A 46,328-nucleotide genomic window follows, 5' to 3' on the forward strand; every position below is an offset into this window, starting at 1 on the left:
GAGCCCTCGCGGCTTGCTTGAGCCGGATGCGTTGAAAGGCGCACGTCCGGTTCTGAGGGGGCCGGGGCCCAGAGATGGGCTCCGGCTACCCGACCGCGTCGAGGTCGAGTTGATTTCGGGCTCAGCTGGCGCGGGGGTGGGGTTTGTCGTCGGGTTCGTCATCGGGTTCGGTGCCTCGTGGTGCGTATCTGGTGCTGGATTTCGGCTACGAGTGCGACCATCGCGGCAGGGCCGTCGAGGACGCGGACGGGCGATTCGGCACCGTGCTGGACGAGCCACTGGCCGTTCGGGGCCAACACGGCCGCGTGCACAAGCTGGTGGCGGATCAGGACGGCCGCCCAGGCGGCTGCCTCTGCGACGGTCGGGAGGGAGGTGCGGTGGTTGCGGGAGTGGATGGTGGGTCCTCCGTGGCCGGGCGGCGGCCCGGCACAAGGCCGGACCACCGCGTCAGAAGGAATGGATCAGTGGCGTGGCCTGCGGTTATATGGGTGTCAGCCGCATAGGGGGCAGCGCTCGTAGTGCCTGCTGAGCGCTCTGGCCATGCGGCTCTTGACACCGTGGACGGTTGTCGCGCTGACCTTTCCCGCCCGTGTGCCCTCGTGGACCCTGGCATGGTTGCCCAGGTACGTGATGTCCCGCTCGTAGCCGCTCTTGATGCGGTCGAAGGATGCACAGGTCCTCATCGGGTCTTCCTTGGTGTGCGGGGCAGGTGAGCGAGCGTCGGGTCGGCGTACAGGTGGGCCTGGAGCTCGCCGAACAGCTCGTTGCTGACTTTGATGTTGTGTTTGCGCAGGTGTGGTCGTATCGCCCTGCGGGTCATCCGCCCTTCCGCTAGGGCGGCCTTGCGGGCGACCTCGACCTTCACCTCCCACGGGACGTCGTCGTCCTGGTCCGCCGCGGCGGACTGCGCCCCGGACGGGGAGCCGTCGGGGTGCGTGGTCCGCGCGCCCTGCGGACCGCCGGAGGAGTCGTCCTCGTCGTGGTCCGCAGGTTGGTCCGTGTGCTCCGAGGCGGGGCTGGTCCGCTGGTCCGGAGTCTCAGCGTCGTGGTCCGCGCGAGCGGATTGTGTCGGCTCGCCTGTGGTCCGCAGGGTGTGGTCCGTATCCTGCGGGTGGTCCCGGGCCTGCATCTGGTCCGTAGGTGAGCCGTGGTCCTCGCCCTCGTGATCGGCCTCATCAGCCGGTCTGCCGACGTCGTCCGCACGCTCGTGGTCCGCGGGTCGCTTCCGCTCGGCACGTACCTGACCTGCGGTATTGCTGGTCCGCTCCTTGTGGGCTGTCTCCTGTGCTCCAGGACCGGTTGCCTGGTCCGTGTGATCCGGTGTGGAGCTGGTCCGCTGGCGAGGAGCCTCAGCGTCGTGGTCTGCGGGGCCTGAGCCTGTCGGCTGGTTTGTGGTCCGCAGACGAACCTGCCCACCTGACCGATCCCCGGCATGGCCCCGGACTGCGCGCTCCGGACCAGACTGGTGCGCTGGTCCGCCGGCGCTGTCCGTACGAGGCTCGGCGTCCGCGCTGGCCCGTGTCAGGGGTACGGCTCCGTCGATGCTGGGGGTGCAAGGTGTGCCGGGACCGGTCTTGGCCAACGCACTGGTCTCGGCTGGAATCAGGGTCCGGTCCGCGTTGACCGTGGCGCCGAGATGGACGGCCAGTGCGGCGGCCAGTGGTGGCACGGCTGACACGGCGATCACCAGGTAGGGGCTGGTTTTGAGGTGCCCGGTCGACACCAGGTGGCCGACCGCGTTGAGGATGACGGACACCGCGACGGTCGTGAGCGTGAGCACCTGGCCGAGCTTTCGGCCGACGCCTGCCGCGATCCAGGCGAGGCCAGCGACGAGTGCCAGGGCATCGACGCTCACGGGAAGCGACCAGGCGAGCACGGCGCCCCAGCCCACGGCGCGTCCAAGGGCGGCAAGGGTGTCAGCGCTGGCAGCCATGGCAACGACGGTGACCAGGGTGGCGCCGACGACGATCAGGATGCGCTGGGTCTTGGTGGTGCCCACCTGCTGGACTCTTTCGTCGGGGTGGTTGCGAACGTGAGGCGCTTCTTCGCTCCGTCCGGCAGCGGCGGGAGGCGCAGCGGTGGGGTGGGTCATGCAGCCTTTCTGAGCGCGGTGATCAGGGCGGTGGTGTGGACCTGGCGGGGCACAGGCGAGGTGGTCACCTCGGACTCGTCGCCGTCCTCCCCTTCGTCCTCGGGGTGCTCCTCGTCGGTGGCGTCGGTCTCCTCGTCGTACAGGCCCCAGTAGCGGTCGCGATCCGTGACGTCGTGGGCGGCCTGCCGCATCAGGTCCTTGGCCCACTCGAGTTCGAGCTGGAGCGCGTAGGCGAGGCGCTCGACCGTCCAACCGCGGGCGTAGGCGTGACGGACCACTGCTTCGCGTTCGGCTTCGCTGAGGTGCACGTCGCGTCCTTGGAAGGCGGCGAGGACGCGGCTGTAGTCCAGGCGCTTGCTGACCCTGGCGTGCCAGCGGCGGCGTTCCGCCTCGGTCAGCCCGCCCCACATGCCGTGGCGGATCTCGTTGTCGAGGGCGTAGTTGAAGCAGTCCTTCTTGACCGGGCACCGGCCGCAGATGGACTTGGCCTCGGCGATGGCCGCGTGGCTGCGGGGAGCGTGGAAGAACAACTCGTCGGCGTCCTCGGCGGGCATGCCGTAGCACAGGCCCCGGGCATGCCAGCTGTGGTCGGCGATCCCGCGCAGCGTCGGGCGCGCGGTGTCGTTCGTGGTGATGGTGCGCAAGGAAGTCTCCGGGTACACCTCGGTGGGGCGCGCGGTGCCGACGGCGGGTGGATACGGCGCGGCGCGGTGATGAGGCGGGGTGAGGGCGCGGCGGTGCCGCACCGGAGTTGGCGTCAAGGAGAGGGGCCGGGCTTCAGCGGCGGAGGAAGCGGCGGTCCGGGCCGGTGAAGTGGACCGGCGTGCACATGCCGGACAGGCGGGACAGGACGCGGTCGCCGACCTTGTCGCGCAGGACCGGCTGCTGCGGGGGCACGCTGCGGTCGCGGACGGGCGGCAGGTTCGTGGTGAAGATCGTCGGCAGGCGGTTCTGGCAGCGCCAGTTCACCAGCCGGAAAGTGATCTCCTCCGTCCACTCCGAGCCCTTGGCGGCGCCGAGGTCATCAAGCAGCAGCAGCGGCACCCGCACGATCCGGCGCAGCATGTGCTCCGGGTCCACGCCGGCCTGTGGGCGCATGTCGGCGTACAGGTCGGCGGCGGTGGTCGCCTGCCAGCTCACGCCGCACCCGGCGGCGGTCAGGGCCCGGATCGCCCCGTACGCCTGGTGGGTCTTGCCGGCCCCGGTGCCGCCCCACAGCAGCAGCGACGGGCCGTGCGCGATCCGCCGGCGCCCGGCCGTGCCGAAATGCGGGTTGAGTCCGCCCGCGTTCGGCTCGATGGCCGCCTCGGTGATGGTGCGCACCCAGGCGGCGACGTCGGGGTGCTCGACCACGGCGTCGCGGTAGTCGACCGGGATGCGCTCCTGGGCGGCTTCCAAGGCCGGGATCGGCTCCGGGGTGTCCGGCAGCGACGCGGTCGGATCGATGCCGCGCTCGGCCAGCTTCGCCTCCAGGCGGGCACGGAGTCGCTCCCCGATGGCGGGCTGCGGGTCGGCGAGGTGCGCGCGGGTCACAGGCGGCCTCCGAACGTCGTCGGCTCGGTCGGGTTGAGGTACGGCGTGTAGCGGGACGTGCTGGTGCTGGCCCAGGGCCTCGCGCCGGAGGCGGACGACGGCACCGAGGCAGCCTGCGGGGCAGCGTTGACGACCTCGTTCACCAGGCTCGGCAGCACGCTCGGGTGCAGCCCCTTGGCCCGCAGCCGCTCCAGCGCTACGCGGATGTCCTGCGGCTCGAACCGCTCGTCCAGCAGGACCTTGACCTTGCGCCCCAGCAGCCCGAGGAAGTCCTCCGGCGGTCGGCGCTGACAGTCCCGGATGTACTCGGCCACCAGTTCCTTGGCGGAGACCGATCCGGAGACGGCGTCGGGTGCGGGTGCCTCGCGCCCCGTAAGGAAAGATCCAGGATCCAAGATCCTAGATCCAGAGCGCGAGTCCTCCGGTACTCCTCCGGTAGTCCTCCCGGAGTCCTCCTGGAATGCCGCCCGACCTGCAGTTTTCCCGGACGGTGCCGCAGTGGGGGCAGCGAGCCCGTCGGGAGGCACAGACGCAGGTTCACCGGGAGCGGCGGGGGTGGACTCGGCAGGGGCGGTGGCGGCGGGAACGGGACTGTGCACCGCTCCCTGCGGGCTACCGGAGTCCTCCCGGAGGTTTTCAGTAGGCGTCACGGACACCGCATTGCGCGCCGTGGGGCAATCACCGGTCTGGCACTTGCCGCACGGCTGACTGCCCTGGTGACTGGGGCAGCGCGGCACACGGGACGCCGTGGGCTTGTTGATCCTCTGGTGCTGCTCCCACGTCACGACGTGGAGCCACGTACGCCCGTCACAGCCGGTGTAGCGGCAGATCAGCCCAGCGGCGGCCAGCTCCTCCAGGTCCTGGGCGACATGGGCGGCGGTGTGCTCCGGGCGCAGGGCCCACAGCCGACCTGCGATGATCGCCGGGTGGTCGCGGTGACGGCCGGAGTCGTCGGCCTGTGTCAGCAGCCCGATGAAGGTGAGCATGGCGGTCACCGAGCACTCGGCCAGCGACTCCGACTCGAACATCTCGGGCTTGACGGTGCGGATGCGTGCCATCAGGCATCACCGCCACTGCGCTGCACCGACGGGGTGGACGGGGCACAGGCTGCCGCGCCGGCCAGGGAGTGTGGCCTTTTGCGCAGGGCAGTCGACATGCGAAACTCTCCTGTGAAGTGAACCCGCGCCGGTACGCCCCGTGGAAAGGGCCGGTGCGGTGATGGGTGAATCTCCCGCCCTTGCACAGGCAGGAGTGTCATCTCGCGATCGGCGTCTGTGAGTTGCACGCTCTCAGGCGCCGACGCTGTTCTCCGGGCCGAAGCCCTGTGCTCGGGGCGGTGCGCGTCGCAACGCTTCTCCTCTCGTGCAGGTCGCGGAGCCGGTGCCCCGCGGGGGGACCAGCAACATACGTGTGACCTGGCACGACATCCAGACTTAGCTCTTGAATCCTCTACAACTTGTCGCGGCGCCGCCGAGCGCGGGCCGAGGAGGCGGAGCGAAGCGAAGGGGGGCGGTCCCCGGAGTCACACGGCGCACGCCTCGAGCGGGCTGGCCGCTCGGCTTAAGAGGTGCTGCGGCATGGCTCGGACTTCCTGACGGGGATGGGGAGAACGGGATGCCCGCTGCAGGGCGGGGCGCTATCGGCCCCGGACACGCAGATGGAGCACGCCGCGCCGTCGCGAAGAGGGGACCCCTCGCACGAGGCGTGGGCCTCACCGCAGCCTGGGGGCTGGTGGGGAGGCCGAAGCCAGAGGGCCAGCTGTATGCGAAGGCACCCTGTTTTCGCTACCCTGAAGCTATTCCCAGCTGAAGTAAAAGTCAACAAGATAGATTCGCTTCAACTTGCAGAAAAAGCGAGGTCTGATGCCTGCCCGTCACTTCGACCGACACCGTGCTCGCGCGGTACGGCGAGCTGCCGACATCCTCCAGAGCGAGGTGGCGGCAGAGCTGGGCGTGTCCGACTCCGCGGTAGCGAACTGGGAAGCCGGTCACTCCTCGCCCGATCCGGAGAAGCTGCCCGCATACGCGGCGGCGCTCAGGGGCGCCCTGGACGATCTGTTTCCCCGTACCGGCCTGGCCGACCTGGCTGATCTGCGCTGTGATGCCGGCATCTACCAGTACGAGACGGCCGAGGTGATCGGGACCAGGAGCGCCGGCCCGGTCGCGGGAGCCGAGCGAGGTGACCGCCGGCTCAAGGACAAGTACGTCCCGGCCCTGGCAGCGAAGTACGGCGTCAGTGAAGCGGAGCTGCGCCGGGCCGAGGACCGTTCCATGGCCGCCGCGGAGGCGAGGAAGAACGGCACGGCGGCAGAGCCGGGGGCCCAGGAAGCTGCTGTGCAGTTCGACGGGCCGCCGGGATCCCTCGCCGAGAAGATCACGCTGATTCTGCAGCGCTCGTATCCCGGTCCGCAGGGGCCCCCGTCGGACGCCGAAATGGCGGCCGCCGTGAATGCCCACGCGGGGACGGCGATCATCACAGAGGAGGGCTTCGCCGATCTGCGGGCCGGTGTCACGGACACGGCGCCGTCCGCGGTCCTGGACGCGCTGGCCGCCGTGTTCGGCGTGTCTCGGATGTACTTCGAGCCGGACGAGGCGGTGGCCGCCCAGGTCTATCAGGGGTTGCAGCTGCTGGCCGCCGCGAAGAAGGGCGCCGTAGGCCGGGTGAGGGCCCGCGGCCTGGGCTCGCGGGGCCTGTCGCCTAGGGCGCTGGCGCTGGTCAACGAGCTGGTGGCGGAGCTGGAGGAGAAAGAAGCGGACACGGGCAAGTAGTCCGGCCCGCAGCCCTTGAGGTTGCGGGCCGGTGGCGTGGCTACTGCTCCTTCTGTGCCGGAGAGTCCGGCCCGTGCACTCGTCCCGCCGCGATCACAGTACGGACATGGCGGAGGGCGCTGAGGTCGTCCAACGGATCTCCGTCGACGACCAGCAGGTCCGCGATGAGTCCGGGCGCGATCCGGCCCGTCTTCTCGCCCAGACCCAGGGCTCCGGCCGCGTCCGCGGTGGCCATGTCGAGGATCCTGCTGTTGGGCAGGCCCAGATGCTTGTAGAAGGCGAGTGCTGGCACGAGCCCATCGAACCCGGCTCGCTGCACGCCGGCGTCCGTTCCGGCAACGAGCTTGGCACCGGCCTCGGCCATCTCCCGGACCAGGGCGAACATGGCTGCCGCCCGCTCCTCGCCGAAGAACTTTGGCAGCATCTGCCAGTGCGGGCTGACGGCCGGGCAGACCACGATGCCCTGGTCGATGATCTTCTTCAGGACGTCCCGGCGAAGATCGAAACCGTCACTCGTCATCCAGGTGCAGTGCTCGATGGTGTCCACGCCAGCGTCTACGGCCGCGGCGATACCGTCCGCTCCGTGAGCGTGCGCGGCCACCGGCACGCCGGCCTGATGGGCCTCGTCCACCAGGGCTTGGAGTTCCTCCGTGGAGAACTGGCTCTGCCAGCTCTTCGGACCGTCCTTGGTCAGCCCGCCACCGGTCACCATCGCCTTGATCACGCCAGCGCCCGTCGCGAGGTTGCGCCGCACAAGATCACGGACCTCGGCCACGCCGGAGACTTCACCGCCCAGGAAATAGCAGTGGCCTCCGGGCGGAGTCGCCGGTGTGCCCGCGGCCACGATACGAGGGCCGGGAGTGCCGCCCTGGCTGATCTCCTCGTCGAGGCGGAAGGCCAGGCCACCTCGATCGCCCAGGTCGCGGACCATCGTCACACCGCTCAGCAGGAGCTGCTCCGCGCGCCGGCGCATGTCCTGAAGCAGTCTCTCGTCGCTCGACTCGGCGAGGGTGGCCACAGGCTCGCCGCCACCGTCGAACGCGAGATGTACATGCGCGTCGATCAGTCCGGGCACCACCGTTGCGTCGGGAAACGCCAGGTGCGTCCCGTCGGCGCGGTCAGCGAGGCGCGTGCGCGGCCCGACTTCGGTGATCGAGTCGCCCTCTACGAGGACAGCGCCGTCTTCCAGGTACGTCCCGGAGCCGGTCAGGACCCTGCGGGCGGTGATCAGCATCTCGTCTCGTCTCCCTCGTTCTTCCACGGTCACGCAGGCAGTCGGAGCGCTTCCGACACCGCGATGAGCTGGCGGACATCCGCGTTCCGGTCGTCTTCCTGCGGCGCCGCCAGGGCGACTGCCTGCCCCGGTGCCGCGACGCCGTTCTCGATCATGGCCACGGCGGATCGCAGGCGTCGGGCCAGCTGAGTCGGCTCAAGGTCCAGCAGGTCGGTGCCGTCCTCGACGCGCACCAGGTAGGGGCTGATGTCGACCAGTCCGTCCCGGCATTCCACTATCCGCCGGTGATAGCGGCGGTGCACGCCTCGCGCTCGCCACCGATCCCAAAGCCCGCGGGAAGCAGGGCGCAGCTCATTCTCGGGGTAGACCTCGATCAGCAGCTGCCACAGTGGGGTCAGCCGACGGTGATCTCGCCGCCGGCGCAGCCACAGCCGCGTCGCCGTGATCCTGGCGCGGACCCCCGAATAGGTGATGCCTGCGACGAAGAGCAGACTCGACACCACCAGCCCGACCGCCACGCTCGCCGTGAGCTGGTGCGGCACGGACCCACCGCTCCACCGGACGGCGACGAAGACCGCACGCACGGCGCAGGCCACCGCCATCGCCCCGAGGCCGATCGCGGTCATCCACAGCCCCGTGGCGTGCGGGCGCCGCGACATGCGGGCATAGCGGGCGGACCACCATCCGGCAGCCCCGAGCGCGTACATCAGATACAGGCCCGCGCCGGCGTAGAAGAAGGCGACCTGGGAGATCGTCATGTCCGCCGTGCTGAATGAGCCGGCGAGCGCCTCGTGCGGGACGCTCACGGCCGCCAGGATGATCGCCACCGCGACCACGGTTACGATGACGGCTTCCCACCGGGCGCGGCGCCGCGCTCCCTGGCCGTCGGCTGAGTACAGGTAGAAGCACATCAGGAAGTAGACCGTCCCCAGCAGCAGGACGTTCTGGACCAGCTTTGCCGTCCCGTGCCCGGCCACGGTGTCGATGCCAGTGCTGCCCCCCGGCATGGCTACCGGATAGGACAGGCCCGCGCTCAGGAGGGAGAGGGCGACTGATCGGGTGGGAGCGTCGTGCGGGGCACGCGACCACAGGTAGAGCCGCCAAATGACCGCAGCCGCGATGATCAGCAGGAGTATCTCGGTCACGGACTACAACCACCCTCGCCGGTCGCCCAGGGCGGACTGAACCCGACGTACCACCGGGTCTTCCGACAGCGGGGGGAGTTCGTCCAGCACCGAGGACCACTCCAGGACGATCGTGGCTGCGAGTTCGACCGAGCACTCCTCCTGGTCCTCGTACGAGCAGCGGCGGGCGACCCGCCGAATCAGCTTGGGATCGAGGACGGGGATGAGGGTTGCCCAGCCCTCGACGAAGTCGTCCGGGGGTTCCTCCAGCGACTCCTTGGCCTGGTCCTCCTCCCATTCGGCGACGAGGATGTGGAGGATCTCGTGGAGGATGATCTGCCGCTGGTGCAGCCGAGTCGTCTCCTGCTGGTAAAGGATCACGTCCATATCCGGCACATCGATCCACAGCCCCGAAGGCCCCGGCTTCTCCAGCGGGAAGGGGCGCAGGACGATCGGCCGCCCCCGCCTCTCGCTGAGCGCCTGGACCAGCTCCTCCAGGTTCAGGGGAGGCTGAATACCGAGCTCTCGAAGTTCTCGCCTCAGACGGCGGTGCAGTTCCCGCTCTACCGTCCGCTTGTCGGCGGTACGCCACCGCCCCAGTCGGCGACGGCTTGCTGAGCGTTGTACAGGCCCCTTGGCTTCTGCCGCGCTGCGGTCATGTCTTTCCGACCACATCAGTAATCCCCTTCGCACCAGCCGTTGATCGCGCCGACACGAAGCCGGCGCCGACCACGCCTGTGTCGACAGCATCCAGTCCCCTCTGCACAGCGCAGCCGCAAGTGGTCACGGGCGTCGAGGGCAGCGCGTCGTTGGTCGCGAGCGGCCGGGCCGTGCATCGCAGGACGCGTTCCCCAAGACTCCCAAGCAGCGAAAGATCACTAGCGCGAACGAGCAAGGAAGCAAAGCCACACGCCGTCGGCATGCATCGGGAATGCCTTCGGACACTACGCGAAGCTGGAACCGGCGCACGCTGCTCACCAGCACACAGGTACTGAGTGTGAGACTGCCGCAAATCGGCCCACGTTGCTCTGGATCATGGCTTGAAATTGGGCTTCGTGCGCAGACCACAACCGCCACAATCGCAACGATAGGCACTCGCAGCCGTTATAAATCTGAGACATTTAATCTGGCCTGATAGCGGACATTGCCTATTCAAAGCGGCGGCGCGACCTTGCTTGGATAGTTGTCTCTGATGTGGAGGTGGTCACTTTTGAGCCAATCGGAGTGCTGGCCGTCGTTATCCTCCAGGTCATGCCTAGCGACATATCCAGCCAGACGCTTAGCTACTCGGCGTTCTGGTCTGAGTACCATCTGTGCACACTGACCACGATGCGCTCCGACGGCAGCCCGCACGTGGTGCCCGTGGGCGTCACTCTCGACGCTGACGCAGGGATAGCTCGCGTTATCACACGCAAATCAAGTAAGAAGGTCGCCAACATTCAGGCGTCACGTCCCGGCGAAGCCCGCGTCGCCGTCTGTCAGGTCGACGGGGGGCGCTGGGCCACCCTGGAGGGCACGGCGGAAGTTGTCACCGACGCCGCCGCTGTCGATGACGCAGTGGCCCGCTACGCCAACAGGTACGGCAGAAGGCCAGGCCCCGATCCCGAGCGCGTAGTCATCGAGATCACGATCGAGCGGGCCATGGGGCTGGTCAACCATCCCCGCCCAATGTCGACGGAAGGCGCCGGCTGAGCCGTAGTGCACGTCGCGGACGCTGTCCCACCAAAGACTCCCGCCCCGGACGATCTTCGGCGCAGTACTTCCAGCTGAGAAGACGAGCGACCGTTCGCTGGCATTGGCACTACGTGATCCCTTTCCAGTGCCAGGGGCGCGGTTCTGTCCGGCCGCGTAGGCAGTCGACGCGGTATTGAGCCTCTGCTTCCCACTCGGGCCGAGTTGCGGCGTGTTGGGCCGCGTACGTGGTCATGCGCAACTCGCGGGCTCCGGCGAGGAGTCCGTACCCCGCCCACTGCGTGACGTCTGTACCGTATGCCGCGCAGAACTCGGCGTACTCGGTCTGAGTGACTGCGCCAGTCGTGGTCATTTTGACCGCGGTGGACACGAGGTCCCACTCTGGGGGCCCCACGGAGGCCCGTTCGAAGTCGAGCAGTACTGGTCCGTCTGGGGTGCGTACGACGTTGCCCACCCACGCGTCCCCGTGCACCACGCACTCAGGTAGGCCATCAGGCCGTTGCTCCCACCGCTCACGGAGCTCGTCGTGCCGTTCCCGAAGCCACCGGCGGTCGTCCTCCGGGAGCCATGTGGCTGCCTCGATCCTGTCAGCGACTCGGACGAACGGATCCAGCCGGTCGAGCGGCAGGTCCGGGACCGGCAACGGGTGGAGCTGCTTGAGCAGCGTGACGACGTCCATGACCGTGCCGACTTCATGGGGTGGCAGCTCAGCCCAGAACGTGACGGGACGGCCCGCAGCCTCAACCGGTTGGTCGACCGGAAGCGCGCGTACCGCCGGCACCTCGTGGCCAGCGAGCCACCGGGCTACGAGGACTTCGCGGACAGCGGCCTTCCACTGCCCGGCTCGGGCGATGCGGACGATCACCTCGCCGGGCAGGCGCCATATTTCGTTCTCGGCGATGCGTACAGGCTCGGCGCCTGCCGGGTCGAAGCCTGCCTGCGCGCAGGCTTCTTCCAGGACGGCACGTGCGGGGACAGCCGAGATCATCATGCCTGCAAGGTAGTCGTGATCCGCTGGCGCAGGTGCGCCGCCTCCTCCAATGTGCGGTGCCTTGCTGCGAAGCGTCGGAGTTCCTTGAGGTCGTCGGCTGCCCTCCGCGAAGTGAGTCGGCCGACATCGTCGAGGGCCTGGTGGCCGATGGCGACTGCCTGTACCGGGTCTCCCTTCGCCATGACCAGTGACGCCAGCTTTGTGAGGGAGATCCCGCGAGAGCGGGCATAGTCGTCACCGTGCCCGGCGACCGCCGTTGTGAACCGGTCTGCGGCCCGACCGGGGTCTTGGTCGGCGTGAATGGTCAGATCCCAGAGCGCATGGGCTGTATCGCCGTGGTGCTGTGCCTCGTCGTAGTAGTGCATCCACGGCGGATCTTCGGCAGGGTTCGAGCGGGCGAAGGCGTCGTCGGCCGCGCCGACCGCGGCCATCGTGCCTTGCATGTCGTGCATCTTCCCGAAGGCGCGGGCTCGGGCGCTGTGCATCATGGCCTGGATCGTGGGGGTGAGCCGGTCGGAGCGGACCAGGCCCTTTTCCGCGTACGTGAGGCCCTCGTCCGGGTCGCCGAGCCAGATCGCCTGACGGGCCAGGAAGGAGAACGTCTTTGCGCGAAGCCACCAGTCGCCGACCGCCTCAGCGCATTCGGACGCGATCTTGAAGGCGACCCGGGCCTCGTCGTGGGCGTAGGTGTCGAAGTGTGTCGCGCCGACGACGATGCCCAGCCGCGCGACGCTGCCGAAGAGATCCTGACGTAGGGGCTCCGGACAGCTGACCGAGAGCAGTCGTACGGCCCATTCCATCGAGCGGCTGGCGAAATCGCCGACCAGGCCCCCACCGCCTTGGGCGTTGTCCCATCGGTGGATGCCGTCGGCGATGTGCCGCAGCTGTTCGAGTTCCGTCGGGCGGATCCGCCTCGGGAGCTGGGGCGGAGCGGTCGGGGATACGAGTCTGGCGAGTTCCATCGGGGCGATGGCGGCAAGGCTGGTGGCAGCCACAAAGGCGCGTCGGTCCACTGACGAAAGGCTCTCAGGTAGCTGGGCAGAGCTGTCTCTGCCCAGCATGCGGCCTCCACGGACCTGAACGGTCCCCTCCACCGGACTATGGCGCGCACTATCCGCTTCACGCCGCTGTTTATCCGCATCGCCGAACACCATCCCCCATGCGCGAGTGAGTACTCCGCCCGTCTCAAGGACGTCGTCCAGGAGCACCGCGAGGTCCCGAGGGCACTTGTACTGGCCCTTCTCAATCTTGTAGAGCACATCGGGGCTGACCTGGACCTTCGGCCCCAACTGGGTGGGACGCAAACCCGGGTGACGCTTACGCCAGTAGCGCAGCTCGGCGCCGAACCATTCCTGCGGCGAGGCCTCGGGGGTGAGCACTTTCTCTGGCTGCGGCATCAACTGTCCCTGGGTCGTGATGCGGATACCTCAACTCTCCGCATCCGGATCTGCACGCGAGTCTCGCGACCTGACTGAATAGTTGCTGACCGGTGCCACACCAGTACACACCGCAGTCAGACCTCCCCGGTGAGGATTCCGCCAGACCGAAGAGTGGATCTGTGATGGCCGACCTATTGGAACTGCCCGCTACGCCAGCGACCGGCGTGCGCGCCACGACGCGCAGCGCCCCGGGACACCTGGCGATAGACCTCGACGTATCCCCCGAGGCTGTACCGATCACGAGGTCCATCGTGTGTGCCCACCTGAAGCTGTGGGGCGTGGCCGGCCTGAGTGACCGAGTGGCCCTGACGGTCTCGGAGCTGCTGGCCAACGTCCTGCGGCACACGCGACCCGCCCCTCGCACCGGGGCGAAGAGCGCTCAGCTCACCGTCACGCGCCTGTCCGAAGCAGTGAACGTCTGCGTGCGCGACTTCGACCCGGTGCTGCCCAAGCTCGCCTACCTCACTGATGACGCTGAGCACGGCCGTGGCTTGCACCTCGTCATGGCCTACGCCGACGACTTCGGGTGCTCGCCCCACCACGGCGGCAAGGACATGTGGGCAAACTTCCTGATTGGTGCCAGGCAGACGGCGACTGCGGAGACTCACCCCGGGGGCCCGGAGGACGTCCGGTGAGTACAGAGGTGCGTGCCCTGGGTGCGACAGGACCGGGCGTGCCCGGGCATGCCCGGACGGACCGTGACCGCGCAGTCCGATCCTGGCTCCTGGCCGCCGCATTCGAGCCGAGGGAGGCAGTGAAGAACTGGGCCGTGCGGAAAGGGCTGGCACTGATTCGCTGCGGTGGTCTCCTCAGCGCGGTTCGGATCCCGACCGACCTGGTGCGTGCGGCTGCCGGCAGTGACAACCTGCGGGAGATCGACGCCTTTCTCGCGAACGTATTGCCCGGCGGCCCCGTGTTCGCAGACCAGCACGGTGACTCGTACTACGTCCTCGTGCCGTCGAGTACCAGGCGGCGCGCGGAGTGGGCGACCGGATCTCGCCGCAACTCAGGAGCGGAGTTCCTCGGGATGGGCTCCTACCTCGATGTGCCACGGCCCGAGGCCACCAATTCGGAAGCCGGGCACTCGTACTGGTGTGTCCCGGTAACCAGTCCCGGTGCCCTCGCCGATCCGGACACGGTGTCGCGGTTCCTGACGTTCGCTTTGCGTCGGCAGGAGCAGGCAGCGGAGGAGCCGCCCGGCAGCCCGCCGCTTACACCGGGCACTGCATAGACAGCGCGTCGGCCGCTCGTAGTCCTCCCCACGATGTGTAGCCGACAGTCGACATCTTCCCTACCTTCCCCCAACACCGCGAGAGAGATATGTCCGAACTCCTCCTCTTCCAGGGCCTTCCTGTCCGTCCCGGGGTCCCCGCAGCGTGGTCCTGATGGTCGCAGTGATGAGTGATGTTGCCGCGCCGCTGCCGAATCTCCAGTGGTGTACCGGCCCTGAGGTGCTCGAAGCGCTCCAGCGGGCGCTGCTCCGTTCCCTGGCCCTTGAGACTCTCGACCATCAACTGTTCGAGGACTTGGAAGCCGTACTGGGCGAGCATGCGCGTCCCACTCCGCAGGAGATTGTCGCCATCGCCTGGGGGCTGCGGCAGGCAACCACGAAGCTGGTCGAATCCGCACCATACCTCGTGACGCCGTACCCCCTCGCCGAGGTACGGAGCCTGATCAATCTGAGCGCCGAGCACCCAGGCTCCGAGAACGCACTCGGGCACCTCCGCCGTTTTGCCCTGGCCGTCCTCGCCCTCCTTGACCTGGTGGGAGATGACGGCACATGACATGCGCTCCTCCTCGGTTTGCGCGCCCAGTCCATTCCACGTTCCGCCCCGTCACCACGAGAGAGAACATGCGCGAACGCCTCACCTACAAGGGCCATCCCGTCCCCTACATCACCGCATGGAGCGGCGAGCGCCTACCACAGCCGCGGGTCGTCCTGGCCGCCGACGGCATCGCCTTCAAAGGCTCGGTCGCCGCCAACGGCAACGCCCAGGGCCGGGACCCGAGCGGGGTGCTGTGGCAACGGTGGGCACTGCGCCAGGGCGACGGGATGCCCGAGTACAGCGTGGTGCACGGGCCCCGGCAGCGGCGCGCGATGCGGAAGCTGCTGTGTCAGGTGTGCGGCGGCCCCTCGGACAAGAACGAGCAGGGCTACCTGTGGCTGCTGGAGGACTACCGGGGCGTGGCCGGCTGGCCCGAGAAGGAGGTTACGACGCATCCGCCGGTGTGCCGTGCGTGCGCGCCTGTGGCCGCGCGTCTGTGCCCGCACCTGGAGAACAAGGTCGTGGCGATCCGTGCGGGTGGAGTTCTCGTTGATGGCGTGCACGGCAACCTCTACGAGCGCGGCGGGGGGCTGTTGCCGGTGGTGAAGGAGAAGAAGGTGGTGTTCTCCGGTGACTGGCGCGTGAGGTGGATGTTCGCCAACCAATTGGCCGCCACCCTCACGAACGTCACGATCGTCGACCTGCCCGGTCTGGGCGCACGAAGGAGGGCCTCAGCATGAGCCGCAAGGCCAGTGGTTTGCTCCTGCTCCGTACGCCACCGTGGCCGGTTTCTTCCTCGTCTTCGCGGCCACCGCAGGCGTCGCGCAGCGATCAACCGCACACACCCGCGGCACCTGACAACCTCACGAACAGGGGACACAGATGACGATCGCACCCGAAGCTCCCGCCCAGCCGACAATTCCAGAGTTCATTGAGTTGGAGATCACCGGCCGCTGCCAGCTCACCTGCCCGTCCCTCTGCTACGCCAAGGCCGGTCCCACCGAGGGGCATGGTGACATGACGGCGGACGACTGGAAGCGGCTCATCAGCGAGGCCGCCGCCATCGGCGTGCAGAAAGTGCAGTTCATCGGCGGCGAGCCCACCATGCACCCCGAGTTCGAAATCCTCGTGCGCCGCGCCCTGGCCGAAGGGCTCGGCGTCCAGGTCTACAGCAACCTGTACCGCGTTCGGCTGGAGCACTGGGAGCTGTTCGAGCACCCGGAGGTATCCCTGGCGACGTCGTACTACAGCGACCTGGCGGAGGAACATGATCGGGTCACCGCTCGGAAAGGTTCCCACGCGGCGACCCGCGCGAACATCGTCCAGGCCGTGAAGCGCGGGATCCCCCTCCAAGTCGGCATCGTCGAAGTCTTCGAGGGGCAGCGCACAGCGCAGGCCCGCGAGGAGTTGCTCGGCCTCGGTGTTCGCAGGGTGAACACGGACCGAGTCCGCAGCGTCGGCCGGGGCGAGGTGCACGTCCCGAGCACGAAGGACTTGTGCGGCGGCTGCGCGGACGGGCGGGCCGCGGTCATGACCGACGGCACGGTGACGCCGTGCGTGCTGGGCCGGTTTTTGAAGACAGGGAACGCGAAGACCGAGGGCCTGGCCGCGGTGTTCAGCGGGCAGCAGTGGGTGGACACCGCAGCGAGCATCCCCAGGCGGACCGCCTCCTCCGGCTGCACGCCGGCCGACTCCAACGACTGCGACCCGGCGAACACCGAGGCCTGCGACCCTGCATACGATTGAGAAAGGAGAGAGCAGGCAGCGATGAACTGGCTACCTCGGGCCCAGAGTCTGGCAAGTGAGGTCGTACGGCCGGAATCCCGCTGGCACGCTGCCGTGGCCACTGTGCCGCGACATCAGTTCGTGCCTCGGTGGTGGGAGGCGGACGGCGACGGCTGGCTCCTGCGCGACGGCTGGAGCGACCCGGACGCCTGGCTCGATGAGGCCTACACCGACAAGACGCTCGTGACCCGCGTCGGCCCCTGTCACGCCGACATCGCGACCGTCGAGGACGGCGGCATCGTGAGCGACGGAACGCCGACGTCCTCGTCGACGCTGCCCAGCCTCGTAGTCCGGATGTACCGGCACGCGGTGATCGCCGACGACAACCAGGTTCTCGTCACCACGGGCACCGGATACGGCACCGCCCTCGCCTGTGCCCGGCTCGGCAGCGAGCACGTCACGAGCATCGACATCGACGAGCACTTGGTAAAGACCGCGAGGGATCGGCTCGCACTGATCGACGAGGCCCCGCGCGTGGAGGTCTGCGACATCACCGGGCCGCTGCCGGGCGAGTACGACCGGATCGTTGCCACGGTGTCCGTGCGGAGCGTGCCGGTGTCCTGGCTGAAGGCGCTCAGGCCGGGTGGTCGGTTCGTGACGACGATCGCCGGCACGGGCCTGATCCTCACCGCGGACAAGACCGCCGACGGCGGCGCCGTGGGGCGGATCGAGTGGGACCGTGCCGGGTTCATGTCCACCCGGCACGGTGACGACTACGAGCACCCGGCGGACGACGTCTGGAAGGGGGCCAAGGAGGGCGACGGCGAGGCGACCGGCACCAGCCGGTACCCGCTGCTCTACCCCCCAGACGCGTGGGACGTCATGTCGATGCTCGCGCTGCAACTCCCGGGCATCGACTACCGGCGTGCACAGGACGGTGAGACCCGCACGGTGTGGCTGCTGCACCCCGACGGCTCATGGGCCCGCGCCACAGCAACCGGGTTCCTCGGCTCGCCAACGGTGCATCAGGGCGGCCCAAGGCGCCTGTGGGACGAGTTCGAACGGATCCGGCACCGGCTCAACCGCGAAGGCGCTCTGCCGGTGTACGGGGCAAAAGCCCGCGTCGACCCGGACGGCACCCTCACCCTCTCGCGGGGCAAATGGTCAGCGACCGTGAACTGACTGTCCTGCACGGCCAGGGCTCGACATGGAGGAGATGGCCGAACTGGAGTACACCACCTGATCGGGGTGACGGTGTGCCCCCTGCTTCCCAGAGAGGCCGTTGCACTGGTGTCCCGGCCGGACTTCCCTTCCTCTGTCCCGGCCGGGACAGAGGAAGGGCGCTACTCGGCGGCCTTCGGCGGGTCGTCTCGTCGAGCGGGGCCAGGTGAGGGCAGTCATGTCAGCCGTGTGGCGGTGGCCGCTCTCCGCACACACCGCGCGGACGCCATGCACGTAGCCTGCGTGTGCGTGACCGAGTTCGCAACTATCTCTCCGGCGAGTCACAGGTAGCCGTGGTCACTTCCTCGTCTGGGTACTCGAAACCCTCGCCCAGCTCGCTGCCGGGCGGGGCATCTTCGGCGCCGCAGTCCACGATTACACGACAGCCGTCATCGACCTGTTCGTCGGCCGCGCACCTTGGCCCAGCTGCGTGCCCTGCGGGAGGCCGACCCGGGACTACGTCCTGCTCGACGGCACGCTGGCGGAGCGCATCGCCGCGGCCGTCGTCACCCTGGAGCGGTAACGCTGAATAGGCCCACTGTCAGAGAAGCCGAAAGGACGGGGGTTCACTGTCAAACGCCTCGACGGGATGTTCAAAGGACAGCATTCGCCCACGGCAGACGAGCAAATGGCCCACGGGTCTGGAACCCCGTCCGAAAGCATGTCAACGTACAACGACCCTGAAAACACCAGGTCAGCCACGGGGCGCGGTATTTGAAGGTCAGCCTGCTGAGGTCCTGGCCCCTATGGCAATACGCGTCCCGCGCTGCTCGGTCCCACGATCCGTGTCCCGCTCCGAGGAGGTCCACCCGTCGAGTCCCGCCTTCTGTTTCGCCCCCACCATGCGCCCTATCCCGTTCGGTGCCGCCAACGCCTGGATTGCCCAGGAGACGGATGGCTTTGGCGCCAGTTCCAAGGCTCTGCCTCTCTGCGACTGCACGATGGATTCATGGGCGAGGATCGCTGTAACACGGTTGCCGCTGTGGCCGTGTGGCCCCTGTGCACTGCAGTACAGCAAGGTGCCATGGCACCACGGCATCTGGGCTGTTGGTGCCGTGAGGGCGTAGGGCCCGCAATCTCGACCGGCTCACCGGCTACTGGTTGCCTCTGTGCTCGTCATGGATGGTGCACCCTTGCCTGCCCCTCCGCTCATACCGCCTGGCGTCGTGACCGAGGTGGGAACGGGCGCGACGACCAGGACCTGTAGTACAGGGCGATACATAGCAGAACATCCCCGGTTACCGAAACCGGGGATTCTCCAGAGCATTGGTGGTGTTCGCATTCGGCTGTGCTTGGCGGTGGAGCCGTGGCGGACACAGTTGGCAGAGCCCTACGCATTCGAGAGGAGATAGTGGGTGGCTGTTGCCAGCTGTTGCTACGTCAATGACCGAATTTTCATGCCCACGGCCACTGCTGATGGCTACAAAGGTCTCCTTCTGACCCGCTCGCGTTGGGTCGTGAGGAAAACATCCACCGTATCGATCCGAATACCTGGCTGCGTCTTTTCGTCCACTCCGGGTTGGGCGGCCGTGCAGAAAAGGGTATCTCTGGTAGATATCAATGTACGCCTGCATTTCCGGCATGAAGCCTTTCTCGATACGAAGGTGATATTTCATGGCCCGTCCTCCGGCCCTGAAGCTCGCTGAGGTTCTCGCGGAGATCCGTATGAGTCCGTCGGCGTTCTACCGAATGCGCGCTCGCGGGGAAGCACCCCGAATGATCAAGTTGCCCAATGGTGAACTCAGATGTCGACGTGCAGACCTGGATGCCTGGTGGGACAAGTGCGAGAGGGATTCTGATACTTGGCGATGAGTTACAACGTCCGCTTCTGGGACATACGGGAGCGCCCCGATCGGCGCAAACCGTTTATGGTCCGGTGGACGGTCAATGGGCGCGAAAAGTCAGAGTCATTCATGACGGTCGGGCTCGCCGACAGCAGGCGGTCCAGGCTGATGACCGCGGCGCGCGATGGTGAGCCCTTCGATGAGCACACAGGGCTGCCGGCGTCCGAGCTCCGAGCTATCAAGCAGCGGACGACATGGTATGACCTTGCGCACGAATACCTCGACCAGCGTTGGGACCGCACGCCAGGAAACACTCGCCGCACACTGGCCGACGCATTCTCCACCATCACTCCCGCCCTTGTGCGCCCTGGCGTGACCTATTCGGAGCCGCGAGTGCTGCGGCGAGCCTTGTACTCCTGGGCGTTCAACAAGAAGGCGTGGGAGAAAGAGCCAGTCGAGGAATGGCGGCAGGCGCTGGACTGGATGAAGCGGAACTCCCTGCCCGCCAGCGCTCTCGCGGAAGCCGATGTGCTGCGACGGGCACTGGACGCGCTGTGCCTCAAGCTGGACGGCAAGGAAGCTGCGGCCAAGACGGCACGGCGCAAGCGGGCTGCGTTCAACGAAGTCCTCAACATCGCTGTGGAGAAAGGTTACTTCACGGAGAATCCCCTCAACGGGCTGAGGTGGAACGCTCCAGCGGTCAACGAGGAAGTGGACCCGGCTGCCGTTCCCAATCCCGCCCAGGTCGCCCGGCTGCTCGCAGCGGTTGCCCAGCAGCGCGGGCGCGGCCCCCACCTGGAAGCGTTCTTCGGCTGCATGTACTACGCGGCGATGCGGCCTGCGGAGGTCATTCATCTCCGGCTCGAACAGTGCCATCTGCCCGACTCCGGATGGGGGATGCTTAACCTTTCGGGTGGTGTCGTCACCGCAGGTAAGGAGTGGACGGACGGCGGCTCGGTGCACGAGGTGCACTCCCTCAAGCGCCGCGCGGCTACCGCGACCCGGCCTGTGCCCATCCCGCCGCAGTTCGTGCGCATGCTCCGTGCACACATCGAACGCTTCGGCGTGGCGCCGGACGGCCGACTGTTCCGGAACCAGGCCGGCAACTACGTGGACGCAGCTGCGTATGGCACAACGTGGGCGCGGGCGCGGAAGTATGCCCTGACCCGTACGGAACTCGCCTCCAAGCTGGCCAAGCGGCCCTACGATCTCCGGCACGCCGGGATCTCGTTCTGGCTGTACTCCGGTGTGGACCCCGCCGAGTGCGCTCGTCGCGCGGGCCAGAGCATTGAGGTCCTCTTCCGTCACTACGCCAAGTTCTTGGACGGCGTCCGAGAGCGGGCCAACCGCCTTATCGAGCAGTCCATGCAGGAATGGGACCGCGTCAGCCAGGGCGCGGAGTCTGAAGGGTGAGTCGGGGTTTGGTCCGTGACTGGTCCGGACGTACTGGTCAGGAGCGGGATAGTGGTGGGATGAACTGGGAGTTATGACGTAAGTCGGTCCTTGCCCCGGATGGGACGTGAGGAAGGCGTATGACGGGCAAAAGCCCAGGTCAGGCGCCTTTTTTCGTGCCTCTAGAAGAAGCCCAGCTTCTTCGGCGAGTACGACACCAGGAGGTTCTTCGTCTGCTGGTAGTGCTCCAGCATCATCTTGTGCGTCTCCCGGCCGATCCCCGACTGCTTGTAACCGCCGAAGGCGGCGTGCGCCGGGTAGGCGTGGTAGCAGTTGGTCCAGACGCGGCCCGCCTGGATCGCCCGGCCCGCGCGGTACGCCGTGTTGATGTCCCGGGTCCACACGCCGGCCCCGAGGCCGTACAGGGTGTCGTTGGCGATCTTGACGGCGTCGTCGAAGTCGTCGAAGGAGGCCACCGAGACGACCGGTCCGAAGATCTCCTCCTGGAAGACGCGCATTCGGTTGTCGCCCTCGAAGATCGTCGGCTGGACGTAGTAGCCGCCCTTCAACTCACCGTCGTACTCGGCGCGTTCGCCGCCGGTGAGAACCTTGGCACCCTCCTGCCGGCCGATGTCGAAGTAGGACAGGATCTTCGACAGCTGCTCGCTGGACGCCTGCGCGCCGATCATCGTGTCGGTGTCGAGCGGGTTGCCCGGCTTGATCAGCTCGGTGCGGGCGACGGCGGCCTGGAGGAAGTCGCCGTAGTTGCCGCGCTGGATCAGACCGCGGGACGGGCAGGTGCACACCTCACCCTGGTTCAGCGCGAACATGGTGAACCCTTCGAGGGCCTTGTCGCGCAGATCGTCGTCCTTCTCCCACACGTCGTCGAAGAAGATGTTCGGCGACTTGCCGCCCAGTTCCAGCGTGACGGGCTTCAGGTTCTCGGCGGCGTACTGCATGATCAGCCGGCCCGTGGACGTCTCGCCGGTGAACGCCACCTTCGCCACCCGGGAGCTGGACGCGAGCGGCTTGCCCGCCTCCGGGCCGAAGCCGTTGACGATGTTCAGCACGCCCGGCGGCAGCAGATCCGCGACCAGGCTCATCCAGTAGTGCAGCGAGACCGGTGTCTGCTCGGCCGGCTTGATGACCACCGTGTTGCCCGCCGCGAGCGCCGGCGCCAGCTTCCACGCGGCCATCAGGATCGGGAAGTTCCACGGGATGATCTGCGCGACGACCCCGAGCGGCTCGTGGAAGTGGTACGCCACCGTGTCGTCGTCGAGTTCGCTGAGCGAACCCTCCTGCGAGCGCACCGCCCCCGCGAAGTAGCGGAAGTGGTCGATCGCCAGCGGGATGTCCGCCGCCAGCGTCTCGCGGACCGGCTTGCCGTTCTCCCAGCTCTCCGCGACCGCGAGAGGCTCCAGGTAGGCCTCCATGCGGTCGGCGATCTTCAGCAGGATGTCCGAGCGCTCCGTCGCCGACGCACGCCCCCACCCCGGCGCGGCCGCGTGTGCCGCGTCGAGCGCCCGCTCCACGTCCTCCGCCGTGCCACGGGCCACCTCGGTGAAGGGCTGCCCGTTGACGGGAGACGGGTTCTCGAAGTACTGCCCGCGGGCCGGCGGCACGTACTCGCCGCCGATGAAGTGGTCGTAGCGCGCCTGGTAGGAGACGATCGAGCCCTCGGTGCCGGGCGCCGCGTAACGGGTCATGCCGGTGTGCCTCCCTCAGCAGGGCCGCCCGCCGTTGGACGGCTCTGCGCGGAGGCTAGGGGCACGGACGTTGCAGCAACGTTGCGGTGATCCCGCACCCCTGGCACAAGCGGTCTGTCCGGGGGCCGTCGACGAGGGCGGGAATTTCCGTGGCTTCCTGCCTAGCGGTGTGCCCAACCCCCAGGCGCCGTCAGTTCGTGTTCCAGCGCCGTCAGACGCGCCCGTATCGCCGCCGTCGGGCGGGCCGCCGACAGTGCCCGCCAGATGTCCAGGTCGTCCTCGCCCCACGGCGCGTGCGCCCAGTCCGCCAGGAGGTCGGGATCCTGACCGGCGATCAGAGCGGCGCGCAGACCGTCGGCGAGACGCTGCCGCAGCCGTACGACCGCCGGAGCCTGCGACGCCGGCAACAGCGGCCCGGAGTACACCGCCACGGCGGCGGTCACCGCGCCGGACGCCAGCCGCCGCTCGACGATCGCGACGTCCGACTCCAGGGGAACCGTGAGCCGGTAGGGGCGCGACGCCAGCAGCCCGGGGCCGAGCACCCCACGCAGCCGGGCGAGTTCCGCCCGCAGCGTCACCGGCGTCACCGACTCGTCCTCGTACAGCGCGCACAGCAACTCGTCGCCGGTCAGCCCCTCCGGGTGACGGGCCAGCAGTACCAGGATCTCACTGTGCCGACGGCTGAGCCTGACACCGCGTCCGCCGGTGACCAGCCGTGCCTCGTCCCGGCCGAGCGCGGTCAGCTCCGGTACGTCGGGCTGCGGCACCTCGGGAGCGAGCAGCGCGAGCTGGGACTCCGCGGCCCGTGCCACGGCCCGGACGAAGCCCAGGCTGTGCGGATGGGCCAGACCGTTCCCGCCGGTGATGTCCACCGCCCCCAGCACCCGCCCCGTCCGCGGATCGTGCACCGGCGCGGCCGCGCAGGTCCACGGCTGCACCCGGCGGATGAAGTGCTCCGCCGCGAACACCTGCACCGGCCGGTCCAGTGCGACCGCCGTGCCCGGGGCGTTCGTCCCGACGGCGCTCTCCGCCCACCGGGCTCCCGGCACGAAGTTCATCAGCCCCGCCTGTTTGCGGGTCGCCGCGTGGCCCTCGACCCACAGCAGCCTGCCGTGCGCGTCGCACACCGCCAGGAGGTGTTCGCCGTCGGCGGCGAACGTGCCCATGAGCTCCCGGAACAGTGGCATCACCCGTGCCAGCGGATGCTCGGACCGGTAGCTGCCGAGATCGCCGTCGGTCAGCTCCACACTCGCGGTGCCGTCGGGACCGACACCGGCCCGCGCCGAACGCCGCCACGAGTCGGCCACGACCGCCCGCACCGGCCTCGGGACCGTCCCCGCCTCGGTGAACGTCTGGTGCGCCCGGCGCAGGACCCGTACCCGCTCGGCAGGGTCGGCCCCCGGTTCCAGGGCCACCCATGGATCGCTGGACAACTCGCCCTCCCGGAAGACGACACGGCTCGGGACTTCGGCTGGGGACATCGTCACTCCGGGTGTACGGAGCGACAACCGTTTGGACGCGGCTCGTCCGAAGCGGCGCATCCGTTCACGGTTCGCGCTTCAGACGCCGTTGACCAGTCTCATGTAGCGCCCCCAGTCCCAGTTCGGGCCCGGATCCGTGTGATCGGTGCCCGGCACCTCGTAGTGGCCGATGACGTGGGCACGGTCCCGGGGGATGCCGTACCGCTCGCAGACCGACGCCGTGAGCCGCGCGGACCGCTCGTACAGCGCGTCGGTGAAATAGGCGGGCCGGTCCACCCAACCCTCGTGCTCGATGCCGACGCTGCGGGTGTTGTGGTCCCAGTTCCCCGCGTGCCAGGCGATGTCGGACTCCCGTACGCACTGCGCCACATGGCCGTCGGCGGAGCGCACGACGTAGTGCGCTGACACTCTCTTCCTCGGGTTCTGGAAGACGGCCAGGGTCTTGGCGAAGTCGGTCTGGGTGACGTGGATGACGACCCGGTCGATCGGATGGGACGTGGGGCGTTCGGCCGCCGTGTAGTTGGCGGACGTCGCGGGCTGCCATTCGGCCGGCCGGTAGTCGACGGCCTGGGTCTGCGCGCCGGCCCGGGGGTCCGGCAGCAGCGCGTACGGCACGGCCGCGAGCAGGGCGCCGCGCAGGAGCCGCCGTCTGGTGGGCAGGGGCATGGGTGTGGTCATGGCTGGCTCTCCGTTCCGCGGAGGCCGACGGCTGCGCCCCGCGTGGATCACACTAGGGCGACCACCGCTCGGGACGTGGGACGTCGGGCAGTTCGGTGGACGGGAGCCCGCTTGTGGACAACTCGCTCACCCGAACGGGGAGTTCCGGTCACCCACGCGTGTCAGGATCCGTCGCCACCGCCGCCGGATCGTCCAGCACGGCCCGGACCACGGAGTGCGCCGCCCCCAGCAGCGGCCCCTCGGGACCCAGCCGTGAGACGGACACGGGACGGGCGGGACCCGCCGTGCGCCGGGCGAGTTCGGATTCCAGCGACGGCAGCAGCCACGGTGCGAGCCCGGCCAGAGCACCGCCGAGCACCACGCTCTCCGGGTCCAGCAGATTGAGCGCACCGGTCAGCGCGATGCCGAGGGCCTTCCCCGCCTCGTCCAGGGCGCGCCGTACTTCCGCGTCGCCGTCCGCCGCACGCCCCGCGAGGAGCCCGACGCGGTCGCCGCCCGGCTCCAGCCCGGCCGCGCGCAGCACAGCCTCCTCGCCGGCGTACTGCTCCAGACAGCCCTGGCCACCGCACCCGCACCGCGGCCCGTCGGGGTGGACCGGCACATGGCCCAGTTCGCCCGCGAAACCGCGTGTGCCGCGCAGCAGACTGCCGTCCACCACCACCGCGGCGCCGATACCGATCTCCGCCGACACGTGCAGGAAGTTCTGCGGGGTGCGCTCGCCCAGCCAGAGTTCGGCCAGCCCGCCGAAGTTGGCCTCGTTGTCCACGGTCAGCGGCCAGTCACCGGGCAGCAGGGTGCCGAGGTCGGTGTCGTGCCAGCCGAGGTTCGGTGCGCGGACCACCGTACGGGCATCGCGGGCGATCAGGCCGGGGACGGCCACGGCGAGCCCGGCCGGCCACAACCCCTCGCCCTCCGCCTCGGCGACGGCTGCCCGCAGCAGCCCGGTGAGCTCCTCGAGCACCGGCTCGGGGGAGCGGCCCCGGTTCGTACCGTGCCGCACGGCACGGGCCCGCACCTCGCCCCGCAGATCGACCACGCACACCGCGAGATGATCGACGCCGACCTCGGCGCCCAGCCCGGCCGGGCCGCGCCCGCTGACCGCCAGCGCAGACCCGGGCCGGCCGACCCGGCCCGGCCGCTCCGGGCCGAGTTCCTCCAGCAGCCCGGTGCGTATCAGCTCGTCGACGAGGGTCGACACCGCCGCACGGGTCAGACCGATGCGTGAGGCGACCGCCGCCCGGGACAGCGGGCCCTCGGCGCTGACGGTGTGCATCACCCGCGCCAGGTTGCGGCGGCGCATGCCCTGCTGGGTGTCGGGCAGCGCACGCCCCGGGCCGGTGGCGCGGGCCTCGTGCAGCGGTGCGGTCATGCCTCCGTCGATTCGTCTCGATTCATGGATACGCCGACTCACCGATTCGCCGGCACCTCGACACCTCGATACCTGGACCTCTCGATACGTCGATACCTCGGCACAGCGATCGACGATGCTCAGCCGATGTGCGGGCTCCGCTCCAGCAGCGGGGCCGCGTCGGAGAGTACCCCGGCGATCCTGGCGAGCGTCGCGTCGTCCCGCTCCACGGCGTCCAGCACCGGGCCGCGCGTGGTGTTCCAGCGGCGGGCGACCGCGGCCGGGTCCTCGCCGGTCAGCAGCCCCGCCGCCTGCGCCGCCGCGCCCAGCGCGACCAGTTCCTTCGCCTCGGGGATCTGCACCGGCCGCCCCGACAGCCGCCGTACGGTCTGCTGCCAGGCCGCGCCCCGCGCGCCGCCGCCGATCAGCAGCAGCGGGGCCGACGGGTCCGCGTCCTCGTCGAGGACCAGGTCGAGCGCGCCGAGCAACGAATGCACGGCCCCGTCGTAGGCGGCCTGCAGGAGCTGCCCGGCCGTGGTGTCGTGGCGCAGGCCGTGCAGAAGGCCCGAGGCGTTCGGCAGGTTCGGGGTCCGTTCGCCGTCCAGGTAGGGCAGGAGCGTGAGGTCCGCGGTGGGCTCCACGGCCTCCCGGTCCAGGCCCAGCAGGGCGGCGAGGCGGTCCACGGCGAGCGTGCAGTTCAGGGTGCAGGCCAGCGGCAGCCAGTCGCCGTGCGCGTCCGCGAAGCCCGCCACCGTGCCGGTCGGGTCGGTCGGCCGGTGTTTCGACACCGCGTACACCGTGCCCGACGTGCCGAGGCTCAGCACCGGAGTCCCCGGACGCAGCCCGAGGCCCAGCGCGGCCGCCGCGTTGTCGCCGGTGCCCCCGGCGACCAGGGTGCCCTTGACGAACGGCAGGTCGTGGCTGTCGCGCACGGTGCCCGCGACCTCGCCGGGCCGCACCACACGGGGCAGCAGCGCCGGGTCGAGACCCACGCGCGCGAGGATCTCCTCGTCGTAGCCCTCCGTCGCCGACGCCCACCAGCCGGTTCCGGAGGCGTCACTGCGGTCGGTCGTGCCCTCGCCGGTGAGGCGCTCGGTGAGGTAGTCGTGGGGGAGCCGTACCGCCTTCGTCGCACGCAGGGCCTCCGGCTCGTTCTCGGCGAGCCAGGCCCACTTCGTGACCGTGAAGGACGCGGCCGGGACGGACCCCGTGCGCTCCGCCCAGAACTTCGCCCCGCCCACTTCCTCGGTCAGCCGCCGGGCCTGCGGGGCCGAACGCACGTCGTTCCACAGCAGCGCCGGGCGCACCGGTTCGCCGTGCTCGTCCAGCGTGACCAGCCCGTGCTGCTGCCCGCCGATCGACACCGCGGCGGCCTCGCGCGCCGCGTCACCGCACTGGCGCAAGGCCTCGTGCAGGGCGTCCCACCACTGGCGCGGGTCGCTCTCGCGGCCGGCGCCGGCGGACACCGTGTGCGGCGCCTGGCCGCTCGCGACGACCTCGCCGGTGCCCGCGTCGACGACCAGCGCCTTCGTGGACTGGGTGGACGAGTCCACGCCGACGACGAGCGGACCCTCGGCTGCTGACATCGGGCTCTCCCTCAAGTTTTTCCGCGGCTCTGCGGGATCTGTCTTCCCAGAGATGCGTCCGCATACTAATTTGTAAACGGCCATGACGAAATAGTTCGCCACCGACCGCCACCGACCCGCACGACCAATCTGCACAGCAAGGAGCCGCGGCAATGAGCTACCAGCCCACCCCCGAGGACAGGTTCACCTTCGGCCTGTGGACCGTCGGCTGGCAGGGAAGGGACCCGTTCGGCGACGCCACGCGGCGCGCCCTCGACCCGGTCGAGACGGTGACGCGCCTGGCCGAGCTGGGTGCCTACGGCGTGACCTTCCACGACGACGACCTGATCCCGTTCGGGTCCTCCGACAGCGAGCGCGAGGAGCACATCAAGCGCTTCCGCCAGGCCCTGGACACCACCGGCATGACCGTGCCGATGGCCACCACCAACCTCTTCACGCACCCCGTCTTCAAGGACGGCGCGTTCACCGCGAACGACCGCGACGTGCGCCGCTACGCCCTGCGCAAGACGATCCGCAACATCGACCTGGCCGTCGAGCTCGGCGCGAAGATCTACGTCGCCTGGGGCGGTCGTGAGGGCGCGGAGTCAGGTGCCGCCAAGGACGTACGCGTCGCCCTCGACCGCATGAAGGAGGCCTTCGACCTCCTCGGCGAGTACGTCACCTCCCAGGGCTACGACCTGAAGTTCGCGATCGAGCCCAAGCCGAACGAGCCGCGCGGCGACATCCTGCTGCCCACCGTCGGCCACGCGCTCGCCTTCATCGACCGCCTGGAGCGCCCCGAGCTCTACGGCGTCAATCCCGAGGTCGGCCACGAGCAGATGGCGGGGCTGAACTTCCCGCACGGCATCGCGCAGGCCCTGTGGGCGGGCAAGCTCTTCCACATCGACCTCAACGGCCAGTCGGGCATCAAGTACGACCAGGACCTGCGCTTCGGCGCCGGTGACCTGCGCTCCGCGTTCTGGCTGGTCGACCTGCTGGAGAGCGCCGGCTACGCGGGCCCGAAGCACTTCGACTTCAAGCCGCCGCGCACCGAGGACCTCGACGGCGTGTGGGCGTCCGCCGCGGGCTGCATGCGCAACTACCTGATCCTCAAGGAGCGCGCGGCCGCGTTCCGCGCCGACCCGGAGGTCCAGGAGGCCCTGCGCGCCTCCCGCCTCGACCAGCTCGCCCAGGCCACCGCCGGCGACGGCCTGCAGAGCCTGCTCGCCGACCGCACCGCCTTCGAGGACTTCGACGCCGACGCGGCCGCCGCCCGCGGCATGGCCTTCGAGCGGCTCGACCAGCTCGCGATGGACCACCTGCTGGGCGCCCGGGGCTGACGGTTTCCCTGAGCCCTGATCCCAGGCCCCGCCCCCAGGCCCTGACCCCAGATCCTGATCCCAGGGGCTGACCTCGGGACCGGACCTCCGTACGGAATACGCCGGAATCATGCCCTCCACGGCATGAGCCGGTATCAACTTCCGTGCGGAGGTCGTTCCCCGTGCCGTTCCCGGGGACGCTGGACGTATGGCCACGCCACCCGTACCGCCCCAGCCGCCCGGACCGCCGGGCGACACACCGCCGCACGGCGGCTTCGGACCGCCTGCCCCCGGCTACGGCGCCGGCGGTCCCCGACGGCGCCGTAGCCCGCTCTTCGTGGTGCTCGCGCTGCTCGCCACCGCCGCTGCCGTGCTCGCCGTCGTGCTGATGGCCTCGTCCGGCGACGACTCGCCGGACGACAGGCCGACCGGTGGGAGCAGCACCGGTTCCTCGCCCGCTCCCTCGATCAGTCTCCCGGTGGAACTGCCCAGCACGTTGCCCAGCGAGCTGCCGTCCCAGCTTCCGAGCACCCTGCCGACCGAGCTACCGAGCGACCTGGAGTCGCTGCTGCCGTCCCTCACCGCGCTGTTGCCCTAGCTAGCCGGCTACGCGCGCGTGAAGGCATGCGAGACCCCACGCGCGCGTAGGACGTCAGATGCCCCGCGGCAGCCGCACGTACGTCACACTCGTCTCGATACCGCTGTCCACCAGCCGCCCCTGCGCGTCGAAGGCGCCCGTGCCGTCCGTCATCCCGAAGTCGTTGTCGTTGATCAGGGCGAGCGTGTCGCGGTCCACGCGCGCGACGCCCTCGATCTTCCCGGGCACTCCCTCGACCGTGCCCAGATCGACCACCAGCCGCTTGGACAGCACCGGGACCCCCGAGGCAGCCGGGTCGGCCAGCTGTTCCAGCGACGGTGAGGTCGTGTCGTCGTCCCAGCGGGCGCCCAGGATGTTCGCGCCGCGCGTCAGGCGCACCACCTGAAGCCGGGCGGCCTTGTCCGTCCGCTCCTCGACCAGCAGCCGGTCGCCGCCCACCGCGACCACCGAGGAGATCTTGAGCTCGGAGGTGTCGTCCTCGCTCGGGTCGACCACGTTCACCGGGTCGAAGCGGTACGCGTACTCGGCGGTGACCGCCTTCTTCCTGGGCGAGAAACGCAGCAGCCGTGTCGTGCGGGAGGCCTCTCCGGCGTCCGTGTCGGGCAGCGAGAGGGGGCTCTGCACGGCCAGCACGAGGTCCCCGCCGGGCAGCTGGGCGAGGCCCTCGAACCCTCGGTTGATCTTCCGGTGCAGCAGCACCGAGGGCAGCGCCTCCACCACCGCGTAGTCCGCGCCCTCGAGGTTCAGCCCCTCGGGCACATAGCGGGTCAGGACCTTCCCGCGCGCGGAGACGTGCACCAGTGAGGGGCCGTACTCGTCGATCAGCCAGAAACTCCCGTCCGCCGTCCGCACGACGCCTTCGGTGTCCAGCCCGTTCGGGTTGTACGACAGGGGCGACCGGGCGTCATAGGAGTACGGCGCCTCGTCGCGGCCCTCCTGGTTCGACAGACCGGTGACGGGCTTCCCGGAGGAGGTGGTGATCGGGAGGGCGTCCAGCACCTTCACCGAGTCCCCGGCCACCCGGATCCGCACGATCGCCGGATCGAAACCGGGGACCGGAAACGTGCGGCGCTTCTTCCCGTCGATCTTGATCTGACCGTTGGGCCCGCGGTCCGTGACGGTCCAGAACTCGCCCTTGCGGCCCGCCGGGTAGATGTCGCTGCCGATGCCGCCGAGGTCCACGCCCCGGTCGTCGTCCACGGTGCCGGGAAGCAGGCCGTTGCTGAACGTGCCGAGCGGGATGTCGCCGAGCGTGGCCGTCCGCGTCACGTGCGCCTGCCCGGACGCGGTTCCCGCGCTCGCCGGGCCGGCCATGACAAGGGCGGCCAGAACGGCGAACGGTACGCCCGTGGCGACGGAACGGTGAACGCGGCGCCGACCGGTGGGGTGCGGGGACATCTGGCCTCCTGAGGTGCAAGTTCGGTGACAGCGGCCAGAGTTGGCGCGCCCGCCGAACGGGATGCGACGTTCCGGTGAACGTCGGGCGTCGGCCGCCCGGCAGGCCGACGCCCCCACCCGCTTCGAGCTCAGGAAAGCGTTTCCTCACCGTCGGGCCGGGCCACGGCCAGCGCCGTCGCCGGGTCCCGCGCCGCCGGCCCGGCCGGCGTCCAGCGGCCGCCCTCCCTGCGATACGGCCACCAGCGACCGTCCCGTCCCAGGCGGAGCTGGCCGGACTCCCCGACGACCGTCCACCGGTTGCCCCCGGCCCGCAGCGGCGGGCGCTCGTCCTCCTCCCAGGCCGACTCGAGCACGGCACGCGCGCGTGCGAGTACTTCGCCCTCCACGGTCCACTCCTCCTCCAGGACCGACAGGGCGGCCGGGCCTCCGTACCGCCAGGCCCGTACGGCACGCGCCAACTGATCCCGATCACGCCCCGAACCGGCGGCGAGCCGCTCGGCCAGGGCGTCGCTCCCCACCTCCGCGGCCTCTCCTGCGGCCAGCCGCACTGCGTCCTGAGCGACCGTCAACGGTTCTCCCCGGGACGGCGATCCGACTCCTCCGCCGAGGGCGTCCGCGAGCTGCAGAAGGGCGGCTGCGGCCGTCCGCGCGGCCAGGATCCGCAGAGCCTCCGGGTCCACTCCGGGCGGGGGCGGAACGTCCGTGTCCAGCGATGGTGGAACACCCGGCTCCGCAGGAAGACCGGGCACGGCGGGCAACGGCGGCAGGACGTCCCCCGCCGCGTATGCCTCGGCCGCGTCCACCCCCTCCGGCCGAGCGGGTTCCGCCACGGCGGGAGCGGCCGCACCACGGGCCTGCAGATCGTCCAGCACGGCCTGCTCGGCGCGTCCCCTGACCAGCAGCAGCACGAACGCATCCTGGTCGAGCAGCCGCGCCACCTGGTAGCAGAGCGCCGCAGTGTGACCGCAGTGGTCCCACGCGCCGCAGTCGCACTCGGCCTCCAGCTCGCCGAGTCCCGGCAGCAGAGCGACACCGGCGGTCTCCGCGTCCTCGAACAGATGGGGCGGCATCTCGCGGTCGAGCAGCGCGGCGACATGCCCCGACCGCTCCGCCGCCAGGTCCAGGAAGCGGTCCCACTCGGCGTCCGTGAGCTCCTCGAGCAGCACATCGGCCCGATGCGCCGTGTGGGCGCGGTCCTGTACGACGGCCGTGATACGCCCCGGCCGCACCGACACCGCTCCCACGGCGCCCGCCCGCGCCAGCCTGCGCCCCGTCCGCACCTGCTCGGAGTCCAGCGCGCCGTCCTCCAGCGCGGCCAGCCACGCCCGCCCCCACCAGCTCTGCGCGAAGCCCCTCCCGCGCGCGGGAGGGAACGCCGCGAACGTGCGTTCAAGGTTGTCGTTCGCGTTCATCGCGTGCCCCCGCGCAGTTCGACCAGTTCCGCCAGTTCGGTGTCGGTGAGTTCCGTGAAGGCCGCCTCGCCGTGCCCCAGTACGGCGTCGGCCAGGCCCTGCTTGCGGAGCAGCATCTCCGCGATGCGGTCCTCGATCGTGCCCTCGGCGATCAACCGGTGGACCTGCACCGGCCGGGTCTGCCCGATGCGGTACGCCCGGTCGGTCGCCTGCGCCTCCACGGCGGGGTTCCACCAGCGGTCGTAGTGCACGACATGCTCCGCGCGCGTGAGGTTCAGGCCAGTGCCGGCCGCCTTCAAGGACAGCAGGAACACGGGAAACTCACCGTCCTGGAAGCGCCGCACCATGGCCTCCCGCTCGGCCACGGGTGTCCCGCCGTGCAGGAACCGCGTCGGCACACCCCGCGTCGCCAGATGCCGCTCCAGCAGCCGCGCCATGCGCACGTACTGAGTGAAGACCAGCACGCCCGACCCCTCGGAGAGGATCGTGTCCAGCAACTCGTCCAGCAGCTCCAGCTTTCCGGAGCGCCCTGCGGCCCCCGGACGCTCCTCCTTCAGGTACTGCGCCGGATGGTTGCAGATCTGCTTGAGGCCGGTCAGGAGCTTCACGATCAACCCGCGGCGTGCCATGTCGTCGGCCTCGGCGATCGCCGCGAGCGTCTCGCGCACCACCGCCTCGTACAGGCCCGTCTGCTCCCTGCTGAGCGACACCGGGCGGTCGGTCTCGGTCTTGGGCGGCAGCTCCGGGGCGATCCCGGGGTCCGACTTGCGGCGGCGCAGCAGGAAGGGCGCCACAAGCCGGGACAGCCGCTCGGCGGCGGCCGGATCCCCGCCTCCCTCCACACCACGCGCGTACCGCCTGCGGAAGGTGCCCAGCCGGCCCAGCAGACCGGGTGTCGTCCAGTCGAGGATCGCCCACAGCTCCGACAGGTTGTTCTCCACCGGCGTGCCCGTCAGCGCCACGCGTGCGCGTGCGCCGATGGTGCGCAGTGCCCGCGCGGTCGCCGAGTACGGGTTCTTCACGTGCTGTGCCTCGTCCGCGACGACCAGGCCCCACGGCACTTCCCCGAGCCGGCCCGCGTCCAGCCGCAGGGTGCCGTAGGTGGTCAGCACGAACTCCCCGTCCACCAGGCCGTCCAACTCGCGTCGCGGCCCGTGGAAGCGGCGCACCGGCGTTCCGGGAGCGAACCGCTCGATCTCCCGCTGCCAGTTGCCCATCAGGGACGTCGGGCAGACCACCAGCGTCGGACCGGCGGCCGAGGCGTCCGTCTGGCGGTGCAGATGCAGGCTGATCAGCGTGATGGTCTTGCCCAGCCCCATGTCGTCGGCCAGACAGCAGCCGAGCCCGAGCGAGGTGTTCCGGGCCAGCCAGTCCAGACCGCGCCGCTGGTAGTCGCGCAGCGTGGCGTCCAGCGCGGCGGGCTGCTCCACCGGCTCCTGCGCCCCGGGGTTCGTCAGCCGCTCCCGCAGGGCCGCCGGCCAGCCCGTGGACCGGACCTCGACCAACCGGCCGTCCACCTCCGTGGAGCCCGTCAGCGCGGCGCCCAGCGCCTCGACGGGCGTCACCTTGCCGTCCTGCCGCGCGCGGGCCCGGAGCACCTCCTGCGGGTCGACCAGGACCCACCGGTCCCGCAGGCGTACGAGGGGCCGGTTGGCCTCGGCGAGACGGTCCAGCTCCTCGCGCGTGAGCCGCTGGTCGCCCAACGCGAACCACCAGGTGAACGACAGCAGCGCGTCCGCCGACAGGAACGACGGGGTGTCCGCGTCGAAGCCGTGCTCCCGCGCTCCGTCCTCCGGGGGACCCACCACCGCGCGGGCGGTCAGGGTGGAGGCCAGTTCCCTCGGCCAGTGCACCTCGACCCCTGCCGCCGCCAGTGCCCGCGAGCCCTCTCCGAGCAACTCGGCGATCTCCTCCTCGAGAAGATCGACGGCGTCCGGGACGGTGGCCGACAGCAGCGGGGTGAGCGCGGGCCAGGCCCGCACCGCACGGCGCAGTGCGAGCAGCGCGTCCATACGCGCGCGTGGACCGAGATTCCCGCTCGTGCCCCCCGCTTCACCCCAGATCTCTGCGGCGTCCACGACGAGCGCGGGATCACTCGCACTGTGCACCTGGGGCACGGCCCGGAAGCGTGCCGTCGCCCCGCCGGGCGTCGGGGCCGACGCCCCGGCCTCCGCGGCCGCGGCCGCTCCTGCGGAGGCGATCCCGGACACCTCGATCCGCAGTGAGAGCCGGACACCCGCGTCGTGGCCCGCGGCGATGTCGGCGGCCCATGCGCGCAGCTCCGGCAGCCGCTGCGGCTCGGGGGCCGTGTAGGCGGGGCCGCCCGTCACGAGCGGTGCGGCGGGGGAGCGGGGCAATGCGTCGGCGACCGAGTCCAGGAAGGCCCGCAGCAGCCGCTCCGGATCCGCGAGCCGCAGGGGCGGGGCGGTGTCGACGGGCACGCAGTGCGCCTCGGGCGGCATGGAGGCGGCCAGCCGGCGGACCGCCTCGACGTCGTCCGGGCCGAGCGGGCCGACCCGCCAGGCGTCGTGGCCGTCCGGGGACAGGCCGGGCAGCAGCAGTCCCCGCGCCACGAAGTGCAGGGCCAACAGCGATGCCGCGCCCCAGAACACCGCCGCCCGGTGCCCTTCCTGGGCGACGCGCGCGCGTGCGAGAACCGGCAGGGCATCCCGCACCGGCATCAGGACGGCACGCACGCGCGTGAGCGTCGCCCCGGCGTCGCCGGGCTGGACGACCGTCAGGTTCTCGACGTTCGCCGGGGCGACGGAAGGGGGACCGTCTCCGTCGGGTCGCCAGAAGGCGATGCGGCCGGTGCGGGCCGGGACGCCGGGCACGAACACGGTCTGGCACCCGGCCGGTTCGAACATCTCGGACACTGCTTCCACGGGAACCCTCTGCACAGCGATGAGCGTACTCCTCAAACTTGACTACCGGAGGCGGAGTCGCCGAGGGTACAGCATTCTCAGGGCTGCCTCGGGGGTGAGTCAGGGACGTTTCAGGGTCGGGCCAGGAACCGCGCGCGGCGCGGACCCGTTTTCATGACAGAGAGCGGCAGGAGCCGCGAAGGAGGCGACGCACATGTCGAGGAACGCGAAGATCGCCGCAGGAGGTGTGGCGGTCGGGATTCTGCTGTTGATCTGGCTGCCCTGGTGGGCGGCTCTGCTGATCGTGCTGGGAGTTCCGGCGGCGGCCTACCTCACGCTGGATCCCTCACAGCGGCGCAGGCTGCGCCGCGTCACCCGCAAGGAGCTCGGCCGCTGAGAGACGAGGACCGCGGTGGGGCGCACGCCCTTCGGGGGCGTGTGGGGTGTGATGGCCCCGAACAGTGCCTCACCGCGGCCCTCGTGCCGTCTCAGGACGGGCGTACGGCCATCTTGTCCAGCGCCTCGAGGAGCCCTGGCAGTTCCGGCCCCCGGCCGACCGGGAGCACCTCGCCGGGCCGCGCGTCGAGCAGGAGGAACGCGATGTCGTCGGTCCGGGCCACCAGCGACCAGCCCGGGCCGTCGGCGCGCAGGGTGCGCGCGTCACCGGGTGCGAACGACGACCGCACCCGGCCCAGCGGCGGCGGCGTCTCCACGTAGGCGCGGGCCTCGGCCAGCACCCGCCGGATGTCGCGGTGCCCCTCCGTCGCCTCCTGCACGGACTCGCTCCCGTCCGCGCCTCCCTCCGTGGCGGCGCCGGCGTCACCGGCCGAGCCGCTGTCCCGCTTCGCCCCGCCGTCGCCGTCCGCCTGGTCGATGCCCTCGGCAGGGACTGCCGCGTCAGGGGCGGCGGTGAACTCGGCGTCGTCTATCCGGTCCCGCCACAAGGTCCACTGGACCGCTATCTCGTCGGCGCCCAGACGCCGCTGGGCCGGGCCCCACACGGACGTGTCCGGAGGGGCCAGTGCGGGGCCGTCCGCGATCTCGGGGCCGGGATCGTGCGGGTCCGGCACACCGGGCGCCGCGACGGCGACATCCAGCGGCCACCCCGGCAGTGCCGCGACCACCGTCCGTTCGTCGGGCGACAACTCGTGCTCCATGCCGCAGTCCCACGACGCGATGGCGACGGCCACCAGCGACACGTCGTCGATGACGACCGTCCACCGCGCGCCGTCGCCGTCCTGGCCCAGCACCAGGCCGTACCCGTCGGCCAGCGGCGCGAGGCCGAGCGCCGCACAGGCCTCCGGGTAGTCGTCCCCGAGCACCACCGGGAACTTCGCCGGCGTCAGCAGCGCCGCCGTGAGCACATAGAGCGCGTCGTCCGCGGCGGCGACGGCGTCCTCGTCCGTCCCGGCCATCCCAGCCTCCCCATCCATTGGTCCACCGGCGCGCACCCTAGTGCGGCGGGAAGGCCCTTGTCACGACTCCCCGACATACCCGGAGCTGCAGTTTTCCGACCTGACGGGGCGAATCGGCCACCCTTCGCCGTCCCGTCACACGGTCGGCAGCCCCAGCAGCGCCCGTGCCACCGCCGCGGGCGACTCGTCGCGTTCGCGCGCGAGCACGAGGACGGCGCGGCAGGCGAGTTCGTTGACCCCGAAGGACAGCGCCTCCGGCGACACCCAGCCCGCCGCCTCGTCGATCCGGTCCTGATCGTCCTCGGCGCAGGCCGAGACGTACGCGGCGGCCGCCTCGAACAGATTGTGCGGGCGCTTCGTGGCGGCGGGCCCCTTCCCGGCGTCGGGCCGAGACCCGTCGGGGCCGGTGGACGACTGTATGCGCTGCCCCCCGAAGAGCCTCGCACCGGCCTTGCGGATCCTGTCGAACATGATGATGCCCTTCCCCCATACGATGGCACGCCTTGCACCGGTCCTCTCAGCTCCCTTTACCCAACGTAGAGTTGGAGTCACGGCGGCAGAAGGGGAACCGTGCGGTGAAGCGATTCGACCGACTCGAACAGATCCGGCGCATGGATCCCTGTCGGGACGCCCACGAGATCTACCGGCTCACCGCGGCGTACGAGTTCCCCTGGGACTTCACCCGCGCCCTGGAAATCGCCCTCTACCGCACATACGCGGTGCCGAGCATCGGCCGACTGCTGGCGGAGACGGCCGAGCTCACGGACCGCTCCCAGAAGCGCTACGACGACACCTCCCTGCTCCTCGACGCCGTCGTCGAGCACGGCTTCGACAGCGACCTGGGCCGGACGGCGGTGCGCCGCATCAATCAGATGCACCGCAGCTACGACATCAGCAACGACGACCTGCGCTACGTGCTGTGCACCTTCGTCGTCATGCCCAAGCGGTGGACCGACGCCTACGGATGGCGGCGCATGTCGCGTCACGAGATCGTGGCCTCCACCGTCCACTACGGCACGCTGGGCCGGCTCATGGGCATCAGAGGCATTCCGGAGACCTACGAGTCGTTCGAGGCCTGTCTCGACGCCTACGAGAAGGCCCACTTCGCCTGGGACGAGGACGCGCGCCGCGTCTCGGACGCCACGCTCGACCTGATGGCCTCCTGGTATCCGCGAGCGCTCGCCCCCCTCCTGCGCACCGCCACGCTGGCCCTGCTCGACGAACCGCTCCTGACGGCTTTCCGCTACACCCCTCCGAGCCCGGCCGTCCGCACGCTGGTGCGCAAGGCCGTACGCGCGCGTGGACGCGCGGTCCGGCTGCTCCCGCCCCGCAGCGCACCCCATTACGCGCGGCAGAACTGGGAGATCAAGGGCTATCCGAACGGCTACCGCCTCGGCGACCTGGGCACGCGCCCGGTGCCGGGCCTGCGCGGCTGCCCGGTTCGCCATGCCGGGGGCGGGTCAACCGGCGAGTGAGGTCGGCGTCTCGCGCAGCCAGGTGATCTCGGCCCGGGACGTGGCCCGCGCGATGGTCAGCACGCCCCGCCGGAACGGGTCGTCGAGTTCCTCGGCGCCCAGGGGCCGGTCACCGTCGTAGAAAAAGCTCGTCGGCCCCTGGGAGAAGGCCAGCCGCCATCGGAGTACGGCCGCCTGCGCGGCGGAGTCGTCCAGATGCCGCAGGAACGTCAGGACAGAAGCGGGCGTCCCTGTCGTGACGGTGCCGGGTGCCGGTCACAACGTCATGTTCGACGACCCGGTCACAACGTCATGTTCGACATGTTCGACGACGTGGACGCGTTCGTGAGAGCGGTCGCCGCAGCCGGGTGAGCCGTCAGCTCTCCCGGACGGCCAGGGCCAGGAAACGGGTGTCCTCGTCGACGTACGACGTCAGGCGCCAGCCGGAACCGGCCAGCAGGGGACGCAGGTTCGGCTCGGCACGCAGGTCCTGCGGAGTGATCTGCCGCCCCTGCCGGGCGGCGAGGGCGGCGCGGCCGATCGGGTGGAACAGCGCCAGGACGCCGCCGGGGCGCACCACCCGGGCCAGCTCGCGCAGGTTCTCCGCCGGGTCGGGCAGATGGGCGATGAGGCCCGCCGCGAACACCGCGTCGAGCGACTCGGCGCGCAGGGGGAGGGCGGCGACATCGGCGAGCAGCAGCCGCCCGTCGCGGTCACGTCCGGCCCGTACCGCGGCCTGGAGCATGGCCGGGGTCAGATCGGCCCCCACGACCACCCCCGAGGGCCCCACGGCCGCCCGCAGGGGCGGCAGGGCCCGTCCGGTGCCGCAGCCCGCGTCCAGTACGCGGTCCCCCTCGCGCAGACCGAGTTCGGCGACCGCCGCCGCGTAGACGGGGCCGTCGTCGGGGAAGCGCGTGTCCCAGTGCGTCGCGCGGGCGGTGAAGAACTCCTGGACGTGTGTGTGGTCGTCGCTCATGTTCGGCATGATCCCTCACCGCCAAGGAGGATGTCGCTGTGCGCATGTTCGAGCGCGAGTCGATCGTGTCGGCGCACTTATGCGACACATTTCATCACCTTTCGAAATGCGCCCCCTTTGTGCACCCGTGCCCCCGCTAGCGTCCCCTGGCCATGGGACACCTGGACCACGCCGCCTTCGGCTGGCTGACCCCCGTGCTGTCGTACGTGATGGCCTGCATAGGCGCCGCCCTCGGGCTGCGCTGCACGGTGCGCGCCCTCGGCGCCACCGGACACTCGCGCCGCAACTGGCTGATCACCGCCGCCTCCGCGATCGGCACCGGCATCTGGACCATGCATTTCGTGGCCATGCTCGGCTTCGCCGTCAGCGGCACCGACATCCGCTACGACGTTCCGCTGACCGTGCTCAGCCTCCTCGTCGCCATGGTCGTCGTCTGCGCCGGTGTCTTCGCCGTCGGCCACAGCCGCGACCGCACGCGCGCGTTGCTGATCGGCGGACTCACCACCGGTGTCGGCGTGGCGAGCATGCACTACCTGGGTATGGCCGCGGTCCGCCTGCACGGCGACGTCTCCTACGATCCGACGCTCGTCGCCGTCTCCGTCCTGATCGCCGTCGTCGCCGCGACCGCGGCCCTGTGGGCGGCGCTCAACATCAAGTCGCCGATCGCGGTCACCGTCGCCTCGCTCGTGATGGGAGCGGCGGTCAGCAGCATGCACTACACCGGCATGCTCGCGGTGAGCGTGCACGTCACACCGTCCGGAACGGCGCTGCCCGGGGCCACGGCTATGCAGTTCATCTTCCCCCTCGCCGTCGGCCTCGGGTCCTATCTCTTCCTGACCTCGGCCTTCGTCGCGCTTTCGCCCACCACCGGGGAGCGTGAGGCATCCGCCTCGGCCCAACAGCCGGTGGAGAGCGGCGCCGGCCGCCGGCCGGCCCCGACCGTGTGACCGGACCGGACCGGACCGTGTGACCGGACCGGACGACGCCGCCCCCGAACCTCTCCGGACGGCACGACCCCCGAACTTCTTCCGAGCGAGGAGGCCATGCGTACACCCCGTAGGACCCCCACGGCCGGCGCCGAGGCGCCATCCCCGGTGCGCGGGCGGCGTGCCCACGCCGGGCCGCCCGCCGACGAGGGCCCGGACGAACAGCCGGACACCTCGGCCGGCGCGACACGCACGCGCGCGGGACGCCGGCACCTGCGGCCGCGCACCGTGCGGGCCAAGATCGTCTGCCTGCTGATGGTGCCGGTCGTCTCCCTCCTGGCCCTGTGGGCGTACGCCACTGTCACCACGGCCCAGGACATCTCCCGGCTGCGCCAGCTGCAACGCGTGGACTCCGAGGTCCGTACACCCGTCGCGGCGGCGGTGGCCGCCCTGCAGAACGAGCGGGTGGCCGCCGTACGGTTCGCGACCGAACCGGCAACCGGGCAGGACGACGACCTCAGGAGGCTCGCGGAACGGACGGACGCGGCCGTGGCCGCACTCCGCCTCGGCGACCACAGCACCGTCGCCGACGGCCAGGAGCTGCCCGCCGGAGTCGCCCAGCGGCTCGAGGCGTTCGTCTCCGGAGCCGAAGCCCTGCGCCCTCTGCGGACCGCCGTGCTCGACGGCGGCGCCGACTGGCAGGAGGCCTACGACCGGTACACGACCGCGATCTCGGCCGCCTTCCAGGTCGACGGCGCGCTCTCCGGGATCCAGGACGCCGAACTCGGCTCCGACGCGCGCGTGCTGCTCGAATTCTCCCGCGCGGGCGAGGCACTGGCCCAGGAGGACGCCGTCCTCGCGGGCGCCCGCCTGGCCGGCCGCCTCGACGGCGAGCGACTGCGACGGTTCACCGGCGCCGTGGAGACCCGCCGTACCCTGACGGAGTCGGCCGCCACCGACCTGCGCGGCCCCGAACGCACCACCTGGCGACGACTCGCCGAGGGCAGCGCCTACACGGCCCTGGCCGCCACCGAGGATCATGTGCTCGCGAGCCGACCGGGCGCGAAGGCGGTTGCGGCCGCCTCGGAGGCCACCTGGGACAAGGCTCACACGCGCGTGCGGGACGGCATGCGCGGCATCGAGGCGGCCGCCGGACGCGATGTCGCCGAGCGCGCCGACCCGTTCACCCGCGGGGTGCTCACCCCGGCGGGCGCCGCGGTCCTCTTCGGCCTCGCCGCCGTCCTCGCCTCGCTCGTCATCTCCGTGCGCATCGGCCGAGGACTCGTCGTCGAACTCGTCACCCTGCGCAACAGCGCCCTCGAGATCGCCCGGCGCAAACTCCCCGAGGCCATGCGCAGACTCCGCGCCGGAGACGAGATCGACATCCGTGCCGAGGCCCCGCCCGGACCGCCCGCCGAGGACGAGACCGGCCAGGTCGCCGAGGCCCTGACGACCGTGCACCGGGCAGCGCTGCGGGCCGCGGTGGAACGCGCCGAACTCGCCAGCGGCATCTCGGGCGTGTTCGTGAACCTCGCCCGACGCAGCCAGGTCCTCGTCCACCGCCAACTGAGCCTTCTGGACAGCATGGAGCGCCGCTCCGACGACCCGGACGAGCTGAGCGACCTCTTCCGGCTCGACCACCTCACCACCCGCATGCGGCGCCACGCCGAGAGCCTGATCATCCTCTCCGGAGCGGCCCCCGGCCGGGCCTGGCGCACGCCGGTCTCCCTGACCAACGTGGTCCGCGCCGCCGTCTCCGAGGTCGAGGACTACGCGCGCGTGGAGGTACGGCAGCTACCCGAGACGGCCGTCGTCGGCGCCGCCGTCGCCGACCTCACCCATCTGCTCGCCGAACTCGTCGAGAACGCCGCCCAGTTCTCACCGCCGCACACGCGCGTGCGCATCACCGGTGAACCCGTCGGCAACGGCTATGCCGTCGAGGTCGAGGACCGCGGACTCGGCATGGGCAAGGAGACCCTCGCCGAGGCCAACCGGCGCATCGCGCAGTCCGAGGCACTCGACCTGTTCGACAGCGACCGGCTCGGACTGTTCGTCGTCAGCAGGCTCTCCGTCCGCCACGGCGTCAAGGTGCACCTGCGGACCTCGCCCTACGGCGGCACCACCGCGGTCGTCCTGCTGCCGACGGCCCTGCTGCACAGCGGAAAGCCGGAACGTTCCGTCCGGGAGGCGGCGGAGACCGAGCAGCCCACGGAACGCGCGTACGCGCATGTGCCCGCACCCGACCGGCCGACATTCGAACAGGAGCCCGTCGCCGCGGCCGCCGACCGGCCCGCCCTGGTCGCCCCCGTCCGGGCCGCCGAACCGGTCACGGCCGACGCCCCGCCCTCTGGAGTCACCGCCTTGCGCCTGCACCGCCCCCCGGACGACTCCGACGGATCGGACGACCTCCCGCGCCGGGTGCGGCAGGCGCACCTCGCCCCCCAGCTGCGCCGGCCACTCGCCGAGGAACCGCCTCGGGAAACCCGCCCGCGCGACGACGGGCGCACCCCCGAACTCGTCCGGGACCGGATGGCCGCCTACCGGGCCGGCTGGGCACGCGGCGGCGGCAGGCAAGCCGGCCGGGGCGCCACCCCGGAGCCCGCACCGGGCAGCGACAGCAGCGAAGGAGACCCCGCATGATCCAGGACCCGAGCACGAGGTCGGCCGAGCGGTCCGGCGAACTCGACTGGCTGCTGGACGACTTGGTGATGCGCGTCAGCGAGGTACGGCATGCCGTGGTGCTGTCCAACGACGGTCTCGCCGTCGGCGCCTCCACCGGCCTCACCCGCGAGGACGCCGAACACCTCGCGGCCGTCGCCTCCGGCTTCCACAGCCTCGCCAAGGGCGCGGGCCGCCACTTCGGCGCCGGCGGAGTCCGCCAGACCATGGTGGAGATGGACGACGGCTTCCTGTTCGTGGCCGCCGCCGGAGACGGCTCCTGCCTCGCCGTCCTCACCGCCGTGACCGCCGACATCGGGCTGGTCGCCTACGAGATGGCGCGGCTGGTCAAACGGGTCGGCGAGCACCTCTTCACCCCGCCGCGCCTCGCCGCGCGGCCGCCCGCCGCCGGATGAGACGAGAGAGCGACCGGCCGAGATGACCGAGGACATGACCGGCGTCCCGCACGAGCTGGGCAGCCAGTGGTACGACAACGAGGCCGGGCCCCTGGTGCGCCCGTACGCCATGACGGGCGGACGCACCAAACCCGGCCCCACCGGAGTACGTTTCGATCTGATCGCCCTGGTCACCCTGGCCCCGGGGGAGCCCGGCGCGGACGGCCCGGCACTCGGGCCCGAGCACTGGGCGATCATCGACCTGTGCCGCACGGAGACACAGTCCGTCGCCGAACTCGCGGCGGGCGCGGACCTGCCCGTGGGGGTGGTCCGGGTCCTCCTCGGCGACCTCCTGGAACTCGGCCGCGTCACCGTCAGCCGGCCGGTCCCGCCCGCGCACCTGCCCGACGAACGTGTCCTGCGCGAGGTGATCGAGGGGCTGCGGGCCCTGTAGTGCGCACACCCGAGCCGACCCGGACGCAGAACGGACCCGTCTGGCACAGGCACGCGGACACGTTTCCACCGCGAACGCGCAGGGCGCGGTCAGATCGGGCAGATTGCGGTCGAACCCCTCGGAAAGGGGCCCCAGTTGTCATGATGCTGACTTCGCACACCTGCACCGCAGCCGAACTCTCCCGAGAGAAGAGAAGTGATCCATGGTCTCCGAGCACTCCGATGCCACAGGTGGCGAGACGTCCCCGCTGGCGTTGAAGATTCTGGTCGCCGGCGGGTTCGGCGTCGGCAAGACCACCCTGGTGGGCGCGGTCAGCGAGATCAAACCGCTGCGTACCGAGGAACTGCTGAGCGAAGCGGGCCAATGGGTCGACGACACCGACGGGGTCGACCAGAAGGTCACGACGACCGTCGCCATGGACTTCGGCCGCATCACCATCCGCTCCGGCCTCTCCCTGTACCTGTTCGGCACCCCGGGACAGGACCGATTCTGGTTCCTGTGGGACGAGTTGTCGCAGGGTGCCCTGGGCGCGGTGGTCCTGGCCGACACCCGGCGCCTCGAGGACTGTTTCCCCGCCGTCGACTACTTCGAGCACCGGCACATCCCGTTCGTCGTCGCCGTCAACTGCTTCACGGGCGCCCGGACGTACGGCGCCCAGGACGTCTCGCGCGCCCTCGACCTCGACGGGGGCACCCCCGTCGTCCTGTGCGACGCCCGGGACCGTGACTCGGGGAAGGAGGTGCTGATCCGGCTCGTCGAGTACGCCGGACGGATGCACACCGCCCGGCTGCTCGACTCGGTGAGCTGAGGGCGACACCGGTCAGGTGCCGTTCGAGACGGACGCCCGCCATTCGTCGTCGGTCATCTTCTGCGCCATGCCGCAATCCTCCTTGCTCCGGCGCCGGGTCCTGGGGAAGGCTTGCGGGCGTTTCCTCCGGAGAGGCGGAGGAGACACGGGGGACCTACACGGGGAATGACACGCGGGGAGACGGAGACATGGCGCAGAACCAGGGGCTGGGATGGCTGCTGGACGACCTGACCGAGCGCGTCGACCACGTCCGCCATGCGCTGGTCCTGTCCAACGACGGACTGGTGGCGGGCGCGAGCACCGGACTGCGCCGTGAGGACGCCGAGCACCTCGCCGCCGTCTCGTCCGGACTGCACAGCCTGGCCAAGGGATCCGGACGCCACTTCGGCGCGGGCCAGGTACGCCAGACCATGATCGAGTTCGATGACGCGCTGCTCTTCGTCACCGCGGCCGGCTCCGGCAGCTGTCTGTGCGTGCTCAGCGGCGCGCAGGCCGACATGGGCCAGATCGCCTACGAGATGACGCTGCTCGTCAGCCGGGTCGGCGAGCACCTCACCGTGGACGCCCGCCAGCCCGATCGGGCCCCGCTGGAAGACCGCTGACCTGCTGTTTTCTCGGCTCCCGTGGAGTTATCCACAGGCCGCCACGAGATCCGCGATTCCGGCTACGGTTTTTTTCCGGGGCCACCGCGGATCGTGCGGGGCCGCCGTACTCCACGTCACTCCGATGACTCCACGGGGGAGACCGACCATGTCCGGAAACACCGTCGCACCACAGCAGGCCCCGTCGTGCTCCGCGAGCCGAGCGGCTCGGGAACTCGGCCTGAAACGAGCCGAGTTCGACCTCGCCGTGCACCTGGGCCGCATCAGGACCGTGCCCGACGAGGGCGGAGGGGGCCGCCGGGTGGTGACCCGCTCGGAGCTGGACCGGCTGCTCGGTTCGACGGAGGAACTGCGCGAGCACGTCCGGGTCGTCGGGACGGGCGAGGCGGCAACCCTCATGGACGTACCTGCCTCCCGCTTCACCCGCCTCGCCCGGCTGGGACTGGTCGTGCCGGTGAAGTTCTACCTCAACCGCTACCGGGCCGTCGTCTGGCTGTATCTGGCCCAGGAACTCCAGCAGTTCACCGCCGACGAGAACAACGGCCCCCTGCTCAAGGGCCGGACGCCCGCGCCGATGCGGGCCCAGATGGAGGCGGGCCTCGACCTCAGGGCCCGGACCTGGCGGGGACGTCACCTGGGCTTCCTGCTCCGGCAGTCCGACGACCCCTGGCAACGGGCCGGAATCCTGGCCGCGTTCCTCGACCCCCTCCAGATCGCGGAGATCGTCAGGGATCCCTACGACCGCTCCCACCTGAACCGGTTCCGGCCGGGACCGCCCGCCCACGGCGCCCCGGGCAGCCCGGCCGCACACCTCGTCGAGAAGATCGTCACGGCCGACGACCCGGACGAGATCGCCTGGCTCCGCGCCGACCTGGAACGCACGCTGGACGAAGCCCGCGCACACCAGCCCGCCCCGCACCCGGCACCCTCACGCTCCGGGGAAGAACCACGGACGCCCCAGCGCCCCCGACGCTCGCCACGCGGCCTGCTGGGCCGACTGCGCCGCAGAAGCTCCTGAGGCGCATGCCCTACAGCTTCCGGAAGAGGCCCTCCTGGACGACCGACACCAGCAGGCGCCCGTGCAGGTCGTAGATCCGCCCGCGGGCCAGCCCGCGCCCGCCGGTCGCGATCGGTGACTCCTGGTCGTACAGGAACCACTCGTCCGCGCGGAACGGCCGGTGGAACCACATCGCGTGGTCCAGCGACGCCATGTCGAAGTTCCGCTGACCCCACAGAGGTTCCACCGGCAGACGGACGGCGTCCAGGAGGGTCATGTCGCTGGCGTACGTCAGCGCGCAGGTGTGCACCAGCGGATCGTCACCCAGCGGCCCGACCGCGCGCATCCACACCGCGCTGCGCGGCTCGGCGTCCTTGAGAGGGCGGTACGTGACGTGATGCCCGTTTCGGGCCTTCGGGTGGGGCTGTCGGGCTGGTCGTGGCCTGACCAGGCGGCTACGACTGCGGCTTGGTGAACAAGCCCTGCTCGGACTCGATCAGGATTCCGCGTTCG

At 70.4% G+C, this 46,328-nt stretch carries 42 protein-coding genes and 2 pseudogenes; 21 read left to right on the forward strand and 23 right to left on the reverse strand.

Annotation, left to right across the window (positions count from 1 at the left end; translation table 11 throughout):
• Positions 1-491 precede the first annotated feature (491 nt).
• The 5 genes from ACLZN2_RS44155 to ACLZN2_RS44175 form a co-directional block, all read right to left on the reverse strand.
• Positions 492-683 carry a hypothetical protein gene (locus tag ACLZN2_RS44155; protein WP_416985452.1) on the reverse strand — a complete coding sequence of 64 codons (192 nt, stop codon included), beginning with the start codon at positions 681-683 and terminating at the stop codon, positions 492-494.
• Positions 680-1,999, reverse strand: a complete 1,320-nt coding sequence (locus ACLZN2_RS44160; protein WP_416985453.1) for a hypothetical protein — start codon at positions 1,997-1,999, stop codon at positions 680-682. Before ACLZN2_RS44160 ends, ACLZN2_RS44155 begins: the two co-directional genes overlap by 4 nt.
• A gap of 89 nt (positions 2,000-2,088) precedes the next feature.
• Positions 2,089-2,736, reverse strand: coding sequence for a WhiB family transcriptional regulator (locus tag ACLZN2_RS44165; RefSeq protein WP_416985454.1), 648 nt, complete (start codon positions 2,734-2,736; stop codon positions 2,089-2,091).
• Between the two features lie 133 nt (positions 2,737-2,869).
• Positions 2,870-3,625, reverse strand: coding sequence for an ATP-binding protein (locus ACLZN2_RS44170; protein ID WP_416985455.1), 756 nt, complete (start codon positions 3,623-3,625; stop codon positions 2,870-2,872).
• Complete coding sequence (locus tag ACLZN2_RS44175) at positions 3,622-4,683, reverse strand: hypothetical protein (RefSeq protein WP_416985456.1); 1,062 nt, start codon at positions 4,681-4,683, stop codon at positions 3,622-3,624. Before ACLZN2_RS44175 ends, ACLZN2_RS44170 begins: the two co-directional genes overlap by 4 nt.
• 804 nt (positions 4,684-5,487) lie before the next feature.
• On the opposite strand from ACLZN2_RS44175, the gene ACLZN2_RS44180 reads away from it, so the two are divergent.
• Complete coding sequence (locus ACLZN2_RS44180; protein ID WP_416985457.1) at positions 5,488-6,393, forward strand: helix-turn-helix domain-containing protein; 906 nt, start codon at positions 5,488-5,490, stop codon at positions 6,391-6,393.
• Positions 6,394-6,433: 40 nt separating this feature from the next.
• On the opposite strand, the gene ACLZN2_RS44185 is transcribed toward ACLZN2_RS44180, so the two are convergent.
• Genes ACLZN2_RS44185 through ACLZN2_RS44195 form a run of 3 tightly spaced genes read right to left on the reverse strand, consistent with a single transcriptional unit; the run spans position 6,434 to position 9,138 of the window.
• Positions 6,434-7,627, reverse strand: coding sequence for an amidohydrolase family protein (locus ACLZN2_RS44185; RefSeq protein WP_416985458.1), 1,194 nt, complete (start codon positions 7,625-7,627; stop codon positions 6,434-6,436).
• Positions 7,628-7,656: 29 nt separating this feature from the next.
• Positions 7,657-8,772 (reverse strand): MAB_1171c family putative transporter, encoded by a 1,116-nt coding sequence (locus ACLZN2_RS44190; RefSeq protein WP_416985459.1) that lies wholly within the window; start codon positions 8,770-8,772, stop codon positions 7,657-7,659.
• Positions 8,773-8,775: 3 nt separating this feature from the next.
• Positions 8,776-9,138 carry a hypothetical protein gene (locus tag ACLZN2_RS44195; protein WP_416985460.1) on the reverse strand — a complete coding sequence of 121 codons (363 nt, stop codon included), beginning with the start codon at positions 9,136-9,138 and terminating at the stop codon, positions 8,776-8,778.
• Between the two features lie 813 nt (positions 9,139-9,951).
• On the opposite strand from ACLZN2_RS44195, the gene ACLZN2_RS44200 reads away from it, so the two are divergent.
• Positions 9,952-10,443 carry a pyridoxamine 5'-phosphate oxidase family protein gene (locus ACLZN2_RS44200; protein ID WP_416985461.1) on the forward strand — a complete coding sequence of 164 codons (492 nt, stop codon included), beginning with the start codon at positions 9,952-9,954 and terminating at the stop codon, positions 10,441-10,443.
• A gap of 109 nt (positions 10,444-10,552) precedes the next feature.
• Here ACLZN2_RS44200 and ACLZN2_RS44205 read toward each other — a convergent pair whose 3' ends face one another.
• Together ACLZN2_RS44205 and ACLZN2_RS44210 are read right to left on the reverse strand one after the other, a co-directional pair.
• Complete coding sequence (locus ACLZN2_RS44205) at positions 10,553-11,434, reverse strand: aminoglycoside phosphotransferase family protein (RefSeq protein WP_416985462.1); 882 nt, start codon at positions 11,432-11,434, stop codon at positions 10,553-10,555.
• On the reverse strand, positions 11,431-12,831 hold the full coding sequence (locus ACLZN2_RS44210; protein ID WP_416985463.1) for a helix-turn-helix domain-containing protein: 1,401 nt from the start codon (positions 12,829-12,831) through the stop codon (positions 11,431-11,433). Before ACLZN2_RS44210 ends, ACLZN2_RS44205 begins: the two co-directional genes overlap by 4 nt.
• A 164-nt stretch (positions 12,832-12,995) precedes the next feature.
• Between ACLZN2_RS44210 and ACLZN2_RS44215 the strand changes: the two genes are divergently transcribed.
• From ACLZN2_RS44215 to ACLZN2_RS44250, 8 genes are all read left to right on the forward strand, one after another.
• Positions 12,996-13,508: an ATP-binding protein gene (locus ACLZN2_RS44215; protein WP_416985504.1), complete on the forward strand. Its 513-nt coding sequence runs from the start codon at positions 12,996-12,998 to the stop codon at positions 13,506-13,508.
• Between the two features lie 119 nt (positions 13,509-13,627).
• The gene (locus ACLZN2_RS44220) at positions 13,628-14,104 is read left to right on the forward strand and encodes a hypothetical protein (protein ID WP_416985464.1); all 477 of its coding nucleotides are present in this window, start codon (positions 13,628-13,630) and stop codon (positions 14,102-14,104) included.
• Positions 14,105-14,258: 154 nt separating this feature from the next.
• The gene (locus ACLZN2_RS44225) at positions 14,259-14,657 is read left to right on the forward strand and encodes a DUF6415 family natural product biosynthesis protein (RefSeq protein WP_416985465.1); all 399 of its coding nucleotides are present in this window, start codon (positions 14,259-14,261) and stop codon (positions 14,655-14,657) included.
• A 68-nt stretch (positions 14,658-14,725) separates the two neighbouring features.
• A complete protein-coding gene (locus ACLZN2_RS44230; protein WP_416985466.1) occupies positions 14,726-15,379 on the forward strand; it encodes a hypothetical protein in 654 nt (217 codons plus the stop codon).
• A 142-nt stretch (positions 15,380-15,521) separates the two neighbouring features.
• Positions 15,522-16,385, forward strand: coding sequence for a radical SAM protein (locus ACLZN2_RS44235; protein ID WP_416985468.1), 864 nt, complete (start codon positions 15,522-15,524; stop codon positions 16,383-16,385).
• A gap of 21 nt (positions 16,386-16,406) precedes the next feature.
• Positions 16,407-17,546, forward strand: coding sequence for a protein-L-isoaspartate(D-aspartate) O-methyltransferase (locus ACLZN2_RS44240; RefSeq protein ID WP_416985470.1), 1,140 nt, complete (start codon positions 16,407-16,409; stop codon positions 17,544-17,546).
• A gap of 1,653 nt (positions 17,547-19,199) precedes the next feature.
• The gene (locus ACLZN2_RS44245; RefSeq protein WP_356773389.1) at positions 19,200-19,397 is read left to right on the forward strand and encodes a helix-turn-helix transcriptional regulator; all 198 of its coding nucleotides are present in this window, start codon (positions 19,200-19,202) and stop codon (positions 19,395-19,397) included.
• Positions 19,394-20,782, forward strand: a complete 1,389-nt coding sequence (locus ACLZN2_RS44250) for a tyrosine-type recombinase/integrase (RefSeq protein ID WP_416985472.1) — start codon at positions 19,394-19,396, stop codon at positions 20,780-20,782. Before ACLZN2_RS44245 ends, ACLZN2_RS44250 begins: the two co-directional genes overlap by 4 nt.
• 161 nt (positions 20,783-20,943) lie before the next feature.
• Here the strand turns inward: ACLZN2_RS44250 and ACLZN2_RS44255 are convergent, their stop codons facing one another.
• From ACLZN2_RS44255 to xylB, 5 genes are all read right to left on the reverse strand, one after another.
• Positions 20,944-22,467: an aldehyde dehydrogenase family protein gene (locus ACLZN2_RS44255; protein WP_416985474.1), complete on the reverse strand. Its 1,524-nt coding sequence runs from the start codon at positions 22,465-22,467 to the stop codon at positions 20,944-20,946.
• Between the two features lie 161 nt (positions 22,468-22,628).
• Positions 22,629-23,948 carry a GAF domain-containing protein gene (locus ACLZN2_RS44260; RefSeq protein WP_416985475.1) on the reverse strand — a complete coding sequence of 440 codons (1,320 nt, stop codon included), beginning with the start codon at positions 23,946-23,948 and terminating at the stop codon, positions 22,629-22,631.
• A gap of 78 nt (positions 23,949-24,026) precedes the next feature.
• Entirely contained in the window at positions 24,027-24,626 is a 600-nt protein-coding gene (locus ACLZN2_RS44265) for an N-acetylmuramoyl-L-alanine amidase (protein WP_416985477.1), read from the reverse strand.
• Between the two features lie 148 nt (positions 24,627-24,774).
• Positions 24,775-25,995: an ROK family protein gene (locus tag ACLZN2_RS44270; protein ID WP_416985479.1), complete on the reverse strand. Its 1,221-nt coding sequence runs from the start codon at positions 25,993-25,995 to the stop codon at positions 24,775-24,777.
• Between the two features lie 119 nt (positions 25,996-26,114).
• Positions 26,115-27,560, reverse strand: a complete 1,446-nt coding sequence (xylB, locus tag ACLZN2_RS44275) for a xylulokinase (RefSeq protein ID WP_416985481.1) — start codon at positions 27,558-27,560, stop codon at positions 26,115-26,117.
• Between the two features lie 152 nt (positions 27,561-27,712).
• Here xylB and xylA point away from each other — a divergent pair, with 152 nt between their 5' ends.
• Both xylA and ACLZN2_RS44285 read left to right on the forward strand, forming a co-directional pair.
• Entirely contained in the window at positions 27,713-28,879 is a 1,167-nt protein-coding gene (gene xylA / locus ACLZN2_RS44280; RefSeq protein WP_416985483.1) for a xylose isomerase, read from the forward strand.
• 187 nt (positions 28,880-29,066) lie between these two features.
• A complete protein-coding gene (locus ACLZN2_RS44285) occupies positions 29,067-29,456 on the forward strand; it encodes a hypothetical protein (protein WP_416985484.1) in 390 nt (129 codons plus the stop codon).
• A gap of 54 nt (positions 29,457-29,510) precedes the next feature.
• Here ACLZN2_RS44285 and ACLZN2_RS44290 read toward each other — a convergent pair whose 3' ends face one another.
• From ACLZN2_RS44290 to ACLZN2_RS44300, 3 genes are all read right to left on the reverse strand, one after another.
• Positions 29,511-30,854 (reverse strand): esterase-like activity of phytase family protein, encoded by a 1,344-nt coding sequence (locus tag ACLZN2_RS44290; RefSeq protein ID WP_416985486.1) that lies wholly within the window; start codon positions 30,852-30,854, stop codon positions 29,511-29,513.
• Between the two features lie 128 nt (positions 30,855-30,982).
• On the reverse strand, positions 30,983-32,266 hold the full coding sequence (locus tag ACLZN2_RS44295; protein ID WP_416985488.1) for an SWF or SNF family helicase: 1,284 nt from the start codon (positions 32,264-32,266) through the stop codon (positions 30,983-30,985).
• Entirely contained in the window at positions 32,263-35,133 is a 2,871-nt protein-coding gene (locus ACLZN2_RS44300; RefSeq protein WP_416985505.1) for an SNF2-related protein, read from the reverse strand. The genes ACLZN2_RS44295 and ACLZN2_RS44300 overlap by 4 nt, the downstream gene beginning before the upstream one ends.
• Before the next feature lie 211 nt (positions 35,134-35,344).
• Here ACLZN2_RS44300 and ACLZN2_RS44305 point away from each other — a divergent pair, with 211 nt between their 5' ends.
• Positions 35,345-35,527 carry a hypothetical protein gene (locus ACLZN2_RS44305; protein WP_133912925.1) on the forward strand — a complete coding sequence of 61 codons (183 nt, stop codon included), beginning with the start codon at positions 35,345-35,347 and terminating at the stop codon, positions 35,525-35,527.
• A 91-nt stretch (positions 35,528-35,618) separates the two neighbouring features.
• Here the strand turns inward: ACLZN2_RS44305 and ACLZN2_RS44310 are convergent, their stop codons facing one another.
• Positions 35,619-36,545 (reverse strand): hypothetical protein, encoded by a 927-nt coding sequence (locus ACLZN2_RS44310; protein ID WP_416985489.1) that lies wholly within the window; start codon positions 36,543-36,545, stop codon positions 35,619-35,621.
• Positions 36,546-36,680: 135 nt separating this feature from the next.
• Positions 36,681-37,016, reverse strand: a complete 336-nt coding sequence (locus ACLZN2_RS44315; protein ID WP_416985491.1) for a hypothetical protein — start codon at positions 37,014-37,016, stop codon at positions 36,681-36,683.
• Positions 37,017-37,120: 104 nt separating this feature from the next.
• On the opposite strand from ACLZN2_RS44315, the gene ACLZN2_RS44320 reads away from it, so the two are divergent.
• Complete coding sequence (locus ACLZN2_RS44320) at positions 37,121-38,020, forward strand: oxygenase MpaB family protein (RefSeq protein WP_416985493.1); 900 nt, start codon at positions 37,121-37,123, stop codon at positions 38,018-38,020.
• Here ACLZN2_RS44320 and ACLZN2_RS44325 read toward each other — a convergent pair.
• Both ACLZN2_RS44325 and ACLZN2_RS44330 read right to left on the reverse strand, forming a co-directional pair.
• Positions 38,006-38,239: pseudogene (locus ACLZN2_RS44325) on the reverse strand (PadR family transcriptional regulator); the annotation flags it as partial. The gene ACLZN2_RS44320 and the pseudogene ACLZN2_RS44325 overlap by 15 nt on opposite strands.
• A 136-nt stretch (positions 38,240-38,375) precedes the next feature.
• Positions 38,376-38,975 (reverse strand): class I SAM-dependent methyltransferase, encoded by a 600-nt coding sequence (locus ACLZN2_RS44330; protein ID WP_416985495.1) that lies wholly within the window; start codon positions 38,973-38,975, stop codon positions 38,376-38,378.
• 152 nt (positions 38,976-39,127) lie between these two features.
• Between ACLZN2_RS44330 and ACLZN2_RS44335 the strand changes: the two genes are divergently transcribed.
• From ACLZN2_RS44335 to ACLZN2_RS44365, 7 genes are all read left to right on the forward strand, one after another.
• Positions 39,128-39,922: an MHYT domain-containing protein gene (locus ACLZN2_RS44335; protein ID WP_416985496.1), complete on the forward strand. Its 795-nt coding sequence runs from the start codon at positions 39,128-39,130 to the stop codon at positions 39,920-39,922.
• 96 nt (positions 39,923-40,018) lie between these two features.
• Positions 40,019-42,541, forward strand: coding sequence for a nitrate- and nitrite sensing domain-containing protein (locus ACLZN2_RS44340; protein ID WP_416985497.1), 2,523 nt, complete (start codon positions 40,019-40,021; stop codon positions 42,539-42,541).
• On the forward strand, positions 42,538-42,975 hold the full coding sequence (locus ACLZN2_RS44345) for a roadblock/LC7 domain-containing protein (RefSeq protein ID WP_416985499.1): 438 nt from the start codon (positions 42,538-42,540) through the stop codon (positions 42,973-42,975). Before ACLZN2_RS44340 ends, ACLZN2_RS44345 begins: the two co-directional genes overlap by 4 nt.
• A 22-nt stretch (positions 42,976-42,997) precedes the next feature.
• Positions 42,998-43,408: a DUF742 domain-containing protein gene (locus ACLZN2_RS44350; protein ID WP_416985500.1), complete on the forward strand. Its 411-nt coding sequence runs from the start codon at positions 42,998-43,000 to the stop codon at positions 43,406-43,408.
• A 202-nt stretch (positions 43,409-43,610) separates the two neighbouring features.
• Positions 43,611-44,216 carry a GTP-binding protein gene (locus ACLZN2_RS44355; protein WP_416985501.1) on the forward strand — a complete coding sequence of 202 codons (606 nt, stop codon included), beginning with the start codon at positions 43,611-43,613 and terminating at the stop codon, positions 44,214-44,216.
• 188 nt (positions 44,217-44,404) lie between these two features.
• The gene (locus ACLZN2_RS44360) at positions 44,405-44,818 is read left to right on the forward strand and encodes a roadblock/LC7 domain-containing protein (protein WP_416985502.1); all 414 of its coding nucleotides are present in this window, start codon (positions 44,405-44,407) and stop codon (positions 44,816-44,818) included.
• Between the two features lie 148 nt (positions 44,819-44,966).
• Positions 44,967-45,836 carry a DUF6397 family protein gene (locus ACLZN2_RS44365; protein WP_416985503.1) on the forward strand — a complete coding sequence of 290 codons (870 nt, stop codon included), beginning with the start codon at positions 44,967-44,969 and terminating at the stop codon, positions 45,834-45,836.
• Between the two features lie 10 nt (positions 45,837-45,846).
• Here the strand turns inward: ACLZN2_RS44365 and ACLZN2_RS44370 are convergent.
• Positions 45,847-46,194, reverse strand: a pseudogene (locus tag ACLZN2_RS44370) (acyl-CoA thioesterase); the annotation flags it as partial.
• Positions 46,195-46,328: the final 134 nt, after the last annotated feature.

Source organism: Streptomyces sp. T028 (genome assembly GCF_048159505.1).
Classification (GTDB): domain Bacteria; phylum Actinomycetota; class Actinomycetes; order Streptomycetales; family Streptomycetaceae; genus Streptomyces.

Excerpts from the sequence above, each read along its gene's own strand:
- ACLZN2_RS44185 (WP_416985458.1), bottom strand. The coding sequence starts at position 7,627 with ATGCTGATCACCGCCCGCAGGGTCCTGACCGGCTCCGGGACGTACCTG.
- ACLZN2_RS44340 (WP_416985497.1), top strand. The coding sequence starts at position 40,019 with ATGCGTACACCCCGTAGGACCCCCACGGCCGGCGCCGAGGCGCCATCC.
- ACLZN2_RS44250 (WP_416985472.1), top strand. The coding sequence starts at position 19,394 with ATGAGTTACAACGTCCGCTTCTGGGACATACGGGAGCGCCCCGATCGG.
- ACLZN2_RS44270 (WP_416985479.1), bottom strand. The coding sequence starts at position 25,995 with ATGACCGCACCGCTGCACGAGGCCCGCGCCACCGGCCCGGGGCGTGCG.
- ACLZN2_RS44330 (WP_416985495.1), bottom strand. The coding sequence starts at position 38,975 with ATGAGCGACGACCACACACACGTCCAGGAGTTCTTCACCGCCCGCGCG.
- ACLZN2_RS44230 (WP_416985466.1), top strand. The coding sequence starts at position 14,726 with ATGCGCGAACGCCTCACCTACAAGGGCCATCCCGTCCCCTACATCACC.
- ACLZN2_RS44255 (WP_416985474.1), bottom strand. The coding sequence starts at position 22,467 with ATGACCCGTTACGCGGCGCCCGGCACCGAGGGCTCGATCGTCTCCTAC.
- ACLZN2_RS44345 (WP_416985499.1), top strand. The coding sequence starts at position 42,538 with ATGATCCAGGACCCGAGCACGAGGTCGGCCGAGCGGTCCGGCGAACTC.
- ACLZN2_RS44245 (WP_356773389.1), top strand. The coding sequence starts at position 19,200 with ATGGCCCGTCCTCCGGCCCTGAAGCTCGCTGAGGTTCTCGCGGAGATC.
- xylA (WP_416985483.1), top strand. The coding sequence starts at position 27,713 with ATGAGCTACCAGCCCACCCCCGAGGACAGGTTCACCTTCGGCCTGTGG.
- ACLZN2_RS44315 (WP_416985491.1), bottom strand. The coding sequence starts at position 37,016 with ATGTTCGACAGGATCCGCAAGGCCGGTGCGAGGCTCTTCGGGGGGCAG.
- ACLZN2_RS44235 (WP_416985468.1), top strand. The coding sequence starts at position 15,522 with ATGACGATCGCACCCGAAGCTCCCGCCCAGCCGACAATTCCAGAGTTC.
- ACLZN2_RS44290 (WP_416985486.1), bottom strand. The coding sequence starts at position 30,854 with ATGTCCCCGCACCCCACCGGTCGGCGCCGCGTTCACCGTTCCGTCGCC.
- ACLZN2_RS44155 (WP_416985452.1), bottom strand. The coding sequence starts at position 683 with ATGAGGACCTGTGCATCCTTCGACCGCATCAAGAGCGGCTACGAGCGG.
- ACLZN2_RS44365 (WP_416985503.1), top strand. The coding sequence starts at position 44,967 with ATGTCCGGAAACACCGTCGCACCACAGCAGGCCCCGTCGTGCTCCGCG.
- ACLZN2_RS44175 (WP_416985456.1), bottom strand. The coding sequence starts at position 4,683 with ATGGCACGCATCCGCACCGTCAAGCCCGAGATGTTCGAGTCGGAGTCG.
- ACLZN2_RS44305 (WP_133912925.1), top strand. The coding sequence starts at position 35,345 with ATGTCGAGGAACGCGAAGATCGCCGCAGGAGGTGTGGCGGTCGGGATT.
- ACLZN2_RS44260 (WP_416985475.1), bottom strand. The coding sequence starts at position 23,948 with ATGTCCCCAGCCGAAGTCCCGAGCCGTGTCGTCTTCCGGGAGGGCGAG.
- ACLZN2_RS44350 (WP_416985500.1), top strand. The coding sequence starts at position 42,998 with ATGACCGAGGACATGACCGGCGTCCCGCACGAGCTGGGCAGCCAGTGG.
- xylB (WP_416985481.1), bottom strand. The coding sequence starts at position 27,560 with ATGTCAGCAGCCGAGGGTCCGCTCGTCGTCGGCGTGGACTCGTCCACC.
- ACLZN2_RS44360 (WP_416985502.1), top strand. The coding sequence starts at position 44,405 with ATGGCGCAGAACCAGGGGCTGGGATGGCTGCTGGACGACCTGACCGAG.
- ACLZN2_RS44210 (WP_416985463.1), bottom strand. The coding sequence starts at position 12,831 with ATGCCGCAGCCAGAGAAAGTGCTCACCCCCGAGGCCTCGCCGCAGGAA.
- ACLZN2_RS44205 (WP_416985462.1), bottom strand. The coding sequence starts at position 11,434 with ATGATGATCTCGGCTGTCCCCGCACGTGCCGTCCTGGAAGAAGCCTGC.
- ACLZN2_RS44195 (WP_416985460.1), bottom strand. The coding sequence starts at position 9,138 with ATGGACGTGATCCTTTACCAGCAGGAGACGACTCGGCTGCACCAGCGG.
- ACLZN2_RS44310 (WP_416985489.1), bottom strand. The coding sequence starts at position 36,545 with ATGGCCGGGACGGACGAGGACGCCGTCGCCGCCGCGGACGACGCGCTC.
- ACLZN2_RS44240 (WP_416985470.1), top strand. The coding sequence starts at position 16,407 with ATGAACTGGCTACCTCGGGCCCAGAGTCTGGCAAGTGAGGTCGTACGG.
- ACLZN2_RS44285 (WP_416985484.1), top strand. The coding sequence starts at position 29,067 with ATGGCCACGCCACCCGTACCGCCCCAGCCGCCCGGACCGCCGGGCGAC.
- ACLZN2_RS44355 (WP_416985501.1), top strand. The coding sequence starts at position 43,611 with ATGGTCTCCGAGCACTCCGATGCCACAGGTGGCGAGACGTCCCCGCTG.
- ACLZN2_RS44295 (WP_416985488.1), bottom strand. The coding sequence starts at position 32,266 with ATGAACGCGAACGACAACCTTGAACGCACGTTCGCGGCGTTCCCTCCC.
- ACLZN2_RS44180 (WP_416985457.1), top strand. The coding sequence starts at position 5,488 with ATGCCTGCCCGTCACTTCGACCGACACCGTGCTCGCGCGGTACGGCGA.
- ACLZN2_RS44225 (WP_416985465.1), top strand. The coding sequence starts at position 14,259 with ATGGTCGCAGTGATGAGTGATGTTGCCGCGCCGCTGCCGAATCTCCAG.
- ACLZN2_RS44300 (WP_416985505.1), bottom strand. The coding sequence starts at position 35,133 with ATGTTCGAACCGGCCGGGTGCCAGACCGTGTTCGTGCCCGGCGTCCCG.
- ACLZN2_RS44215 (WP_416985504.1), top strand. The coding sequence starts at position 12,996 with ATGGCCGACCTATTGGAACTGCCCGCTACGCCAGCGACCGGCGTGCGC.
- ACLZN2_RS44335 (WP_416985496.1), top strand. The coding sequence starts at position 39,128 with ATGGGACACCTGGACCACGCCGCCTTCGGCTGGCTGACCCCCGTGCTG.
- ACLZN2_RS44265 (WP_416985477.1), bottom strand. The coding sequence starts at position 24,626 with ATGACCACACCCATGCCCCTGCCCACCAGACGGCGGCTCCTGCGCGGC.